General features: G+C 59.0%; 56 protein-coding genes and 1 tRNA gene (2 of these 57 running past the window's edge). 18 read left to right on the top strand and 39 right to left on the bottom strand.

The window, feature by feature from the left end; all coding sequences use genetic code 11:
* Positions 1-719, top strand: the end of a protein-coding gene (locus DSM14862_RS07390; RefSeq protein WP_007119625.1) for a PAS domain S-box protein. 811 nt of this gene lie to the left of the window's left edge; only the last 719 of its 1,530 coding nucleotides appear in the window; the start codon falls outside the window, past its left edge; it ends in the stop codon at positions 717-719.
* Positions 720-817: 98 nt separating this feature from the next.
* Here the strand turns inward: DSM14862_RS07390 and ccoS are convergent, their stop codons facing one another.
* From ccoS to DSM14862_RS07305, 17 genes are all read right to left on the bottom strand, one after another.
* Positions 818-1,012: a cbb3-type cytochrome oxidase assembly protein CcoS gene (ccoS, locus tag DSM14862_RS07385; protein ID WP_007119624.1), complete on the bottom strand. Its 195-nt coding sequence runs from the start codon at positions 1,010-1,012 to the stop codon at positions 818-820.
* On the bottom strand, positions 1,009-3,129 hold the full coding sequence (locus tag DSM14862_RS07380) for a heavy metal translocating P-type ATPase (protein WP_007119623.1): 2,121 nt from the start codon (positions 3,127-3,129) through the stop codon (positions 1,009-1,011). The genes ccoS and DSM14862_RS07380 overlap by 4 nt, the downstream gene beginning before the upstream one ends.
* Positions 3,126-3,596: a FixH family protein gene (locus DSM14862_RS07375; protein ID WP_007119622.1), complete on the bottom strand. Its 471-nt coding sequence runs from the start codon at positions 3,594-3,596 to the stop codon at positions 3,126-3,128. The genes DSM14862_RS07380 and DSM14862_RS07375 overlap by 4 nt, the downstream gene beginning before the upstream one ends.
* Positions 3,577-5,184 (bottom strand): cytochrome c oxidase accessory protein CcoG, encoded by a 1,608-nt coding sequence (ccoG, locus tag DSM14862_RS07370; protein WP_007119621.1) that lies wholly within the window; start codon positions 5,182-5,184, stop codon positions 3,577-3,579. The genes DSM14862_RS07375 and ccoG overlap by 20 nt, the downstream gene beginning before the upstream one ends.
* Before the next feature lie 95 nt (positions 5,185-5,279).
* Positions 5,280-6,185, bottom strand: coding sequence for a cytochrome-c oxidase, cbb3-type subunit III (ccoP, locus tag DSM14862_RS07365; protein ID WP_007119620.1), 906 nt, complete (start codon positions 6,183-6,185; stop codon positions 5,280-5,282).
* Positions 6,182-6,400 carry a CcoQ/FixQ family Cbb3-type cytochrome c oxidase assembly chaperone gene (locus tag DSM14862_RS07360; RefSeq protein WP_007119619.1) on the bottom strand — a complete coding sequence of 73 codons (219 nt, stop codon included), beginning with the start codon at positions 6,398-6,400 and terminating at the stop codon, positions 6,182-6,184. Before DSM14862_RS07360 ends, ccoP begins: the two co-directional genes overlap by 4 nt.
* Positions 6,401-6,410: 10 nt before the next feature.
* Positions 6,411-7,247: a cytochrome-c oxidase, cbb3-type subunit II gene (ccoO, locus tag DSM14862_RS07355; RefSeq protein ID WP_007119618.1), complete on the bottom strand. Its 837-nt coding sequence runs from the start codon at positions 7,245-7,247 to the stop codon at positions 6,411-6,413.
* Positions 7,248-7,252: 5 nt separating this feature from the next.
* A complete protein-coding gene (ccoN, locus tag DSM14862_RS07350) occupies positions 7,253-8,863 on the bottom strand; it encodes a cytochrome-c oxidase, cbb3-type subunit I (RefSeq protein ID WP_007119617.1) in 1,611 nt (536 codons plus the stop codon).
* 125 nt (positions 8,864-8,988) lie between these two features.
* Positions 8,989-11,436: a GcvT family protein gene (locus tag DSM14862_RS07345; protein ID WP_007119616.1), complete on the bottom strand. Its 2,448-nt coding sequence runs from the start codon at positions 11,434-11,436 to the stop codon at positions 8,989-8,991.
* Position 11,437: 1 nt separating this feature from the next.
* A complete protein-coding gene (locus DSM14862_RS07340; protein WP_007119615.1) occupies positions 11,438-13,900 on the bottom strand; it encodes a GcvT family protein in 2,463 nt (820 codons plus the stop codon).
* A 58-nt stretch (positions 13,901-13,958) separates the two neighbouring features.
* A complete protein-coding gene (locus DSM14862_RS07335; protein WP_007119614.1) occupies positions 13,959-14,546 on the bottom strand; it encodes a helix-turn-helix domain-containing protein in 588 nt (195 codons plus the stop codon).
* 89 nt (positions 14,547-14,635) lie between these two features.
* Positions 14,636-15,901 (bottom strand): ABC transporter permease, encoded by a 1,266-nt coding sequence (locus DSM14862_RS07330; protein ID WP_007119613.1) that lies wholly within the window; start codon positions 15,899-15,901, stop codon positions 14,636-14,638.
* Positions 15,901-16,704: an ATP-binding cassette domain-containing protein gene (locus DSM14862_RS07325; RefSeq protein WP_007119612.1), complete on the bottom strand. Its 804-nt coding sequence runs from the start codon at positions 16,702-16,704 to the stop codon at positions 15,901-15,903. The genes DSM14862_RS07330 and DSM14862_RS07325 overlap by 1 nt, the downstream gene beginning before the upstream one ends.
* A gap of 107 nt (positions 16,705-16,811) precedes the next feature.
* A complete protein-coding gene (locus DSM14862_RS07320) occupies positions 16,812-17,804 on the bottom strand; it encodes a taurine ABC transporter substrate-binding protein (RefSeq protein WP_007119611.1) in 993 nt (330 codons plus the stop codon).
* Positions 17,805-18,235: 431 nt separating this feature from the next.
* Entirely contained in the window at positions 18,236-19,012 is a 777-nt protein-coding gene (locus DSM14862_RS07315) for a MetQ/NlpA family ABC transporter substrate-binding protein (protein WP_007119610.1), read from the bottom strand.
* A gap of 44 nt (positions 19,013-19,056) precedes the next feature.
* Complete coding sequence (locus DSM14862_RS07310; protein ID WP_007119609.1) at positions 19,057-19,731, bottom strand: methionine ABC transporter permease; 675 nt, start codon at positions 19,729-19,731, stop codon at positions 19,057-19,059.
* On the bottom strand, positions 19,721-20,782 hold the full coding sequence (locus tag DSM14862_RS07305) for a methionine ABC transporter ATP-binding protein (protein ID WP_007119608.1): 1,062 nt from the start codon (positions 20,780-20,782) through the stop codon (positions 19,721-19,723). The genes DSM14862_RS07310 and DSM14862_RS07305 overlap by 11 nt, the downstream gene beginning before the upstream one ends.
* 191 nt (positions 20,783-20,973) lie before the next feature.
* Between DSM14862_RS07305 and DSM14862_RS07300 the strand changes: the two genes are divergently transcribed.
* Together DSM14862_RS07300 and DSM14862_RS07295 are read left to right on the top strand one after the other, a co-directional pair.
* The gene (locus DSM14862_RS07300; protein WP_040701140.1) at positions 20,974-21,891 is read left to right on the top strand and encodes an MBL fold metallo-hydrolase; all 918 of its coding nucleotides are present in this window, start codon (positions 20,974-20,976) and stop codon (positions 21,889-21,891) included.
* The gene (locus DSM14862_RS07295; RefSeq protein ID WP_007119606.1) at positions 21,888-22,835 is read left to right on the top strand and encodes an MBL fold metallo-hydrolase; all 948 of its coding nucleotides are present in this window, start codon (positions 21,888-21,890) and stop codon (positions 22,833-22,835) included. The genes DSM14862_RS07300 and DSM14862_RS07295 overlap by 4 nt, the downstream gene beginning before the upstream one ends.
* Positions 22,836-22,909: 74 nt before the next feature.
* Here the strand turns inward: DSM14862_RS07295 and DSM14862_RS07290 are convergent, their stop codons facing one another.
* Positions 22,910-24,169 (bottom strand): urate hydroxylase PuuD, encoded by a 1,260-nt coding sequence (locus DSM14862_RS07290; RefSeq protein ID WP_040701139.1) that lies wholly within the window; start codon positions 24,167-24,169, stop codon positions 22,910-22,912.
* A 97-nt stretch (positions 24,170-24,266) separates the two neighbouring features.
* Between DSM14862_RS07290 and DSM14862_RS07285 the strand changes: the two genes are divergently transcribed.
* Positions 24,267-25,175, top strand: a complete 909-nt coding sequence (locus DSM14862_RS07285; protein ID WP_007119604.1) for a LysR family transcriptional regulator — start codon at positions 24,267-24,269, stop codon at positions 25,173-25,175.
* Here DSM14862_RS07285 and uraH read toward each other — a convergent pair.
* Complete coding sequence (gene uraH / locus DSM14862_RS07280; RefSeq protein ID WP_040701220.1) at positions 25,172-25,525, bottom strand: hydroxyisourate hydrolase; 354 nt, start codon at positions 25,523-25,525, stop codon at positions 25,172-25,174. The two genes, DSM14862_RS07285 and uraH, sit on opposite strands and share 4 nt — an antisense overlap.
* Before the next feature lie 139 nt (positions 25,526-25,664).
* Between uraH and puuE the strand changes: the two genes are divergently transcribed.
* Genes puuE through DSM14862_RS07265 form a run of 3 tightly spaced genes read left to right on the top strand, consistent with a single transcriptional unit; the run spans position 25,665 to position 29,057 of the window.
* Entirely contained in the window at positions 25,665-27,074 is a 1,410-nt protein-coding gene (gene puuE, locus DSM14862_RS07275; RefSeq protein ID WP_243254344.1) for an allantoinase PuuE, read from the top strand.
* Entirely contained in the window at positions 27,071-27,565 is a 495-nt protein-coding gene (locus DSM14862_RS07270; protein ID WP_007119601.1) for an ureidoglycolate lyase, read from the top strand. Before puuE ends, DSM14862_RS07270 begins: the two co-directional genes overlap by 4 nt.
* A 55-nt stretch (positions 27,566-27,620) precedes the next feature.
* Positions 27,621-29,057 (top strand): nucleobase:cation symporter-2 family protein, encoded by a 1,437-nt coding sequence (locus DSM14862_RS07265; protein ID WP_007119600.1) that lies wholly within the window; start codon positions 27,621-27,623, stop codon positions 29,055-29,057.
* Positions 29,058-29,280: 223 nt separating this feature from the next.
* Here DSM14862_RS07265 and DSM14862_RS07260 read toward each other — a convergent pair whose 3' ends face one another.
* From DSM14862_RS07260 to DSM14862_RS07245, 4 genes are all read right to left on the bottom strand, one after another.
* The gene (locus DSM14862_RS07260) at positions 29,281-30,102 is read right to left on the bottom strand and encodes a bifunctional allantoicase/(S)-ureidoglycine aminohydrolase (protein ID WP_040701218.1); all 822 of its coding nucleotides are present in this window, start codon (positions 30,100-30,102) and stop codon (positions 29,281-29,283) included.
* Positions 30,103-30,568: 466 nt separating this feature from the next.
* The gene (locus tag DSM14862_RS07255; protein WP_131541675.1) at positions 30,569-31,135 is read right to left on the bottom strand and encodes a hypothetical protein; all 567 of its coding nucleotides are present in this window, start codon (positions 31,133-31,135) and stop codon (positions 30,569-30,571) included.
* Positions 31,136-31,229: 94 nt separating this feature from the next.
* Positions 31,230-31,955: an RlmE family RNA methyltransferase gene (locus DSM14862_RS07250; protein WP_007119597.1), complete on the bottom strand. Its 726-nt coding sequence runs from the start codon at positions 31,953-31,955 to the stop codon at positions 31,230-31,232.
* Positions 31,955-33,073, bottom strand: a complete 1,119-nt coding sequence (locus DSM14862_RS07245) for a Ppx/GppA phosphatase family protein (protein WP_040701136.1) — start codon at positions 33,071-33,073, stop codon at positions 31,955-31,957. The genes DSM14862_RS07250 and DSM14862_RS07245 overlap by 1 nt, the downstream gene beginning before the upstream one ends.
* Before the next feature lie 288 nt (positions 33,074-33,361).
* On the opposite strand from DSM14862_RS07245, the gene DSM14862_RS07240 reads away from it, so the two are divergent.
* The 3 genes from DSM14862_RS07240 to DSM14862_RS07230 are packed head-to-tail and all read left to right on the top strand — an operon-like array spanning position 33,362 to position 35,711.
* Positions 33,362-33,658: a virulence factor gene (locus tag DSM14862_RS07240; RefSeq protein ID WP_007119595.1), complete on the top strand. Its 297-nt coding sequence runs from the start codon at positions 33,362-33,364 to the stop codon at positions 33,656-33,658.
* Positions 33,659-33,688: 30 nt separating this feature from the next.
* Positions 33,689-34,618 (top strand): methylenetetrahydrofolate reductase, encoded by a 930-nt coding sequence (locus DSM14862_RS07235; RefSeq protein ID WP_040701217.1) that lies wholly within the window; start codon positions 33,689-33,691, stop codon positions 34,616-34,618.
* 13 nt (positions 34,619-34,631) lie between these two features.
* Positions 34,632-35,711 carry a methyltetrahydrofolate cobalamin methyltransferase gene (locus DSM14862_RS07230; RefSeq protein ID WP_007119593.1) on the top strand — a complete coding sequence of 360 codons (1,080 nt, stop codon included), beginning with the start codon at positions 34,632-34,634 and terminating at the stop codon, positions 35,709-35,711.
* Positions 35,712-35,896: 185 nt separating this feature from the next.
* Here DSM14862_RS07230 and DSM14862_RS07225 read toward each other — a convergent pair.
* From DSM14862_RS07225 to iscR, 10 genes are all read right to left on the bottom strand, one after another.
* Positions 35,897-35,973, bottom strand: a tRNA-Arg gene (locus tag DSM14862_RS07225).
* 74 nt (positions 35,974-36,047) lie between these two features.
* Positions 36,048-37,268, bottom strand: a complete 1,221-nt coding sequence (locus DSM14862_RS07220; protein ID WP_007119591.1) for a cysteine desulfurase — start codon at positions 37,266-37,268, stop codon at positions 36,048-36,050.
* 3 nt (positions 37,269-37,271) lie between these two features.
* Positions 37,272-37,850, bottom strand: a complete 579-nt coding sequence (locus DSM14862_RS07215) for a YIP1 family protein (RefSeq protein WP_007119590.1) — start codon at positions 37,848-37,850, stop codon at positions 37,272-37,274.
* A 1-nt stretch (position 37,851) separates the two neighbouring features.
* Positions 37,852-38,334, bottom strand: coding sequence for a hypothetical protein (locus DSM14862_RS07210; RefSeq protein ID WP_007119589.1), 483 nt, complete (start codon positions 38,332-38,334; stop codon positions 37,852-37,854).
* On the bottom strand, positions 38,334-39,614 hold the full coding sequence (sufD, locus tag DSM14862_RS07205) for a Fe-S cluster assembly protein SufD (protein WP_007119588.1): 1,281 nt from the start codon (positions 39,612-39,614) through the stop codon (positions 38,334-38,336). Before sufD ends, DSM14862_RS07210 begins: the two co-directional genes overlap by 1 nt.
* Positions 39,614-40,369, bottom strand: coding sequence for a Fe-S cluster assembly ATPase SufC (sufC, locus tag DSM14862_RS07200; RefSeq protein WP_007119587.1), 756 nt, complete (start codon positions 40,367-40,369; stop codon positions 39,614-39,616). Before sufC ends, sufD begins: the two co-directional genes overlap by 1 nt.
* A gap of 84 nt (positions 40,370-40,453) precedes the next feature.
* On the bottom strand, positions 40,454-41,260 hold the full coding sequence (locus DSM14862_RS07195) for a polysaccharide pyruvyl transferase family protein (protein WP_007119586.1): 807 nt from the start codon (positions 41,258-41,260) through the stop codon (positions 40,454-40,456).
* Positions 41,260-42,783 carry a Fe-S cluster assembly protein SufB gene (gene sufB / locus DSM14862_RS07190; protein WP_040701215.1) on the bottom strand — a complete coding sequence of 508 codons (1,524 nt, stop codon included), beginning with the start codon at positions 42,781-42,783 and terminating at the stop codon, positions 41,260-41,262. The genes DSM14862_RS07195 and sufB overlap by 1 nt, the downstream gene beginning before the upstream one ends.
* 35 nt (positions 42,784-42,818) lie before the next feature.
* Positions 42,819-43,955, bottom strand: a complete 1,137-nt coding sequence (locus DSM14862_RS07185) for a cysteine desulfurase family protein (protein ID WP_050770381.1) — start codon at positions 43,953-43,955, stop codon at positions 42,819-42,821.
* Positions 43,910-44,371, bottom strand: a complete 462-nt coding sequence (iscR, locus tag DSM14862_RS07180) for a Fe-S cluster assembly transcriptional regulator IscR (RefSeq protein ID WP_007119583.1) — start codon at positions 44,369-44,371, stop codon at positions 43,910-43,912. Before iscR ends, DSM14862_RS07185 begins: the two co-directional genes overlap by 46 nt.
* 172 nt (positions 44,372-44,543) lie before the next feature.
* Here iscR and DSM14862_RS07175 point away from each other — a divergent pair, with 172 nt between their 5' ends.
* From DSM14862_RS07175 to DSM14862_RS07160, 4 genes are all read left to right on the top strand, one after another.
* Complete coding sequence (locus tag DSM14862_RS07175; RefSeq protein WP_007119582.1) at positions 44,544-45,197, top strand: alpha/beta hydrolase; 654 nt, start codon at positions 44,544-44,546, stop codon at positions 45,195-45,197.
* The gene (locus tag DSM14862_RS07170) at positions 45,197-45,433 is read left to right on the top strand and encodes a hypothetical protein (protein ID WP_007119581.1); all 237 of its coding nucleotides are present in this window, start codon (positions 45,197-45,199) and stop codon (positions 45,431-45,433) included. Before DSM14862_RS07175 ends, DSM14862_RS07170 begins: the two co-directional genes overlap by 1 nt.
* Complete coding sequence (locus DSM14862_RS07165) at positions 45,430-46,014, top strand: HD domain-containing protein (protein ID WP_007119580.1); 585 nt, start codon at positions 45,430-45,432, stop codon at positions 46,012-46,014. Before DSM14862_RS07170 ends, DSM14862_RS07165 begins: the two co-directional genes overlap by 4 nt.
* 98 nt (positions 46,015-46,112) lie before the next feature.
* A complete protein-coding gene (locus DSM14862_RS07160; protein ID WP_007119579.1) occupies positions 46,113-47,327 on the top strand; it encodes an NADP-dependent isocitrate dehydrogenase in 1,215 nt (404 codons plus the stop codon).
* Between the two features lie 234 nt (positions 47,328-47,561).
* On the opposite strand, the gene DSM14862_RS07155 is transcribed toward DSM14862_RS07160, so the two are convergent.
* Entirely contained in the window at positions 47,562-47,768 is a 207-nt protein-coding gene (locus DSM14862_RS07155) for a DUF6356 family protein (protein WP_040701213.1), read from the bottom strand.
* Between the two features lie 115 nt (positions 47,769-47,883).
* Between DSM14862_RS07155 and DSM14862_RS07150 the strand changes: the two genes are divergently transcribed.
* The 3 genes from DSM14862_RS07150 to typA all read left to right on the top strand — a co-directional run bounded on the left by DSM14862_RS07150 (position 47,884) and on the right by typA (position 50,651).
* Entirely contained in the window at positions 47,884-48,342 is a 459-nt protein-coding gene (locus DSM14862_RS07150) for an Lrp/AsnC family transcriptional regulator (protein WP_007119577.1), read from the top strand.
* A 15-nt stretch (positions 48,343-48,357) separates the two neighbouring features.
* Positions 48,358-48,687 (top strand): DMT family transporter, encoded by a 330-nt coding sequence (locus DSM14862_RS07145; RefSeq protein ID WP_007119576.1) that lies wholly within the window; start codon positions 48,358-48,360, stop codon positions 48,685-48,687.
* Between the two features lie 146 nt (positions 48,688-48,833).
* Positions 48,834-50,651, top strand: coding sequence for a translational GTPase TypA (gene typA / locus DSM14862_RS07140; protein ID WP_007119575.1), 1,818 nt, complete (start codon positions 48,834-48,836; stop codon positions 50,649-50,651).
* 87 nt (positions 50,652-50,738) lie between these two features.
* Here the strand turns inward: typA and DSM14862_RS07135 are convergent, their stop codons facing one another.
* The 4 genes from DSM14862_RS07135 to recA form a co-directional block, all read right to left on the bottom strand.
* Positions 50,739-51,464: a phosphatase PAP2 family protein gene (locus DSM14862_RS07135; protein WP_007119574.1), complete on the bottom strand. Its 726-nt coding sequence runs from the start codon at positions 51,462-51,464 to the stop codon at positions 50,739-50,741.
* Positions 51,465-51,545: 81 nt separating this feature from the next.
* Positions 51,546-51,833, bottom strand: coding sequence for a DUF1330 domain-containing protein (locus tag DSM14862_RS07130; protein WP_007119573.1), 288 nt, complete (start codon positions 51,831-51,833; stop codon positions 51,546-51,548).
* Positions 51,834-51,838: 5 nt separating this feature from the next.
* Positions 51,839-54,496, bottom strand: coding sequence for an alanine--tRNA ligase (alaS, locus tag DSM14862_RS07125; RefSeq protein ID WP_007119572.1), 2,658 nt, complete (start codon positions 54,494-54,496; stop codon positions 51,839-51,841).
* 138 nt (positions 54,497-54,634) lie between these two features.
* A complete protein-coding gene (recA, locus tag DSM14862_RS07120; RefSeq protein WP_007119571.1) occupies positions 54,635-55,705 on the bottom strand; it encodes a recombinase RecA in 1,071 nt (356 codons plus the stop codon).
* A gap of 204 nt (positions 55,706-55,909) precedes the next feature.
* On the opposite strand from recA, the gene DSM14862_RS07115 reads away from it, so the two are divergent.
* Positions 55,910-56,503, top strand: coding sequence for a hypothetical protein (locus tag DSM14862_RS07115; RefSeq protein WP_040701209.1), 594 nt, complete (start codon positions 55,910-55,912; stop codon positions 56,501-56,503).
* 34 nt (positions 56,504-56,537) lie between these two features.
* Here the strand turns inward: DSM14862_RS07115 and DSM14862_RS07110 are convergent, their stop codons facing one another.
* Positions 56,538-56,791, bottom strand: partial view of an ATP-binding protein gene (locus DSM14862_RS07110; protein WP_040701207.1) — the 3' portion only. Its footprint extends 1,981 nt past the window's final position; 254 of the gene's 2,235 nt are visible here — the last part of the coding sequence; its start codon lies beyond the right edge, outside the window; its stop codon occupies positions 56,538-56,540.

Raw genomic sequence — 56,791 nt, 5'->3', positions numbered from 1 at the left:
TAACCCTAGAGACGCGGAACATGCAATTGGACGACACTTATGTCGCGCAAGAAATTGGCATCGACATGGGCAACTACATTCGTCTGTCGATCGCCGATACGGGCGAAGGCATGACTGCTGAAACCCGCGCCCGGGCGATGGAGCCGTTCTTCTCAACCAAACCCGTTGGTCAAGGGACCGGACTGGGCCTGTCGATGGTCTATGGGTTTATCAAACAATCCGGCGGGCATATCGCGATTTACAGCGAACTGGGCAAAGGAACGACGATCAGCCTATACTTCCCCGCCCTCGTAGACACCGCCCGGCAAAACCCCGCGCCGGGCGACGACCTTAAGCATCATGCCGGAATCGGCGCTGGCCTGCGCGTGCTTTTGGTTGAAGATGATCCGATGGTCTTGCGGCTGTCTGAAACGCGGCTAAAAACCTTGGGCTTTGAATGCGTTACAGCGACAACCGGCGATGCCGCTTGGGAAACGTTAAAGTCGCGAGACGATATTGACGTGGTCTTTACCGATTTGGTGATGCCCGGTGACCTCTCTGGTCACGCCTTGGCCACGCGGGTCGCCCAAGAGATGCCGCATCTGCGGATATTGATCACCTCGGGGTTCTCCGAAAACATACTGCGGGGGAAGGAGGAAGATTACGCTTTCGCCATACTGCGCAAACCCTACAGGCAAGCGGATTTGGCCGAGGCGTTCCGCGCCCTGTTGCAAGACTAATGTGCGACATCGCGGCGTCTCAGGTTGCTGATTAAGAGGCGTTTTCTCGACTTCACCGACGGCGTAGACCACGCGCGGATTGCCACCTGGTCCGAACGTTATGGCATCTCATCTTTGTCCATCTCTGGCGGAAGACCTTCCGCCTGAGTGGGCATATCGTTCTCTAACAAAATGCGCGCGGCGTCGCCTTCAAGGTCATCGTATTGACCATGGCGCAACGTCCACAGGCAGGCCGCAAGCCCTGCCGCGCCAAGGCAGACGGAGACAGGTATCAAGACAATCAGGATGTTCATCGGCGCACCGCATTCAGAACCACAAGGATGGAAGAGGTCGACATCACCACCGCCGCCATCAGCGGCGTGGCATAGCCCATGACGGCCACGGGGATCGCCACTGCGTTATAGGCCGCAGCCAAAGCCAAGTTCTGACGAATGCGGCTGCGCGCCCGGCGGGCCAATCGCAAGGTCTCATCGATAGCGCAGAGATCGCCGCCCAGCATCACCCCATCAGAGGCAACCCGCGCCGCATCAAGTGCCGTGGCCGGCGCGAGAGAGGCATGCGCCCCTGCAAGGGCAGCCGTATCATTCAGCCCGTCGCCCACCATCAACACCAGCTTGCCGCGGTTCGCCATCTGGCGCACCAGATCGGCTTTGTCCTCAGGCCGGACACCGGCATGAACCCTATCAATCCCCAGCGTCGCGGCCAGTGCAGCAGCGCGCGCCTCTGTGTCGCCTGTAACCATAGCCACATTCAGACCCCTCCCCCGAAGCGCTTGGACCACTTCTGCGGCGCCCGGGCGTGGGGTTTCAAGAAGCGGCAAGGGAATGCAACGGTCGGGCAAGTGAAGCTCTGGCCCGTCCTGCCCCCTGCCCAGCCACACCTGCGCCCCGCTCCATAAGCCGCAGACCCCCTCGCCCGGCACCTCATGAAGCTCGCTCAAGTCCGCGGGCAGGTGATTGTGAAGTGCGGCGGCCAATGCACGCGAAGCCGGGTGGTCCGACGCCCGTGCAAGGCCAAGCGCCACCGAAGCCGCTGTTGCATCAAGTTCGGGCAGCCGCGCCACACCTTCCGTCAGCGTGCCCGTCTTGTCGAACAAAACCGTGTCGATTTCGGCCAATCGCTCCAGCGCAGTCGGGGACTTCAGCAACACTCCATCGCGGAACAGCCGCCCCGTCATCGCCGCTGTCACTGCCGGGATGGCCAGCGCCAATGCGCAGGGGCAGGTGATGATAAGCGTCGCCGTCGCCACCGCAATCGCGTGATGCAGATCCCCCGTCAGCCCCCACCAAACGACAAATGCCGCAGCCGCCAGCCCGTGCACCACCGGCGCATAAAGCCGTGCGGCCCGATCCGCGATCCCGCTGTAGCGGTGTTTGCCGGTTTCGGCCACTTCGACCAAAGCCGCCAAACGGCGCAGGGTGCTGTCTTCGGCCCGACGCACGACGCGCAGGGTAAGCGGAGAGCCGAGGATCACCTCGCCCGCGCAGACCGGGTCGCCTGCCATCAAGACGATGGGCGCCGCCTCCCCTGTCAGGGCCGATCGGTCGACCATCGCGGCACCAAGCGCGATGCCATCCACCGGCGCGCGGGCACCTGCGGCCAAAGCGATGCGGTCTTCGGGCATCAAGGTGGCCACGTCAACGGTTTCGCGGCCAACCGGGGTCAAACGGGTCGCGCGCGGCAATTCCAGTGCCGTCAGCTCTGCCGCTGCAGAACGCGCCGTGGCCCTTGCGCGGTGTTCAAGATAGCGACCTACCAATAGGAAAAAGGTCAACGACAGCGCCGCGTCGAACCACGTATGCGCGCCGGTTGCCGCGAAGGTCTCATAAAGTGAGGTCGCCGCCGCCAGCAGAATCGCCAGCGCGATTGGCACGTCCATGTTCATCCGCCCGGCCCGCAGCGCCACGGCTGCCGAAGCAAAGAAGGGCACCGCTGAGAAGGCCAAAGCGGGCAGTGCGATAGCCGCAGAAACCCAGTGAAACATCACCCGCGTGATATCGCCCGCCCCAGACCAGACCGCGACAGATACCGCCATCACATTCATCATGGCAAAGCCTGCCACAGCGGCCCGGGCCAGCAGGCGGCGGCCTGTGTCATCACCCGCCGGGCGCAGGGCCGTGGCGTCCAACTCATGCGCCTCAAAGCCCGCATCATTGAGCGCCTTCAGCGCTCCATCTGCATCATGCCCCTGCGTTAAAACAATGCGGACCCGCTTGGCCCCAAGGTTCACCCGTGCCGACTGAACCGAGGGCAATTTGGCCAAAATCCCTTCCACCCCGGCAATACAAGCCGCGCACCGGATCTGCGGCAGGGCAAGATGAAGAGCGGCCGCGCCGCCCGATCCTTTGTTCGCCGCAGCCTCGACCGAGGGGGCCACCGCAACACAGCCGGGACAAGCGGCGAGGGTCATCGCACAACTCTCAGAGGGATACGGCGGCGAAAGAGTGTTCCATCAGCGGCGCGCATCTCGATCCGCAAATTCCAGTTCCCCGGCCCGGCAGTCACCAGAGCAGTCCACGCCCGGCCATCCCATTTGAACTCAGGCGTTATATCATCGGCGACAGTCGTCGCGCGCCCCAATGTCGCCGTGACGATCTCGGGCTTTACCACAGCGCCCCCCGCATTCTGCACCGCCAACCGCAGGGCTGCCTCAGTCAAATCCGTCTGGACGGCCCAACCCAATGCCTCCTGTGCTGCGCGGTCCGTGTCAAAATTCTGCGAGGCGACATAGCTGGAGTCTGTTTCCTTGCCCGGAAAGGTCTTCACCGCGCTGACCGCCAGAGCAATGTTCACCGAAATGATGATTGTGAAACCGCCCACGAACATCGCCAAGACGTGCCATCCGGTAAGCGGTCGTTCAGTCTGCACTGTGTTCATCGAGACCTTCCTTTCCATTGAAAATGGTATTTCCGTACGCCCGCTCGCCCGACGTGATGTCTTCAACCCAGAGGCGCAGATCACTGCGCGACTGCCCGGCGGCGCGGGTTTGCGGGGGGGCGATCACATAAACACGTTGTAGACGGCTGGTATCAGCGGGCACTTTGACCACCGTATCCAACGCGGCCTCAAGGACCAGTTGCAGACCGGTATCGCCCACCTGCGACAATCGGAAATCCCGCGCCTCGCCATGTTTATTCCGCAGTCGGATGTCATAGGCGTTGCGGATTGATCCGTCGGACAGGGTCACAAACGTTGGGTTGCGAACCGGGGCGATGGTCATGTCGATCTCGGGCCGGATGAATAGCGCAACCACAAGCGCCACCCCGATGGCGGCCCAAGCCGTGGTGTAAAAGATCGTTCTGGGGCGAAAGATGTGCTGCCAGAGCGGTTTGGGCTGCCACGGGGACTGCGTGGCCCCGGCAACATCCCCCGCGGGGCTTTCGGCCAATCCCGCAACGGCGGCGCTTTGCCGGGGTGCGGTCGGTGGCTCATCATCCAGCGCGAGGTAGTCAATCAGCCCCCGTGGACGTCCGATCTTGGCCATCACATCATCGCAGGCATCAATGCACAGAGCGCAGGTAATACACTCCATCTGCTGGCCCTCGCGGATGTCGATGCCCATGGGGCAGACCGCGACGCAGGCGTTGCAGTCAATACAATCGCCCAACACCTCGCCACTGCGCGACTGGCGGCCTCCGGCGGAGTTCTTATCCAGCGCCGCGCCATAGCGCGCCACGGCATCGCCGCTGCCAATCGCCTCGGCCGCTGCTTGCTGACGTTTCACCCCACCCTTACCCCGCGGTTCCCCCCGCCATTTGCGATAGCCTACGGTGAGCGTACCGGGATCCATCATCGCGCCTTGGATGCGCGGCCAAGGGCACATGTAGATGCAGACCTGCTCGCGCATGAAACCGCCAAAAATGAAAGTTGTCGCCGTGAGAACTGCGATGGTGGCATAGGCCACGGGTGCCGCCTGCAGGGTCACGAGGTCACGCGCCAAGCTGGGCGCATCAGCAAAGTAAAAGACCCAAGCGCCGCCCGTTGCCACCGCAATAACCAGCCAGACCGCACATTTGGTCAGCCGCAGCTGCGCCTTGCGCAAGCTCCACGGGGCATTGTGCAGACGGATGCGCGCGTTGCGGTCGCCCTCGATCCAGCGCTCGACGGTCATGAAGAGGTCTGACCAGACGGTTTGTGGGCAGGCGTAACCACACCAAACTCGGCCCAGAGCGGAGGTGAACAGAAACAGCCCAAGCCCTGCCATGATCAACAGACCGGCCACGAAATAGAATTCATGGGGCCAAATCTCGATCCAGAAGAAATGGAAACGCCGACCCGCAAGATCGACTAGAACGGCTTGGTCTGGCAGGTTCGGGCCGCGGTCCCAGCGTATCCAAGGGGTGATATAATAGACCCCCAGCGTCAGGATCAGGATGACCCATTTCAACTGCCGAAAGAAACCGCTGACCCGACGGGGGAAAATCGGCTCACGCGCGGCGAAAAGCGGGGGGGCGGCGTTTGACATGGGCGGTTGGCTCCGGGTTACGTCTTGCGGCCTACACCCTTGGGACGCAGGCCGCTTTGATCTGCATCAAACTGCGGATCCTCTTTTGAACCGGCTCAGTCTGCGGGCATATCTTCGGGGTCACCGACAGCAGCCTCACCGCCGCCCAAACCGTGGACATAAGCGGTCACGGCGCGCACTTCGGCTTCGCCTAAACGCGCCTGCCACGGCGGCATCACCCCCATACGCGGCGCTTTGAGTTGGCGTAGGATCGCGTCATGGCTGCCGCCCCGCAGCCAGATCGCATCAGCAAGGTTGGGGGCACCGATCTCACGGTCGCCTAAACCTTTCTCGCCGTGGCACGCGCTGCAATTATCGGCAAAAACTTCCGCTCCTGCCAGTGCCGCTGCCGCGTCATATTCAAGTCCCGACAAGCTGCGCACAAAATGAACGGTGGCGTCCAGTTCCGCGGTTTCCATCCAGTCGAAGGGCGGCATCTCTGAGAAATGCGCGTCGTTGTCATCCTCATTCCGGATGCCGTGGCGCACGGTATAGGCGATATCCTCCATCGTGCCGCCCCAGAGCCAGTCGTCGTCCAAGAGGTTGGGATAGCCCGAAGCCACCACACCCCCTGCCCCTGAGCCGTGACATTGCGAGCAGTTAGCGGCGAAAACTGAACGACCAGCCTGAACGGCGAAGCGGTGCAACTCCTCATTGTCCTTCAATACGCCCAAATCGACATTCACGAGGCTCTCGGTCAGATCAGCATTCGACAGGTCAACGCGCTTGATCTCGGCGGCGACCTCCGCGCGCGTGGAATAGCCCAACAGCCCCGCCGTCGCGCCCGAAACCATTGGCCATGCCGGGTACAGGATCGTATATATCACGCCCCAAACGATCGTCGCGTAAAAGGTCCAAAGCCACCAGCGCGGCAAGGGGGTGTTAAGCTCTTCGATACCATCCCAACTGTGCCCGGTGGTCTCGGTCCCGGTTTCGGGGTCGATCTTGCGATTGTCGGTCATTTGCAAGCTCCGTCTTGGCGGGCATGGTCATTGCGGGATTGTTCGGGGCGAGATTGTTCGGGGTCTTCGTCCCGAAAAGGCACATCTGCCGCGTCGTCATGCAGGGCGCGCGACCCCGGACGGTAGGCCCAGCCGATGACTCCCAGAAAGATCAGCGTCAGGATCAGCAGCGCCCAGCTATCGGCCAGTTCACGCAGGAAAGAATAGGTGTCCATGGCAGGCTCCTTAGCGGTTGGCGTCGGGCACGAAGGTCGAGAAATCGACCAGCGTACCGAGCATTTGCAAATAGGCGATCAGCGCGTCCATCTCGCTGACACCGGGCTGGCCGTCAAAGTTGCGCACCTGCGCGCCGGGGTAGCGTGCAAGCAGCCCGTCGTAATCACCGAAGGGTTCGACCTGCGCGCGAAAATCCCCACTGGCGCTGGCAATCATTTCATCGCTATAGGGCACGCCGACCATGCGGTGCGTCGCGACCAAATCGGTCACATCATCCCCCTCCAGCTTGGCATCCATGAGGAAGGCATATTTCGGCATGACGCTTTGCGGCACGACAGATTGCGGATCCATCAGGTGATCGACATGCCACTCATCCGAATAACGCCCCCCGACCCGCGCCAAATCCGGGCCCGTGCGTTTGGAGCCCCATTGAAACGGGTGGTCATACATCGATTCAGCGGCAAGGCTGTAATGGCCATAGCGCTCTGTCTCGTCGCGCATCGGGCGGATCATCTGGCTGTGACAGACATAGCACCCTTCGCGCACATAGATTTCGCGCCCCGCCAGTTCCAGCGGTGAATAGGGGCGCATCCCTTCGACCTTTTCGATGGTGTTCTCCAGCCAAAAGAGCGGCGCGATTTCGACGATCCCGCCGATGCTGACAAAACCAAGCGAGGCGATGAGCAGCAAGGTCGCGTTACGCTCAAACCGCTGGTGAAAGGTGATCGTTTGCGTCTCAGGCGGCAGCTCGTTCGGGATTTCGCCCGTCTGCATCCCTTCGCGTGCGGTCACGACCTTGGGATCGTCGGCTGGGTCATAGTTCGGGCTGTGGGGGTTCTTGGCCATTGATCTTACTCCGCTGGCAGGGCGACGGTAATGGGGCGGGCTTCGGGGGCGCGGATGGTCATCCACATGTTCCAGACCATCACGACACCGCCAGCGAGGTAGAGAACCCCGCCCAGACCACGGACCACATACATCAAGTATTTAGCTTCGACGGTGTCGGCAAAGCTGTTGACCAAAAAGCCGTTGGCATCGACCTCGCGCCACATCAGACCTTCCATGATGCCCGACACCCACATCGACGCCGCGTAGAGCACGATGCCCACAGTCGCGAGCCAGAAGTGCAGGTTGATCGCCGCAAGCGAATGCATCTGCGCCCGCCCCCAGAGCCGGGGTGTCAGGAAGTAGAGCGCGCCGAAGGTAATCAGCCCGTTCCAGCCAAGCGCACCGGAATGCACATGGCCAATGGTCCAGTCTGTGTAATGGCTCAGCGAGTTCACCGCCCGGATCGACATCATCGGCCCCTCAAAGGTCGACATGCCGTAGAAGGCGAGTGAGGCCACAAACATGCGGATGATCGGATCGGTGCGGATCTTGTCCCACGCGCCTTCAAGGGTCATCAGACCGTTGATCATACCGCCCCAGCTGGGCATCCACAGGATGATCGAAAACACCATGCCCAGCGTTGCGGCCCAATCGGGCAGCGCAGTGTAATGCAAATGGTGCGGCCCGGCCCAGATATAGAGAAAGATCAGCGCCCAGAAGTGAATGATCGACAGTTTGTAGCTATAGACTGGGCGGCCCGCTTGTTTCGGCACGAAGTAATACATCATCCCCAAAAAACCGGCGGTGAGGAAAAACCCCACGGCGTTATGGCCGTACCACCACTGGGTCATGGCATCCTGCACGCCCGCAAAGACCTGCACCGATTTAGAACCCCAGATCGACACGGGGATGGCCAGATTATTGACCACATGCAGCATCGCCACGGTGATGATGAAGGCCAAGAAAAACCAGTTCGCCACATAGATATGCCGCTCACGCCGCTTCAGGATCGTGCCGAAGAACACGGCGAGGTAGGTCAGCCAAACGATGGTCAGCCAGATGTCGACGTACCATTCCGGCTCGGCATATTCTTTCGATTGCGTGGCCCCCAGCAGATAGCCCGTGGCGGCCAGAACGATGAACAGCTGGTATCCCCAAAAGACGAACCAAGCCGCGTTCCCGCCCCAAAGCCGCGCCGAAGAGGTGCGCTGCACAATGTAGAAGGACGTGGCGATTAGCGCATTGCCGCCAAAGGCGAAAATCACCGCGCTGGTATGCAGCGGGCGCAGGCGGCCGAAATTGGCATAGGGCTGGGCCCATTCGATGTTCAGCGCGGGAAAGGCGAGTTGAAAGGCGATGAAGGTGCCAACGAGAAACCCAACGACACCCCAGAACGCCGTGGCGATAACACCATAGCGGATGGGGCCATCCATATAGCCCTCCGGCCGCGTTGAAATCACCGGCTGACGGTCCTCGACCGGCACTTGGCGTAGCTGCCAGAAAAACAACCCCGCCGCCACGAACATGATCAGTAGGGCATGGACCATATAAGCCGGATCGCGCGCCCAATCCGCGCCCAGTGCCGCCAATAACACAATGAGCGCAAGCACGATCAACTTGAGCGTATCGAACATATCTCGAATCCCTTCATCTTTGGGAGACGGATCGCATGAGGCTCAAAGTGCTGCTTTGATCTAAATCAAATGAGACTGGATCAACGGGTTGGGTGCGCGCTTTTCTTAAGAATAGGTGGTCGACCCTACACTTTGCTGCGGACCCCGCCGGGATCATACATTGGTTTCACGCTCGCCTCGGCCCTGACGCGGCGGCCCGCGATGTCGATCTCATACGTCGAGCCGAGTAGATCAGCCACGCTTTGCCCGGCGCAGGGCACATAGCCAAGGCCAATCGCCCCCCCCAGATGGTGCCCATAGTTGCCCGAGCTGAGATAGCCCGCGATACGACCATCGCGCAGGATCGGCTCGGCATGGTAAAGCAACGGTTCAGGGTCATTTAAGCGGAATTGCAGCATCCGCAGTTTCAGCCCCTCCTCTTTTTTGCGCAGCACCGCATCGCGACCAATGAAATCAGGCTTATCGGTCTTAACAGCAAAGCCCAACCCAGCCTCTAGCACATGATCCTCGCAGGTGATGTCATGGCCAAAGTGACGAAAGCCCTTTTCAATCCGGCAACTGTCCATCGCGTGCAGCCCGCAGAGTTTCAGCCCGAACGCCGCGCCTGCTTCCATCAAAACCTCAAACACATGCGCCGCCATTTCGGTGCTGACGTAGATTTCCCATCCAAGCTCGCCCACGTATGAAACCCTGTGCGCCCGAGCGAGACCCATCCCAATCTCAATTTCGCGCGCCATACCAAAGGGGTGCACCACGTTAGAGAAATCATTCGGCGAAATTGCCTGCAACAGCCGCCGCGCGTTTGGACCCATAACCGCCAGCACCGCCTCGCCCGCGGTTACATCGGTAATCACCACCCGACGCTCGCCCGCATGGCGGCGCAGCCACGTTTCATCGGCCAGACGCGTCGCTGCGGGGGTAACGACCAGATAGGCGGTTTCACTCAACCGGGTCACGGTGATATCCGCTTCAATCCCGCCGCGAGGGTTGAGGAATTGCGTATAGACGATCTTTCCCACTGGCACCGCCATCTGTGCGCCGCAGACATGGTTCAAGAAGGCTTCGGCCTCCGGCCCCTCGACCCGGATCTTGCCGAAGGACGACATATCATACAGCCCTACGCCTTCTCGAATGGCAGCGTGTTCTGCGGCCTGATTTACAAACCAGTTCTGGCGGCCCCAAGAATAGTCGTATTCCCGCTTCTGCCCCTCATCAGCGAACCAATTGGCCCGCTCCCAGCCCGCAAATTCGCCCATCACCGCACCATGCTCCAGCAGATGCGCATGGATCGGGCTGCGCCGAATGCCCCGGGCGGTGGCCTTCTGGCGATAGGGAAAGTGATCGGCGTAAAGCAGCCCCAGCGTCTCGGTCGCCCGTTTGGCAAGATATGTTTTGTTGCCCTGAAAGGGCTGCATCCGCGCGATATCTACATCACCCAAGTCAAAGGGTTTCTCCCCGTCCTCCATCCATTGCGCCAGCGCCATACCCGCACCGCCCGCCGATTGAATACCGATAGAGTTAAATCCAGCGGCGACCCAGACATTATCCATCTCAGGGGTTTGGCCCAGGTGATAGGCATCATCGGGGGTAAAGCTTTCCGGACCATTAAAGAAAGTGTGTATCCCCGCGTCAGCCAGCAAAGGTAGTCGTTTGACAGCCATCTCAAGGATCGGCTCGAAATGGTCGAAATCCTCGGGCAGTTGATCGAATTCAAAGCTCTCTGGAATACCCTCCAGCGCCCAAGGTTTGGCCACAGGTTCGAAAGCGCCGAGCAGGATTTTGCCCGCATCCTCTTTGTAATAGGCAAATTCATCGGGGATCCGCAGCACTGGCAGTTCGCGCAGGCCGGGTATGGCTTCGGTGACGATATAGAAATGCTCGCAGGCTTGCAGTGGCACATTGCTGCCCAGCATTCTGCCCACCTCACGCCCCCACATGCCCGCGCAGTTAATGACGTGCTCTGTCTCTATCCGCCCCGTGCTGCCGTCTTCACCGGCCCAATCTACCGTAGCAATGCGCCGCCTCTCACGGGCGACCCCAGTGGCCTTCACCCGCTCGGCTACGATAGCCCCGCGCGCCCGCGCACCTCTGGCCAGCGCTAGGGCGATATTGGCCGGATCGCCCTGCCCGTCTTTGGGCAAATAGACGGCACCGGTCATGCCTTGGGTCTCGACGTGCGGGTATTTCTCACGCACCTCTTGCGGGGTGATTTCCTCAACCTCTACGCCAAAGGCCCGGGCCATGGCCGCTTGGCGCAGGATCTCTTCTTTGCGTTCCTCAGTCAGGGCCGCCGTGATCGAACCGACGCGTTTGAACCCCGTGGCGACACCGGTCTCTGCCTCCAGCGCGCCGTAGAGTTCTTGGGAATACTTTGCCAAACGCGTCATATTCTGCGTCGCGCGAAGCTGTGCTATCAATCCTGCCGCATGCCATGTGGTGCCTGAGGTCAGCTGCTTGCGTTCCAACAGAACGACATCGGTCCAGCCGAGCTTCGTGAGGTGGTAAGCGACCGAGCAACCAATGACGCCCCCGCCGATGATGACCGCGCGGGCCTTTTGGGGCAATTGCACCATCTTAGACCTCCTGCGCCCGAATGCGCGCGTTTTGGCTGTCCCAAAGCGGTGCCTCAGGCTGCACCACAGCGTGGTAACTCTGGCCAAAAATCTCAACCATAAGTTCGGTGCCCGGCGCGGCGGCCCGGTCCTGCACCATCCCTAACGCGATGGAGCCATCGACCCGGTAGCCATAGCCGCCGCTGGTCACTTCGCCCACGGCCTCTCCCTTCAGCCGCAGCGTTGCCATCGCTGGCGCATCTTGCGCATTGCCCTCAACGATCAGCGTCACGAAACGACGCTTTGGACCCGCCGCCTGCTCTGCAATAAGTGCCGCTTTACCGGGAAAATCTTGTGGCTTATCAAGCCTCACAAATCGGTCCAGTCCCGCCTCCAGCAGGGTGTACTCCTGTGAAAGTTCGCCCTTCCACGTCCGATATCCCTTCTCAAGGCGCATGGAATTAAGGGCGAACATCCCAAAGGGCTTGGCCCCCGCGGCAATCACCGCATCATAGAGCGCGGGCATGTCCGTCGGGGCTGCATGAATCTCCCAGCCCAATTCCCCCGCAAAACAGACCCGCGCGAGCAGTGCAGGCTTGCCCTGAACCGAAGCGTCTTGAAGGCTGAGCCATGGCAGGGACAGGTCGGCGTCCGGCGCCAACTGCGTCAAAACTGCACGAGATTTGGGCCCACAGAGGATCAGTGTCGAGACTGCGTCAGTCCGATCCGCCAAAGTGATCACGCCCCTCGAAGGAAGTGCATTACGCAGCAGTTCATAGTCATGCCATTGCGCCGGGGCGGCGGTGATCAGCGTAAATTCTTCTTCTGCGTGCCGCAGGATCGACATCTCACTTAGCACACGCCCGCGACTGTCGGGAAAATAGCCCAGCGTCATCCGCCCGACTTTGGGCAGCGCGCCAGCGATCTGTCCCAACAGCCAATCCGCTGCCCCATCCCCCGACAGGGCAAACCGCGAGAACCCCGGCAGGTCCAAAACGCCGACATGATTGCGGACCGCCTCGACCTCTTCATGAACCCGCACCGCCCATGGGCCGTCCCGGTCCCATGTCTGGGTGGCTTGCTCTGATGTGTCGTCGCCGGGCCCTGCAAACCAATTCGCTCGCTCCCACCCGTTGTAGGCACCCATCTGCCCGCCGGATTTAAGCAAGCGGTCATGCAGCGGGGACAGCTTGCGGTTGCGCCCGGCGGGCCAAGCATGATGCGGAAAATACATCGCATATTCATGGCCATAGGTCTCTAGCGCCTTGGCGAGAGTGAAGCTTTGGCCGGCATGCGCGGTAAAGCGGCGCGGGTCGACATCCCACATGTCCCACTCCGTCTCGCCATGCATGATCCATTCGGCCATGACCTTGCCTGCGCCGCCACCCTGCGCAATGCCAAAAGTGAAGCTATGCGCCTCGAACGCATTCGGCACGCCGGGCATCGGGCCGAGCATTGGCAAGCCATCGGGCGCATAGGGGATCGGCCCGTTGATGACCCGACCGACACCGCTGCTGCCCAAAAGCGGCATCCGCGCCATGGCATCTTCGATATACCACTCCAAACGGTCCAGATCATCGGGGTAAAGCTGAAAGCTGAAGTCCTCGGGCATGGGATCATCGGGTGTGACCCAATGCGCTTTGCAATTACGCTCATATGGGCCAAGGTTCAGGCCGTTTTTGTCTTGCCGCAGGTAGTATGAGCTGTCGACATCGCGGACCATCGGCATCTTGTGACCTTTCTCAGCGGTCCAAGCGGCCAATTCTGGGATTTCTTCGGTCAGGAAATACTGATGGCTCATCACCACGGCGGGCACCCGGCGGCCGCCATGCGGGCGGAACCATTCGCCCACCCGCTGCGCGTAGTACCCCGCAGCGTTGACAACCTTTTCGCAGCGAATATCGCCCTTCCCTGTCTTTACGATCCATTCATCGCCGTCCCGATCAATCCCCGTGGCGGCGGTAAACCGGTGGATCTGCCCTCCTGCCTCCCGAGCGCCCTTGGCGAGGGCTTGGGTCAATTGCGCGGGGTCGATGTCACCGTCCAGCGGATCCCACAGGCCGCCTGCAAGGTCATGCAACTCTATGAAAGGGTTATGCTCTTGCAACTCAGCAGGGGTGCACATCTCCATCCCCAACCCCTGTGCGCGGGCCATGGAAGCGACATGTTCAAACTCCTGCATGCGCGTGCGGCTATGGGCCAAACGCAAAGCGCCCGTCACATGATAGTTGATCGGGTAGCCCACCGCGTCGCCCAAGCCGCGGTACATCTCAAGTCCGTAGCGCTGCATGTTCATCACCGCCCAAGAGTTTGAAAAGTTAGGGCAATTGCCCGCCGCATGCCAGGTAGAGCCCGCGGTCAATTCGTTCTTCTCGAGAAGCACGCAATCGGTCCACCCCGCGCGGGCGAGGTGAAACAGGGTCGACACCCCCACAACGCCGCCCCCGATGATCACAACCCGCGCAGTTGTTGGAAGATCCGTCATGTTCCGCTCCTCATCCCACGGTTCGCCATTAACCTGGCCGTGGATTTTCAGTGTTTGTTCAGTAAACCGGCGGAGAAATGACCCAAACTACTACGGCGGGCGTGTCGAAAGGGTTATCCCACGTATAATACTCACCCCTGATGCGGAAACTATCGCCAGAGCCGACACTAAAGCTGCGCTCACCGATCATCAGGTTCAACCGCCCCGAAATGACGAAGCCTACTTCCTGTGTTTCTCGCCTGATGGGCGCTTCCAACCCCGCATAGGGGGCGAAAGTAGAATATATCACTTCAAAACTGTCGGTCAGATCGGGCGAGAGCAACTCTTCTGTCAGACCATCTGCAGCACTTCCCATGGCCCGTCTGGCACCTGCGCGCACGACATAGCCGCGCTCTTCGGGTGGCACTGTCGCTTCGCCAAATAGCAAAGAGATCGGCACGCCCAACACCTCTGCGATCCGACGTAGATCGGCAATGGAGGGGGTTGAGATATCGCGCTCGACTTGGCTGACCCAGCCGACAGAGCGATCTAACGCCTCGGCCATGTCAGTTAGGGTTAATTTGCGCCCCTTGCGAATTGCGCGCAAATCCGCGCCAAGTGACCGCGGCGTCACGGCGTCAGAGATACGCGAACTCTCGTGGGTCATGTGAAAATATACTCCATTTTTTCACTGTGGCGTGGGATTCGACTGTTGGCAAGACATTTACTTAGCGCGGAGCGGCGCGGTGGGCGGCGTTAAGACCGCCCTTTCCAAGGCACCAGAACCCGCTCGGCCTTGCGCATCAGCATATCGATGCCAAAACCGATGACACCGATAAGAATGATACCCATCAGCACGATATCGGTGAGCTGGAATTTCGAGGCGACCATGATCATCATGCCCGCGCCCTTCTCTGCCGCGACCAATTCAGCGGCAACCACGGTCCCCCAACAGACCCCCATTGCCACACGCGCACCCGTAAAGATTTCGGGCAAGGAGTTTGGCACAATCACATGACGCATGATCTGCGCCTTAGATGCCCCCAGCGAATAGGCCGCATGCACCTTGGAAATATTCACGCCCGACACGCCAGAGCGGGCAGCGATGGCCATGATCCAAAGGGCCGCAAGGAACAGCAGGATAATTTTGCCAACCTCCCCAATCCCCGCCCAGATGATCACCAGCGGAATCAGTGCCAGAGGTGGGACCGGGCGCATGAATTCAACAATCGGATCGAACCAACCGCGAAACCACCCGGACAGACCCATGGCATAGCCCAGCGGAATGCCCACCAACGCGCCAAGTGCAAAGCCCACGACAACACGGAACAATGAATAGCCCAGATGTTCCCACAGGGTGCTGTCACGGTAACCTTGGCTGGAAATCTCACCCAGTCGTGCGACAACGGCTTCTGGCGGCGGCAACCAGATCGGCTCCATCTGCCAGCCCTTTGCCGGTTCAAAATTCAGCGTGCCCTTGGGGGACATGCCAACACGGCCAAATTCGGTCAGCACCTCTCCACCGGGAACAATCTCTTGACCGTTCACCGCCACCACCCGGTGACCATCGGCGCGGTCTTTCTCATCGTTCTTATCAACGCGCAAAAGACCCGAGCGCCAAGCACCTATGGTAAATGCATCATTCTTGGCCCAACCCTCACCCGGATCGACCTGCGGCGCTTTGGCGTCTTCGCCGACAGGATGCACCAGAACAGAGATCGTCGCATCATCGCGACTGCCGTCATCTGCTTCGGCCGTGTAGGTCATCTGCGCGACCCCCTCAAAGGGGCCGGGCGCGTGCAGAAAGCTTGGCAACAGCGAGGACCCGGTGAAGGCGCCCCAAATCAGAAAGATCGTCAGAATTGAAATCACGCTGGCAAAACGGTTTGAGGTCACCGCACTTTCATCGCCAAAGGTAACTGTCTTGCGCGCGACAAAGCCGTTCGCCGTTTGATCGACGGCAAGGCGTACCAGAAAGAATGAGACTACAAAGATAACGATGTAAATCAGTAAGATAATCATTATGCGTCCTCTGTCCGGCCCATGATTTCTTCTTCCATGTCCCAAATCATTCCAAGAATCTCCTCGCGCCTTTCGGCAAATTCAGGATGTTTCTTAACCTCTCGAAGGTCGTGACCAACGCCAAGGTCGGCGAACGGGAGGCGGTATTCGCGGTGGATGCGCCCCGGACGCGGGGCCATGACCAGCAGGCGCTCGCCCAGCAGCAGTGCTTCCTCGACCGAGTGGGTGATGAGAATGATGGTCTTGCCCGTCTCTTTCCAAAGTTTGAGCACAAGGCTCTGCATCTTTTCGCGGGTCAGCGCATCAAGCGCGCCCAAAGGTTCATCCATCAAGATCACATCAGGATCATTCGCCAAGCAGCGCGCAAGCGCGACACGTTGCTGCATCCCGCCGGAGAGCTCGTAAATCGCCTTTTCCTTAAAGTCTCGAAGCCCAACAACATTCAGCAGATGGTCAACCTCAGCGCCATATTGCTTTTCGCTCTGCCCCTTCATACGCGGACCAAAACTCACGTTTTCGCGCACCGACATCCACTCAAACAGCGCGCCTTGCTGAAAGACCATGCCGCGCTCTGCATCTGGCCCGATAACGTCGTGACCGTTCAGGATCATCCTGCCAGAGGTCGGCGCCAAGAACCCCGCCACAATGTTAAGCAAGGTCGTCTTGCCGCAGCCCGATGGGCCCAGCACCGACATCAATTCGCCCTCGGCAAGGTCAAGCGATACATTCTCGAGTGCTTGGATATGACTGCCATTGGGCAGGTCAAACCGCATCGACAGATTTTCGATTTTTAGTCCCGACATGCGGCCCTGCTACCCCCCAGTCATTTTTTGTAAAGTCGCCCCCCCCCTGCCCGGCGCTTTGTTAAGCGCGCCGGGCAAAGGGGCGACCATTTTTGCGCCGCTTTGGCTTACATCTCGCTCGCAGATTGCAGCGGGCCGGTGTTTACCGCGTCGTCATAGCTATCAAGCGCCGCATCGATTGCGCCCGCCTCGACAAAGACATCAGCCACACCTTTCATGAACTCCTGCGCGCCGCCATCGAGCCACTTCGCGCCCATCTGCTCCTCCACGGATGGGAAGGTGAAGGTCGCAATCGTTTCCATGGTGGCGTCTTCGTCCATGCCCGCATCCTTAGCGATGACAGGCAGCATCTTGGCGTGATTGGCCTCATTCGCCCACATAGTATTGGCCTCTGCCGTGACCTTGAGGAACGAGGCCACCGTGTCAGAGTTTTCTGCCACCCAAGAGGCCGGGCCAGAGGTCACGTCAAAGACGAGGATGCCCAGTTCTTCTTTCTCCGCGCCGGTCATCAGAATATTGCCATGCTCCAACATGCGTCGCAGCGAGCCGCCCCAACCGCACGCCATATCGACCGAGCCTTGCGCGATAGCCGCAGCACCGTCCGGTGGGGCCATATCGACCACATCAAGCGATCCAACATCGACGCCGAAGTGGCTCATTTGCTTGAGAAAACCATAATGCGCAGCAGTGCCAAGGGGCACAGCGACCTTTTTGCCCGCAAGTTCGGCGACGGAGGATTTATCGATCTCCAATTCCTCACGGACGACGCAGTTGTCGTTTTCAGAATAGCTGACTGCCACATCAAGAATTTGGATATCTTGGCCCGCCGAAGTCGCAACCACGAAGGGCGGCACGCCTTGGCTCACCGACATATGGACATCCCCCGAGGCCATCGCTGCAGACATCGCGGTGCCTGAATCAAAACTGACCCAATTCACGGTTGTCCCGAGCGCCTCATCATACATTCCCTCTGACTTGGCGTATTGGAACGGCATCGGCCATTCGAGGAAATACCCAACAGTGAGATCTTGCGCGGCGGACTGGGTGACACCCAGCACAAGCAGGCTAGCGGCGGCGCTCATCAGTTTTACGGTCTTCATGATATTCTCCCTAGGTCTGTTATGGTCGCTTCTTCTGATCGAACGTTCAGTCCACATGTGTCGCGACCATTGACCCCCAATAGAACAGGATGGGGAAGTCCCGGGTTATGTGAAAATATCTAACATGATTTCACGATACGAGCGGAATTGAAATTTTCAACAAAATTTTTGCGCTGCAGCGGAATATAATTGCGAAGTTAAGGGCTCTGCGTGAATTTCGTTCAATCGGATACGCGGCCTTCTTCAGGACCATAAACAGACATTGGTCCAATATCCTAAACAGAAATTTAATAATTTTGGGGGACCGTGAAAATCGACCTTTGCAGAAAGGGAGTTTTCCGCGTCTAAAATGGCCCCCGACCGGGGCCAAAGCACGCTTGACCCGCGCGGGGCGGGTCAAGTTAAGTTTCGCAGGCTCGCAAAGCGGTCCCTTACCAAGAGGTGATAACAGTGCCCTGATAGCTCTCGGCGATAAAGGCCTTCACCTCGTCGGAGTGGTAGGCTTTGAGCAGTGTTTCTACCCAAGCAGCTTCCTCGTCACCTTTACGGACGGCAATGACGTTCACGTAGGGGTTTTCGGCACTCTCCATCGCGATGGAATCTTCCTTGGGGCTAAGGCCCGATGCAATGGCGTAGTTCGTGTTGATCAAGGCGGCGGTCAGATCAGCCAGCGAACGCGGCAGTTGGGCGGCGTCGAGCTCTTTGAACGACAGGTTTTTGGGGTTCTCGGTGATGTCGAGCACAGTCGGCACCAGACCGGCGGCCTCATCAACCTTGATCATGCCAAGCTGCTGCAGAACCAAAAGCGCGCGGCCACCGTTGGTTGGGTCATTCGGGATGCCGAAAGTGGCCCCTTCTTCGAGGTCGGCAATGTCGGTGATTTTGTCGGAGTAGACACCCATGGGGGTGGTGATCGTGGTGCCCACAACGCTCAGCTCAAAGCCACGGTCCTTCATTTGCGCCTCAAGATAAGGCACGTGCTGGAACGAATTAGCCTGAATATCGCCATCTGCCAACGCTTGGTTCGGCACAACGTAGTCAGAGAATTCGATCACATCGATGTCGAGCCCCATCGGTTCGGCGATGCGGGCGACCTCTTCCATGATCTCGGCATGTTCACCCGGGGATACGCCGACTTTGATTTCTTCGGCCGCGAGGCCCGTAGCCATCAGCGCCAAGACGGAAGTGAGTGTGGTAAAACGAAGCATAGTAGTCTCCTTTGATTGAGAGATCGGGTGTTAGGGGTAAAGTCTTATTGCCCGCCGCTTTTCGTGGCGCGCTTATCTACGGCGGTGGCGATACGCTCGCCGACGGATTGCACAAGCTGCACCAAAACGATGAGGATGATAACAACGATCGCCATGACATCGGGCATAAAACGCTGATATCCATAGCGAATACCCAAATCGCCAAGACCTTCACCGCCAACGGCACCGACCATCGCGGAATAGCCAATGAGACTAACGATGGCGAGCGTGAGGCCCAGCGTGATGCTGGGCAACGCTTCGGGCAGCAACACTTTGCGGATAATCTGCACCGGGGTCGCACCCATCGCACGGGCGGCTTCGATCAGGCCGGAATCAACCTCGCGGATCGCGTTCTCAACCAGTCGCGCGATGAAGGGCACCGTTGCAATCGTCAGCGGCACGATGGCGGCCGTGGTCCCGATGGAGGTGCCTGCAACCATACGGGTAAAAGGAATAATGGCCACAACAAGAATGATAAACGGCACGGAGCGGGTGGCGTTTACCACCAACCCGAGGATCTTGTTCACCCAAGGTGCTGACAGCAGCTCTCCACGCTGGGACGTGGCCAAAAACAGCCCCAATGGCAGACCAAACAGCGTGCCGAGGATCGCTGAAATGGCGACCATATAAAGCGTTTGCCCCGTCGCTTCGAGAAGTAGGTTAATAAGGTTAGCCGACATAGCCCAGCACCTCCGTCAGAAGCCCGTGTTGTTCAAGAAAAGCCCGTGCTTGGCCCGCCTGCGCGATTGGCATTGAAACCAACAGGTTACCAAAAGGTCGCGTACCAATTTCTTCGACCGCGCCTGCAAGGATATTGACCGGGATGCCCATATCCTGCGTCAGTCGTGCCAGCATCGGGTCGGTGGCATGGGCGCCGGCAAAGGTCACGCGGACCACCTCCTCGCCATCCACTTCGGGCGCGGTTTGGGTCATGCGTTCCTTGACGAAAGCAGGCAGCGTGACACCGGTCACGCCCGACAGAAACGACCGGGTTGTCGCGTGTTGTGGCGCGGTGAAAATGTCATAGGTAGCGCCATGCTCCACGATCTTCCCTGCGTCGATCACCGCCACGTGGCTCGCAATATCGCGCACCACGGCCATCTCGTGGGTAATCAAAAGGATCGTCAGCCCCAGTTCGCGATTAATGTCCTTTAGTAGTGCCAGAACCGTCTGTGTGGTCTCGGGGTCCAGCGCCGAAGTCGCCTCGTCAGAGAGCAGCACCTTTGGCCCGGTGGCCAGCGCGCGCGCAATTCCGATACGTTGTTTCTGACCGCCCGACAGTTCCGCCGGATAGCGGCCCGCCTGCGCACTAAGGCCAACCCGATCTATCAAATCAGCCACGCGTGGTTTAATCTGAGCTGATGGTACTCCGGCCACTTCAAGCGGCAAAGCGATGTTGCCCGCAACCGTGCGCGATGACAGTAGATTGAAGTGTTGAAATATCATGCCCACGTCACGGCGGATCATGCGCAGCTTGGCACCTTTGGCAGCGCCGACATCCTGACCGCCAACCATCACATTGCCCGATGTGGGCCGCTCTAACCCATTGACCATCCGTAGCAAAGTCGACTTTCCCGCCCCCGAACGCCCGATGATCCCGGTGATGGAGCCGGAAGCCACATCAAGAGAGACCCCCTCAAGCGCGTTCACAGTCGCCCCGCCCGCCTTGGCATAGGCCTTTCCGACCCTGTCGAAGGCAATTGAGGCACCTTGAATGTTGGTATCAGTCATTTTTTGTCCGGATTGGCGTGGGTTTCGGGTAGCGCCCCGTAGACAGAAACACGCCTCGTGATGCAAGGCACGAAGATGCATAGCTGCTTTGTGTTACGGGCCTAGCGCATGGCGGCGCATTCACCCTTGCGACTTCAGCGGAGGGGGATGATTATATTCACGAATCGGAATAAATGGCGGGAGGGGATAAGATGAAGCTCAACAGACGTATGGTACTCGCCGGGCTGGGCGGTGCGGCAGTGGCCCAAGGTCCGCTGCGTGCGTTTGCCAAGACCACAGCGCAGATCGGAGATTACGAGTTTATCAGTGTAAGTGATGGCAATCTGGTCTTGCCGCGCAGCTTTTTCTTCGACGGTTTACCGCAGGACGAATTGGCGCAGGCCCTCGCTTCGTTCGACCTCCCCCAAGACCAACTGGAGCCGCCCTGCAATCTGACCCTGTTGCGCAATGCAGAGCGCGTGGTCCTGTTCGATGCAGGTTCCGGCCCCACCTTCATGCCTTCTGCCGGCACCCTTTTGGATAATCTGGACGCTGCGGGCGTTGCGGCGGACGCGGTGACAGATGTCGTCTTTACCCACGGCCACCCGGATCACCTTTGGGGCGTGTTGGACGATTTTGATGATCTGGTGTTCCCCAATGCAAGCTACCACATGGGTCAGGTCGAATGGGACTATTGGCGCGATCCGGCGACCGTCGACACGATCGGTGAAACCCGCGCGGCCTTTGCCGTAGGCGCTGCACGTCGGTTGGACGCGATCGAAGACAGGATGAGCCATTTTTCCGATGCGGCCGAAGTTCTGCCCGGTATCATGGCCCAAGCAAGTTTCGGTCATACACCTGGTCACATGTCATTCATGGTCGGCGGCGATAGTGACGCCCTGATGATTGGCGGCGATGCCATTGGCAACCATCACCTTGCCTTTGCCCGTCCCGGTTGGGCCAGCGGAGCGGATCAAGATCCTGACCTTGGGGCGCAGACCCGCCAGCGCCTGCTGGATAGGCTTGCGCATGAGCAGACGTTGCTGATGGGGTTCCACCTGCCGAACGGCGGGCTGGGCCGGGTCGCCCGAGATGGGGATAGCTATCGTTTCGTGAGGGCCGATCAATGAAAAAGCTTCTTGTCACCGCCGCGCTGCTTACTGCCACCAACGCCATGGCGAGCGAAGAAATTGCGGATAAATACCCCGGCTCTTTGCTCTATGACAAACCCTATGAGGTCATTCCCGGCGTCTTTTCCGCCATCGGAGCAACAGCGCCGCCGACCTACGAGAACGCAGGCCATAACAACAACCTAAGCTTTGTCGTGACCGGCGACGGCGTAGTCGTCATTAACGGTGGTGCAGCCTATGGACTGGCCAAGGCGCTGCATGATGAGATCAAGGCCGTGACCGATCAGCCGGTAAAGCTGGTGTTTAACGAGAACGGTCAGGGCCATGCAGTTCTAGGCAACGGCTATTGGGCCGAACAGGGCGTGCCCATTGTGGCGCATGTGGATGCGGCCCACGAAGTCGAAAGCTTTGGCGGCAGCATTTTAGAAGGGATGCAGCGCTACAATCGGGACCGCGCCGAGAGCACAGAGGTCCAACTGCCGACCGAAACTTTCGAGGATGAGTATATCGTCGAGATGGGCGATTTCCGTATTGAGGCGCGCCACCTCGGCCCCGCGCATAGCCCCGGTGATATCGTGATCTGGCTGCCCAAGCAGCGCCTCGTCATCTCTGGCGATATGGCATTCCACGAACGCATGCTGCCGATCTTCCCTGACACGATGACGGCGGATTGGATCGAGACGTGGGAAACCGCCTTTGAACCGCTAGAGGCGACCTATGTGATCCCCGGCCATGGGCATCCGACCAATATGGATCAGGTCCGGCGCTACACCCACGACTATCTGGTTTACCTGCGCGAGCAAATCGGCGCGCATCTGGATTCAGGTGGCGGACTGGCCGAGGCTTATTACGTCGATCAATCGCCCTATGCCGGGCTCGACACGTTTGAAGAGTTGGCTACTAAAAATGCGGGCCGTGTGTATGAGCAGATGGAGTTTGAGTGAGTTGAACGATAAACGGCGACTCGCGAAAAGGGCCGCCGTTTATCATTTAATCAATGACTTAGTCAGGGCCGCGTCTATTTCCCCGCCAAGCTAAACGGCAGCTCAGCCGCGCCTGCACGATACCACTGCACAATCTTGCGGCGCTCTTCTTCCTCCATAAAGGATACATTCGCAGGCGGCATCGCGTTGGTCACCCCAGCCTGAACATAAATCTCCCGCGCAGCGCGGGCGATGTCAGACGGTGTCTCCAGCAACAACCCTTTGGGCGCGCGGTGGATGCCGTCATAGAACGGCTCGCGCGCATGGCACATGCCACAGCGGCCCGGCACGATGTTGGACACATCGTCAAACCCTTGGGCGCTGGCAAAAATCTGTTCGGTTTTGGTCAGCGGCCGCGCTTCAGCCGCCTCGATATCATCCTGCATCAGCGGCGCGGTCGACAGCCACATGATGGCTACGAACAGCAGCGCGGTCACGCCCCATGTCCAATGCGGCCCCTTTCCGGTGGCGTGCATGGTGTTGAAGTAATGCCGGATCGTCACCCCCATCAGAAACACCAACGCCGCGATCAGCCAGTTGTATTCCGTGGCAAAGGCCAGCGGGTAATGATTGCTGAGCATTAGGAAAATGACCGGCAGCGTGAGGTAGTTGTTATGGGTGGAGCGCAACTTGGCGATCTTGCCGTATTTCGCGTCCGGTGTGCGGCCTTCTTGCAGGTCCTTCACCACGATACGCTGGTTCGGCATGATGATGAAAAAGACGTTGGCCGTCATGATCGTGGCCGTGAATGCCCCCAGATGCAGCAGTGCCGCACGTCCTGTGAACACCTGATTATAGCCCCAAGCCATCGCCACCAGCAGCACGAAGAGAAGCAGCATCAGCGCCGTGGGGCGGTTGCCGAGCTTTGATTTGCATAAGGCGTCATAGATCAACCATCCCAACGTCAGCGACCCGGCAGAGATCAGGATGCCTTGGAGAGTCGACAGGTCTGCTTTGGAGGGGTCAATGAGATACAATTCCGCCCCAGCCCAATAGACCACCATCAGCAGCGCCGCGCCCGAGAGCCACGTCGAATAGCTCTGCCACTTATGCCAGATTAGGTGCTCGGGCATATTTTCGGGCGCGACCAAATACTTTTGAATGTGGTAGAACCCGCCCCCATGCACTTGCCATTCTTCACCAAAAGCGCCTGCGGGCAAATGCGGCACTTTGCGCAGCCCCAAATCAAGAGCGATGAAATAGAACGACGCGCCGATCCACGCCATGGCGGTGATGACATGCACCCAACGGACGGCAAAGCCGATCCAATCCCACATGATGGCTATGTCGTGCATGGTGTTCTCTCCGGATGATTCACCGGCCAGACTATTCAATCGCGGATTTTACCGCTAGATTTGTCATTCCCTAAACTCTATCAAAAGTTCCCGATAAATGTCCTATTTCGACAACATCCGTACTTTCGTGCGCGTCTATGAACTTGGCAGCATGTCGGCTGCCGCACGCGATCAGCGCGTCTCGCCTGCGGTAGCATCAGCGCGGATCACCCAGTTGGAGGGGCATTTGGGCGTACGCCTGTTTCAGCGCACCACCCGCAGCCTGTCGGCTACCGAACAGGGGCGGATTTTCTATGACGGGGCCTGCAAGATTCTCGCCTCCGTCGCCGAAGCCGAAGCGGGCATCGAGGATGTCACCGACAACCCCCGCGGCACGCTGCATGTCGCAGCCCCGCTGGGTGTGGGTCGTCGGCTGATTGCGCCGCATGTGCCAGAATTTGCGGAGACCTATCCGCTGGTTGATGTGCGCTTGCGGTTAAGCGATCGCAAGCTCGACCTCACGGCCGAGGGGCTCGACGTGGCCTTCTTCCTCGGGCGGCCCGAAGATTCCACCCTGCGCATCCGGAAAGTGGCTGATTGCGAACGCGTGCTCTGCGCCAGCCCGGCCTATGTCGCCGCCCACGGTCATCCGCGCAGCGGAGCCGAGATCGACCGAGGCCAACATAACTGTCTAAACCTCCGCTTTCCCGGCGCGACAGAGTTTCAGTGGCAACTTCAAGGCCCAGAAGGCGCGGCGAAATACGACGTGCGTGGACGGTTTGAGAGTGACGACGGTGATGTGCTCACCGATTGGGCGCTCGCGGGGGCGGGCATCGCCATGAAACCGCTGTTCGAGATCGCAGAACACCTGCGCAGCGGTGCCTTGGTGCGGGTGGTTGAAGACACGCCACCCCTGCCCGTTCAAATGGCGTGTCTCTACACACACCGCCGCCACCAAGACCCGAAGACCCGGCTGTTCATGGACTTTATGATCGCCCGGATGGAGGACTCGCTTAGAGTTGGTTAACTGCCGCGGTAAGTCGAATAGCCAAAGGGCGAGAGCAGCAGCGGCACATGGTAATGCGCGGCCTCCGACATGCCAAAACGCAACGGGACGACATCAAGAAAGCGCGGTTCTTCGGCGGGGGTGCCATTGGCGTCGAGATAGGCCCCGCAGTGGAACAGCAGCTCATAGGTGCCGGTCTGAAATTCCTCGGCAGGCAGAATCTGCTCATCCGTGCGGCCATCCGCATTGGTGGTCAAGCTCCGCAGATGGGTGCGGTTCTCGCCTTCCAAGCGGAAAAGCTCGATCTTCAGCCCCGTTGCCGGACAACCGCGTGCCGTGTCCAATACATGTGTTGTCAGATAGCCTGTCATCATACCCTCCGTGCCTAACCCTTGATCGCTCGGCACGCCTTTCAGTGAAAGCGCCCTTTTTACGATAGTCTTTCAGGAATTTATTGAAAGCAATGCCGGACCTTCCGGTCTAGACAGAGAACGACAGAAGGAGAACGACATGACTCGCTACCCCCGCGACATGCAGGGTCACGGCCCCACCCCCCCGAACGCCCAGTGGCCCAATGGCGCGAAGATCGCCGTGCAACTTGTGCTGAATTACGAAGAAGGCGGGGAGAATAACATCCTGCATGGCGACGCGGCGTCCGAAGCGTTTCTGTCTGAGATCGTAGGCGCCGCGCAATGGCCGGGGCAGCGCCATGCCAATATGGAATCGATCTATGAATACGGCGCGCGCGCCGGATTTTGGCGACTTCATCGCTTGATGAAAGACCTGCCGATCACCGTCTATGGCGTCGCTACTGCGCTGGCCCGCTCACCGGTTCAGACTGCAGCGATGATTGACGCAGGCTGGGAAATGGCGACGCATGGCCTCAAATGGATCGAGCACAAGGACATGCCCGAAGAGGAGGAGCGCGCGGCCATCGCCGAAGCAATCCGCCTGCATACCGAAGTCACCGGCAGCGCCCCGCGTGGCTTTTACTGTGGGCGTTCATCGGAAAACACCATACGTTTGGCGGCTGAGACGGGACAGTTCGCCTATGTTGCCGACGCCTATGCCGACGACCTGCCCTATTGGGTTGAGATCGGCGCGCGTGACCAGTTGATCGTGCCCTACACGCTCGATTGCAACGACATGCGCTTTGCCACGCCGCAGGGTTTTAACGCTGGCGCGCAGTTTTTGGACTATCTCAAGGCCAGCTTTGACGCGCTTTACCGTGAGGGTGCCGAAGGTGCCGCAAAGATGTTATCGGTTGGATTGCACTGCCGTTTGATTGGTCGTCCCGGTCGGGTCGAGGCGCTGCGCCAGTTTATCGAATATGCCCAAAGCCACGAAGGCGTCTGGTTCGCGACCCGTGAACAGATCGCGGAACATTGGGCCGAAACTCACCCGCATGAGCGTCGCGAACGGCCTAGTCAGATGGACCGCGAGACTTTCGTTGCCAAATACGGCAGCATTTTTGAGCATTCCCCGTGGATCGCCGAGGGTGCGCATGCGCTGGAACTCGGCGCGGGGCATGACACGGCGGTCGGGCTGCACAATGCACTGGCGCGGATCTTCCGCAGTGCGAGCGATGAGCAACGGCTCGGCGTACTTCAGGCCCACCCCGATCTGGCAGGCAAGCTCGCGCAGGCGCAGCGCCTAACGGCAGAGAGCACCTCCGAACAGGCCGCCGCAGGATTGGATGCGCTGACGGATGCAGAGCGCGAGACTTTCACCCGTCTCAACAACAACTACGTCGAGAAACACGGCTTTCCCTTCATCATCGCGGTGCGCGACCACGACAAGGCGGACATCCTCTCCGCGTTTGAACGGCGCATTAACAACGACCGCGACACCGAATTCGCCGAGGCCTGCCGTCAAGTCGAACGCATCGCGCACCTGCGGCTGAAAGGCATGCTGCCATGACCCGTCAGTTGATCTTGCAGCCCCTCACTGTCGAGGCCTTTGCGCCCTTTGGCGAGGTGCTGGAAGTGCGCGGCGCACCGGACAAGATCATCAATCAGGGGATGTGTGGGCGGCATCATGATTTGGCCGACCTCGATTTTGGCGACGGCCGCGCGGGCATCAGCGTTTTTGACGCCACGCCCCGCGCCCTGCCCTTCACCCTTGATATGGTAGAGCGGCATCCGCTCGGCGCGCAGGCTTTTTTGCCGATGCACCAAAACCCGTATTTGGTCGTGGTTGCACCCGATAACGCAGGCCAACCCGGCAGGCCGCAAGCCTTCCTTGCTGGTCCGGGTCAGGGCGTGAACTACCACCGTAACACGTGGCACGCCGTCTGCTGCCCGCTCAGCGCGCCCGGTCTTTTCGCCGTGGTGGACCGGATCGGGGACGGTGACAATCTCGAAGAACATTGGTTCGACACAGCTTGGGAGGTGGTCGAAGCCGCAGAATAACCCGTCATGCCCTCAGAAGAAGCGGCAGGCGCAATCGGTCACAAGGGAGAATGAAATGACTGACGCTTCACTGGGCACGCCTGAACAGCTGCGCGACCCCAACTATACCCCTGCGCTGGCCAAGGCGGTGCCTTTGGGCATTCAGCATGTGCTGGCGATGTTTGTCTCCAACGTGACGCCTGCGATCATCGTGGCGGGGGCTGCGGGTTTTGGCTTTGGCTCGGATGCTGGGGCGCAGGGCTTTCCCGACATGACCTATCTGATCCAGATGTCGATGCTCTTTGCCGGGATCGCCACGCTGTTTCAAACCATCGGCATGGGGCCCGTGGGCGCTCGGCTACCCATTGTTCAGGGCACCAGCTTTGCCTTTCTGCCGATCATGATCCCGCTTGTCGCCGGCAAAGGTGTCGAAGCGCTGCCTGCGCTGTTTGGCGGTGTGCTGGTCGGTGGGTTGTTTCATACGCTGCTGGGTACCTTCATTGGCCGGATACGCTTTGCCCTCCCGCCGCTTGTAACGGGGTTGGTCGTCACGATGATCGGCCTCGCGCTGGTCAAAGTGGGCATCCAATATGCCGCCGGGGGCGTTCCGGCGATGGATCAGCCGGAATATGGCAGCCTCCTCAACTGGTCCGCCGCGCTGATCGTGATTTTCGCCACGCTGGGATTGAAGTTCTTTACCCGTGGCATGCTCTCGGTCTCTGCCGTCGTGATCGGTATCGCGGTGGGCTATGTCTATGCGCTGCTCATGGGCATGGTCACGGTCGACGGCATCGCGACCAGCTGGGACCGTGCCGCCGCCGTGGCGCTGCCAATTCCTTTTGCCTATGGGTTCGAGTTCAGTTTTGCCGCCGTTGTGGGCTTCTGCCTAATGGCCTTCGTCTCAGCCGTCGAAACCGTCGGCGATGTTTCTGGCATCACCAAGGGCGGCGCGGGGCGCGAGGCAACGGATGCTGAGATCACGGGCGCGACCTATGCCGACGGTCTGGGCAGCGCGATTGCGGGAATTTTCGGGGGCTTTCCGAATACGTCCTTCAGCCAAAATGTCGGCCTAATCGCCATGACCGGTGTGATGAGCCGCCATGTGGTGACCATCGGCGCGCTGTTTTTGATCCTTTGCGGGCTGGTGCCCAAAGTCGGCGCGGTGATCCGCACCATCCCCATCGAAGTCTTGGGCGGCGGTGTGATTGTGATGTTCGGCATGGTTGTCGCGGCGGGCATCTCGATGCTGTCGGACGTGAACTGGAACCGGCGCAACATGGTGATCTTTGCCATCTCGCTGTCGATCGGTCTGGGCCTGCAATTGGACCCGAAAGCGGTACAATATCTGCCTGATACGCTTCGGGTCCTGATGACAAGCGGGCTGCTGCCAGCGGCATTGATCGCGATTGTGTTGAACCTGTTGCTGCCCGAGCAATTGTCGGATGAGGCGACGGAAGAGGTCTCGGGCGGCCTTGCGGGCGCTGGCAAAGGATCGCTTGAAAAGCGGGTCTGAACAGAAAAGAAGGGGCGCCGGTTAAGCGCCCCTTCTCATTCATACAATCTCTGACGCTCACCCTGGCGCGGAATAAAGCCACAGGCGCCGGGTCATCGCATGCCCGTAGCGGAGGGCTGGCGGTTTGATGAAGATTTGCGCACCTTTGCGACGTCGCATATTGGCCGATCAAAAGTGTGGCTTGGATCGACTGAGTTTCCGCCCTACGGGCAGCCGCTGGCCTTCAGCGCAGCTTCATATGCCGGTTCACGTCCTTATAGAGCAGATACCGAAACGGCCCCGGTCCGCCCGCATAACAGGCCTGCGGGCAAAAAGCGCGCAGCCACATGAAATCGCCGGCCTCAACCTCGACCCAATCCTGATTGAGCCGGTAAACCGCCTTGCCCTCTAGAACGTAAAGCCCATGCTCCATCACATGGGTCTCACAAAAGGGGATCACCCCACCAGGTTGCAGCGTGACGATTGTAACATGCATGTCATGGCGCAGATCGCTGGGATCAACAAACCGCGTCGTCGCCCAGACCCCATCCGTATCAGGCATAACGTTCGGTTCGATGTCCTGCTCGTTCAGGATTAGCGGATCGGGATGATCCAGCCCCTCTACCGCCTCATAGGCTTTGCGGATCCAATGGAACCGCGTGACCGCACCACTGTCGTTCTTTAGCGCCCAGTTCGACCCCGCCGGAATATAGGCATAGCTGCCTTCGCGCATCGCGTGGCTTTCCCCTTCGAGGGTTAGGGTGAAACCACCTTCGACCACGAAGAGCACCCCTTGCGCCTCGCTATCCAGTTCAGGCCGGTCGGAGCCGCCACCGGGCTGCACCTCCATGATATATTGCGAAAATGTCTCAGCAAAACCGCTCAAGGGGCGCGCGATGACCCAAAGCCGCGTATCTTCCCAGAACGGCAAAAATGAGGTTACAATATCGCGCATCGTGCCGCGGGGCAGAACGGCGTAGGCTTCGGTGAAAACGGCGCGGTCAGACAGCAAGGTTTTCTGATCCGGGTGGCCGCCAGTGGGCGCGAAATAACGAGGGGGGGGCATCATTTTTCTCCGTGGGGGGTGGACCGCAGAATTGCCCTTTCCCGCGCTGAGGCCAAGGTCTTTATCGATGAAGGATTGTTTGGTTAAATTTGATAGTCTTCGATAAAGGTCTGCCCACCACCCGAATTTTTCCCCGCGCCCGGCCATTTTCGACCCTCAAGGACGCCGTATTTATCGGTCTTATCTGTATAAAATCTGAAGATTTGCGATTACTAACCGCCCGGAAGCTAGAGATGCCACACCAAACCGCGCCACTGGATACAAGCCGCCACCGCCGCTTGTTTGAGATACTGTGCCACGCCGAACGGGCGGCACAGACCAGCGCGCGGTTGGCGATCGCACATCGTTTGGTGGATGAAGCCGTAGGTCTAGAGCTACGGCAAACTGCTGCGCGCTCCCTAGACCCTATCCCTTTCACAAGGCGAAAGCAGTTTTGGGACGTGATGCGCGGGCTGGTACAGCGGCATCAGAAGAAAGAAGCGGCCTCAAGCTCGACCGTAATTACCCCAATGATCGCGCCATTCGATGGCTCTGTAATGGGCATCGACACGCGGCTTTGATGCGCCTTTGTGCTATCGTCAATGGCAACTTGATCGATCACAAATACCCCTGAAGGCGGCGAAAAACGATTGCTGCTTTTAGGCTTACCCCCTTTGAAATAGACCGATGCCGTACCGCTGGTGATAACGGTCAGACCGTAGGCGTCCAACAGCTTTACTTCGGCGATTTGACCGTCAGATCGCGCAATTTGGTTTTTTAAAAAGGCCACGACCGGCGCGGCCGTCGCGACCTTCGTCTGCGATGATGGCGCAGCGGGCCGTATTACTGCCACCGGTGCGGCTGCTAAGATATTCATCTGGCGGTGCCGAAGATTCTGCTCAGCAATCGCGTCGACAATCCGGGCGTCGTTCACCCAAGTTAGCAATTCCCTATCAATATAATCATTCAACGTTCCAGGCACGTCAGACGCAGAGAGTTTGACGACAGAACACAGGACGAAAATGAGCGATACAATTGGCAGGTGTCGTACCATCGGGAAGCCCTCATATGAATGGCGGCCCAGAGACCGCGGGAGGATTACACCCTAGCCGCGGATTGGTTTACCACTTATGAACGCCCGAATTGCCTTAGGCCTCGTTGCCCTTAAACCCTGTGGCCACAACGAATTTCTCTGAAGAATCCGCACGGCTGGCCGGGGGTTTGATGTTTGCGACCTTGGTAAAGCGCATCTTCAGCAGCTTTTGCAACTCACCCTCAGCACCCCCAGCCAGAACCTTGGCCACGAAAGTGCCGCCGTCTTCGAGGACATCAAAAGCAAAGTAGGCCGCCGCTTCGCACAGCGCGATGATCCGCAGGTGATCGGTCTGTTTATGCCCCGACGCCGACGCCGCCATGTCGGACATGACAACATCAGCCTTACCGCCGAGCCATTCCTTGACCTTCAGGTCCGCGTCGTCTTCCATGAAATCAAGCTGGTGCAATTCACACCCGGCAATCGGCTCCATCTCTTGAAGGTCGACGCCAAGAATGGTGCCAACCTGCTTGCCCGACCGCTCGCCCAGCACGTTACACCGTTTGACGGCCACCTGACACCAGCCGCCCGGTGCCGCGCCCAGATCGACGATCCGTGCGCCGGGCACGAGGAACCGGAATTTATCGTCTAACTCCATAATCTTATAAGCCGCGCGCCCGCGATAGCCTTCGGCCTGCGCGCGTTTGACATACGGATCATTCAACTGCCGCTGCAACCAGCGGGTCGAGCTAAGCTTGCGCCCGCGTGCGGATTTAACCTTTACCTTAAGGTCGCGCTGACCGCGCCCTGAGGTGTTCTTTCCATCCGGTGTCTTGGTCATCAAAAGACCCCTTCTTCTAATACGCCATCGGCGCTCATCTGTGCATATAGCAGGCCTTCGCGCAGACCGCGATCCGCAACTGACAAACGGTCCGTCGGCCAGCAGCGCATCAGCGCCTGTAAGATTGCGGCGCCCGACATGATCAAGGCCGCGCGGTCCTGTCCGATACGCGGATCGGCGCGGCGCCCGCCCGGTCCCATGGCGATATAAGAATGGATCACCTTGTCGATTTGGGCGCTGCTCATGCTGAGCCCGTCGACCTTGGTGCGGTCATAGCGCTTTAGGTTCAAGTGGCTCGCTGCCACGGTGGTCACGGTGCCCGAGGTGCCGACGATCTGGAACCGCTTTTGCGATTGGATCGTCTGGTAGGGCGTAAAATCGGTGAGGTTCTCTTCGAAAAACCAACTCATCAGCGCGAAACGGGCCGCGTCATCCTCTACGTCAGAGAATTGATCACGCAATGTCGCCACACCTAAGGGCACGCTAATCCAATCCACCACGCGGGCCGAGGGCACATCAGACTTCGCCTGATTGAAACCACCCTGAAGCCGCATGATCGAACGCGCGCGGTCGGCCTTGGGGACTTTGGAAATATCAATCCAAACCAACTCGGTCGAGCCGCCACCGATATCCACAACCAGCAGATTTTCCGTCTTCCGGCTCACCAACGGCGCGCAAGAGATCACGGCAAGCTGCGCTTCTTCCTCAGGCCGGATGATGTCGAGTTTAAGGCCAGTCTCGCGCTGGATACGGCGCATGAACTCCGCACCGTTGTGCGCACGGCGGCAGGCTTCGGTCGCCACAAGCCGCATGTTCTGCACCTTGTTGCGCCGCAGTTTCTGCTGACAAATACGCAATGCCTGAATGGTGCGCGCCATCGATCCGCGCGACAATCGCCCGGTTTTTTCCAAACCGGCACCCAATTGCACCGATTTTGAGAAACTGTCCACCACATGGAAACCGCTGCCACGTGGCTGGGCGATCAACATGCGGCAGCTATTTGTACCCAGATCTAGGGCCGCATATAGCTCATTAGATCTGGGCGGAACTGGCGCGGGGCTCAGAGCCGGAATGTCCTTATCGAGCGCACCCGCACCTTTGGGACGCTGTGGCGCCATGGTTACGCGCCTTTCATATCGAGTTATCCCCACGGTATTCTCTGCGCAGGGCCGGTGCAAGAGGCCGCAGTGTCTTGGGCCAATTTCCGCAGCGTTTCCTTCTGCGTGATCCCACGCCCACCTCACAATGATCTTGAGAATAATGGGGGCGCGCAGCCCTCGTGATGGACCGCCCGATGCGCTATCACCGCCATCAAGTCGCGGATGGGTCGTGTTTCGTCGAAAAACGGCCCTGTCCTGACCGCGACCCTCGTTAGACAGGCTTAACCGGACCGGAGGAATCGTCCCATGCCCGCAGTTACAATCGTTTATTGGCGCGATATTCCGGCTCAGGTCATCGTCGGCAAAGGCCGCCGTGGCTCCAAACGCCCCCTGCCCGAACGCTTTGAGCAGGCGATTGACCGCGCTGCAATGAAGGTCGGCGCCGGGGATACCGACGCCTATCTGGCGGAATGGCGCAAGGCGGACCCCTTTGAAGTTGAAGGCGACCCCGATGATGTTGCCGACGCCGAAGCCGCCCGGATCGATGCGGAATACGACCGCGACCGGATCAAGCAACTGATTAACAATGACGGCTGGGCATAGCCTGCCAGCCCTATGATCAAGGACACGCTCATGGCACTTTTGAACTTCCGCAAGAAAGAAACACCCGCCCCACAGGCGCCGGTGGCCGAAGTTGAGGCGCTATTGAAGGATTATTCGATCGAGGTGATGCCCCGCACCGCCATGAAGGTCGAAGATTTCCGTGCTCTGCTGCCCGAGGGCACCCGTGTCTATATCGCCCATATCGATGGCACACCGATCGAGGATATGGTCGCCACCGCAGCGCGGCTAAACGCCGATGGCTTTAAAGTCATGCCGCATTTTCCGGCGCGTATTATTAAGGACCGCGCCACGCTTGCCGATTGGATTGCCCGCTATCAGGGTGAGGCGGACGTGCGCCAGGCGCTGTTGCTGGCGGGCGGTGTCACTACTCCTGTAGGGGAATTCAGCGACTCCATGCAGTTGATGGAGACCGGTCTGTTTGATGAGGCCGGTTTCACCCGGCTGCATGTGGCGGGCCATCCAGAGGGTAACCGCGACATCGACGCTGACGGGGGCCGCCTGAATGTGGATGCGGCGATGAAGTGGAAGAACGACTTTCAGACTCGCACGGATGCGGAAATGGCCATCGCCACACAATTCGCCTTTGAGGCGCAGCCGATCATCGAATGGGCCGACAGCCTTAAAGCGGCGGGCATCACCCTGCCCATCCACATCGGCATCGCTGGGCCTGCCAAGCTACAAACCCTCATTAAATTCGCCATCGCCTGCGGTGTTGGCCCTTCGCTTAAGGTGCTGCAGAAACGCGCGATGGATGTCACCAAGCTGCTGTTGCCATATGAGCCGGCAGATGTGATCAGTGAATTGGCCGCTTACAAGGCGGCGAACCCGGACTTCAACATCAGCCACGTGCATCTTTTCCCGCTGGGCGGGATCAAGACCAGTGCCACATGGTTACAAGAAAATGGCGGCGCCTCTGGGGTGCCAGCCGACGCAGCCTGAAGGACAGACTTACATGACCAGAACCGTCATCGAATCCAAAACCAAGACCGCCGTCATCGGCTTTGACGAGCCGTTCTGCGTGATCGGAGAGCGGATCAATCCCACGGGCCGCAAGATCTTAAGCCAAGAGCTGGAGCGAGGCGATTTTTCCCGGGTCGAGGCCGACGCCATCGCGCAGGTGGCCGCTGGGGCCACGGTTTTGGATGTGAACTCGGGCGCGGTCTTTTCCAACAAGATGGCCGAAGACCCACGCTATGCCGACAACAACTTTGTCGAGCCGATGCTGATGCCGGAACTGATCAAGGTCGTGCAAAACGCCGTCGACGCGCCGATCTGCATCGACAGTTCTGTGCCCGGCGCACTCGAAGCAGGGCTTGAGGCCTGCGAAGGCCGCCCGCTGCTGAACTCTGTCACCGGCGAAGAAGAGCGGCTCGAACTCGTGCTGCCGCTGGTCAAGAAATACAACGTGCCAGTGGTGGCGATCTCCAACGACGATACCGGCATTTCCGAAGACCCGGATGTGCGCTTTGCCGTGGCGAAAAAGATCGTCGAACGCGCCGCCGATTTTGGCATCCCAGCCCATGATATCGTCGTCGATCCACTGGTCATGCCAATCGGCGCGATGGCAACGGCGGGCCATCAGGTTTTCACCCTTGTGCGCCGCCTGCGCGAGGAGCTGGGGGTGAACACCACCTGCGGCGCATCCAACATCTCTTTCGGATTGCCAAACCGTCACGGCATCAACAACGCTTTCCTGCCGATGGCGATGGGTGCCGGCATGACGAGCGCCATCATGAACCCGGTGGCCGTCCCGCTGAATGCTGTGAAAATTGCGGAAAAACGCGCCGAGATGGCCGCTGCGGGCATCATCCTTCCCGAAGAAATGGATGATGAGACCTTCGCGACGCTCTTTAACCTCGGCTCGACCAAATCACGTCCGGGCAAAGAGATGGAGGCGATCCGTGCCGCCAACTTCCTCTTTGACCGTGACCCGCATGGCAGCGCGTGGATCGAGTTCAATAAGGTCGCCCCCAAAGCCGGTCACGAAGGCCGTGGCCGCGCAGGCCGCACCGGCGGACGCCGCCGCCGGTAAGCAACTCACGCTTCCTAAAAGACCCCGTCAGCATCGCTGCGCGGGGTCTTTTTTATGCGTAACGATTTCCTGTACCGCCGCCCGAGAATGCCCTCGGGCAAACGGCTGGCCATCCAGATGCACCAGATGAAAACCATCCGAACACTCAGCTGTGAGGTAGTGACGGGTAACAATATCGAGGAAAATGGCGGACCCTAGAGGATTCGAACCTCTGGCCTCTGCCTTCGGAGGGCAGCGCTCTATCCAGCTGAGCTAAGGGTCCACTGAGGGGCGGTATAGCCAGAGCGCGCCGCCCCTGCAATGGGAAATCAGGGTGCGGGGGCGGCGAAAATGGGCTTAGGCGAAAAGATCGTGTGCCAATTCAAGCGCATCAACCAATGTGTCGACCTCGGCGCGGGTGTTGTACATACCAAAGGACGCGCGGCAGGTGGCCGAGACGCCGAGATGCGTCATCAAAGGTGCCGCGCAATGATGCCCTGCCCGCACCGCCACGCCCTTTTTGTCAAGCACGGTTGAGATGTCATGGGCATGGGCCGCACCGTCCAATGTAAAGCTGAAGATGGCCGCTTTGTCGGGTGTCGTGCCTTGCAGGTTCAGCCAGTTCAAACCGCCCAGCCGGGAGACGGCGTAGTCGCGCAGATCGTCTTCATGCGCGGCAATATTCTCCATCCCCAGATCCATCATGAAATCCAGCGCCACACCCAATCCGATGGTGGCGACGATGCCGGGCGTACCGGCCTCAAACATCATCGGCGGATCGTTGTAACTTACGGCGTCTTTCGTGACCTCACGGATCATATCGCCGCCACCGATGAAGGGGCGCATTTCGGCCATACGTTCGGATTTGATGTAGATCGCGCCCGAGCCCGAAGGGCCATAAAGCTTGTGCCCGGTGACAGCATAGAAATCACACCCGATGTCCTGCACATCCACCGGCATATGCACAGCGCCCTGCGAGCCATCAACCAGCACCGGAACGCCTTTCGCATGCGCCGCCGCGGTGATGGATTTAACATCAACTTTGGTACCCAAGACATTGGAAAGATGGGAAATCGCAACCAGCTTGGTCTTTGGCCCGATGGCATCGATTACCGCCTGTGGGTCCAAGGCGCCCGTGGCGTCCACATCGACCCACTTTAGCACCACGCCTTGGCGTTCGCGCAGGAAATTCCATGGCACGATATTGGCATGATGCTCCATCACCGATAGAACGATCTCATCACCCGCCTGCATCCGAGGCATTGCCCAGGCATAGGCGACGGTGTTGATCCCCATGGTCGCACCGGTGTTCAGCACGATCTCATCTTCTGATCCGGCATTCAGAAAGCGCGCAACCGTGCCGCGGACGCTTTCGTATTTGTCGGTCGCTAGATTAGAAAGGTAGTGCAAGCCACGGTGAACATTAGAATATTCCTGCGCATAGGCCTGCGTGATCGCATCGATCACCACCTGCGGCTTTTGCGCCGATGCACCATTGTCGAGATAGACCAGCGGCTTGCCATTCACCTCGCGGCCAAGGATCGGAAACTGCGCCCGGACGGCTTCAACGTCGAACATGACTTAAACTCCTTGGGCGGTGAGCCCGAACAAAGACAGCAAGAGACCAAGACCCAGCAAGACCCCAAGCGCGGCCCCTGCCAGCACGGCGGCAGCGTGCAACAGCCCCGGCAGATGCAGCAGTTCGGCCACGAAATTCAGCAGGATCCAAAGACCCCAAAAGGTAACGACGAAAGAGGCCAGCAGCGCGACAGGTGGCAGGGCCAAGGTCAGCAGAAGGATCCCCATCTGCGCACAGAGCCGCAGCGCTTGCAGCCACACAACAGCGGCCAAGAGCGGCTCAACCGCGCCCTGCCCGCCCATAGCGCTGCCGACCCAAGAGAGTGCGTAGACATAGAGCAGCATCAACCCGGCCAGCAGCGCAAATAGCACAAGTGGCGATTGAAAATAGGTCGGGAGCGCCATGGCGGGGGGCGCGATCACAAACATCGCCGAAATCACCAGCGCGTTCAGCGCCGCAACCAAGGCGAGCGATGTCCAAATCACCTCTCGCCCCAACGGTAGGGCCGCGATCGTCCGCGCCGCTGTACGGGGGCTGCGCAGCGTGGTTTGCGCAAGTTGGGTCAGCGAAGCAATGTCCATCTCAGCCCCGCTGCGCCGCTAGCAGGCCAGAAATCCAGAACCAGAAAAATACCGCCAACCAAACCACGCCTACGATCTGCGCCTGTACGCCCGGCCCGATAAAGCCAAGCGCAAGGCCCAGCAGGAGCAGGAGCGGCGCAGAGGCGAGAAGCGACCAAACCAACGTTAGCCGCACCGCGTAGCCGGTAAGCCGCTGCCCTGCGATGCGGCTGATCGCCCAAATCATCGCGGCAAAGCCATAGAGCAACAGAGGCATCACAAAAATCCAGAAAAACGCGCTCCAATACTGGCGAACCGAAAGCGGCCCTTCGGGATCAAGATGAGCGGCGCGCGCTTGATAGGGCGACATGGCAACAAAAATCAGCAGCCCTGCCATCAGCGCGAACATCAATACGCGCACTTCGTTACGTCCCTGCGCCAACAGCCCCGACATGACTTTGCCGGGGCCGCGATAGGTCGCAACGATATCGCTGGTGACAGCCATCAGCTGCTACGACGCTCCAACCAAGAGCTGAGACGCCCGTTGATCTCTTCGCGCAGACCTTCGGCCTCAATCTCCTCGACCGCTTCGGCAAGGAAGGCGAGTGTCAAAAGGTCGGTCGCCTCGGCATGAGAAACGCCCCGCGCGCGCAGGTAGAACAGCGCTTCTTCGTCGATCGCGCCCGAGGTGGAACCATGCGAACAGGCCACGTCATCGGCGTAGATCTCAAGCTCTGGCTTGGCAAGGAACTGGCTGTCTCCGTCCAGCAGCAGCGACTGGCTGATCTGGTAGCCATCAGTCTTCTGCGCCCCTTCTTTGACAAGAATTTTGCCCTGAAAGACACCCGTTGCCCCGTTACGAAGCACCTTCTTATAGACCTGACGGCTTTCACAATTCACCGCGTCATGGGTAATGAACACTGTGTCGTCATGGTGAAAATCGCCATCGCCAACACAAGCGCCCGCCACATGAGCCGAGGCATCGTCGCCGGTCAATTCGATCACGCATTCATTGCGCGTCATCGCGCCGTTGACGGTCACGGTAAAGCTTTTGAACAGCGACTCGGTGCCCAACCGGGTGAAAAGATGCGTCGCCGCGCGGCGTTCATGGTCACGCCCCTGAGCACGCACATGGTGGAAACGCGCGGTATCAGCAACGTCGACTTCCATGACTGTGTTAAAGCGTGCAGCCGCGGGGCCGTTCTCCAACAGGGTCACTTCAGCACCAGTGTCGAGCTTGACAACATGGTGCAACATCGCGTCGGAAGTCTCTGATTTATGGTGATAAACCAGATTGATCGGTTTACTCGGCTTACCGGTCACATGGATCAGCACTCCGTCCGTTGCGAAGGCCGTGTTCAGCGCCGCAAGGGGCCGTGCAACAGGCGTTTGGCCGTTCTTCTCAAGCGCACCATAGAGATCACGCGCCCAGTGCAGATCGGTGTTGGCCGCAGCCAGCCGTTCGATTTTAACACCTTCCAATGACAGATCGTCGGAGGCTTCCGCGTCAAAGACACCGTCGACGAAAACGATCCGCAAACGCTCGGTGTCGTCAAAGAGCGGCGCGTCACCGTGATCAAGGATCGCAGCGGGCAGCGCCTCGGCTTGAGTCAGCGTGTCAGGCCGCGTGAATTTCCAATATTCATCGCGACGCTGCGGCAAGCCCATGGTGCGAACCCGTGCCAGCGCGTCTTCACGCGCCGCTTGAGCCCAACCACCCTGCGGCATATCAAGCGATGCAATCATCGCTTCGGTTGAGGTTTCTTGCAGTTTCGCTTCGGCCATTACACCACCTCGGCGAGGATGTCGGCGTAACCGTTGTTTTCAACTTCCAGCGCCAGCTCGGGGCCACCCGTTTTGATGATGCGGCCATCGGACATGATGTGCACGACGTCTGGTTTGATGTGGTCCAGAAGACGCTGGTAGTGGGTGATGACGAGGAAACCACGACCCTCAGTGCGCAGCGCGTTAACGCCCTCGGCCACCAGTTTCATTGCGTCTACGTCAAGGCCCGAATCCGTCTCATCCAAGATGCACATCTTTGGTTCAAGCATGGCCATCTGCAGGATTTCGTTGCGCTTTTTCTCGCCACCAGAGAAGCCCATGTTCACGGGGCGCTTCAGCATATCCGCGTCAATCTTCAGATCTTTCGCCTTGGCGCGGATCACCTTGAGGAAGTCAGCCGCCGACATTTCTTCTTCGCCGCGCGCCTTGCGCTGAGCGTTCACCGCGGTGCGCAGGAAGGTCATGTTGCCGACGCCGGGGATCTCCACCGGGTATTGGAAAGCAAGGAAGAGGCCCGCCGCGGCGCGCTCTTCGGGTTCCAGATCAAGCAAGTCGTTGCCTTCAAGCGTTGCGGAACCGTCGGTGACTTCATAGCCGTCTTTGCCCGACAGCACATAGCTCAGCGTCGACTTGCCCGAGCCGTTCGGCCCCATGATGGCGTGCACCTTGCCGGCTTCGACTTCCAGATCGACGCCTTTGAGGATCTGCTTGTCCTCTTCTTCCAATTTTACGTGCAGGTTTTTGATGCTCAGCATTTCGGTCTCCTTCTGGCGCGCGTTCGCGCCGCAATGTCAGTTATTTCAGTGTTTGAACAGGGGCTTGCCCCTGCGTGTTAAAGTTCATGCCGCCCCCTGACGGGCGCAGAGCGCGGCGGGAAAGCTGTCCACCAGCGCTAGGCGGCAAGCGTCGATTCCGTCTTGATAGGTCAGTGCTGCGTCTGGTTTGGGAGCGCTGGCAATCTGGTCTAAAGCAATCGGTGCGCGCATAGCCCGGCCCACAGATGCCGCATAATCGTGGAACTTGAGCCGACCTTGCCCCTCAGGTGCGACCCATGTGTTGGACACCCCGTAGGCATCTGCGGTAATCAACCCATGGAGGGAAGAAGCAAAAACATGTGCGCAAGATGCAATCGCGGCACAGACAACTTCTGCTGGGCTTCGCGGATCAATCAGCACATAGGCGCTGTCTGATGCGACCAATTCCAGCAGCTTGGGGTCATCCGCCAAGGTATGATGTGGGACAATGCCGATCTTGTCAGTGCGCGCGCCCTCAGCGGGAAGCACATCACCGACCAGCAGACCGGGGTCCCCGAAGACATCGGTTTCAATCCCCAAGAGTGCCGCTGTGATAGGTCCCCGCAGCAAAGCCACATCGACGTTTTTGAGAAAGCCCCGCCCGCCCGGCGGACGCAGCAACCCGCTGCCCCAGATCACAGGTTTGCCTGTTTCGCGCGGCTTGTCGAAATTACGCCGGACAAGCTGCAAAAGCGAACCGAGACCAAAGACATCCGCGTCGTCCACAGGCGCATGCACCACCCGCCGCCCTGAGACATGGCTCAGGATCAGCGGGCTCAGCGCATCGCCGAAATTCGGCTGCGCTTTCCACCAATGCAGGCGAAGAGGCGTATGCGCGGCATCAAGGCTCATTAACCGACAGAGCCTTCCAGTGAGATCGCCACAAGTGCTTGAGCTTCCATAGCAAATTCCATCGGCAAGGCCTGCAGAACGTCTTTGCAGAAACCGTTCACGACCAGTGCGACGGCCTCTTCCTCGTCCATGCCACGCGAGCGGCAGTAGAACATCTGATCGTCGTCCACCTTGGAGGTTGTCGCCTCATGTTCCACCCGGCTGCTGTTATTCTTGACCTCGATATAAGGCACCGTGTGCGCCCCACATTCCGACCCAATCAGCAAGCTGTCACACTGTGTATAGTTGCGCGATTCCTTGGCTTTGGGGTGCATCGATACCAGACCGCGGTAGGTGTTCTGCGCCTTACCAGCCGAGATGCCCTTGGACACGATGCGCGACTTGGTGCGCTTGCCGAGGTGGATCATCTTGGTGCCCGTGTCGGCCTGCTGCATGTTGTTGGCGATGGCGATGGAGTAGAACTCGCCTTGGCTGTCGTCGCCGCGCAGGATGCAGGACGGGTATTTCCACGTCACGGCAGAGCCGGTTTCGACCTGCGTCCACATCACTTTAGCGCGGTCGCCGCGGCAATCGGCGCGTTTGGTCACGAAGTTATAGATACCGCCCTTGCCGTTCTCATCACCGGGATACCAGTTCTGAACGGTGGAGTATTTCACCTCTGCATCTTCTTCGATGATGATTTCCACGACCGCTGCGTGCAGCTGCGACTCATCACGCTGCGGCGCGGTGCAGCCTTCGAGGTAGCTGACGTAAGAGCCTTTGTCCGCGATGATAAGCGTCCGCTCGAACTGGCCGGTGTTTTCAGCGTTGATGCGGAAGTAGGTCGACAGTTCCATCGGGCAGCGCACGCCCGGCGGCACATAGACGAACGACCCGTCGGAGAAGACAGCGGAGTTCAGTGTCGCATAGAAGTTGTCGTTCACCGGCACGACCGAGCCAAGGTACCTGCGCACTAGCTCAGGATGCTCGCGGATCGCTTCCGAGATCGAACAGAAGATGACGCCAGCCTTCTTCAGTTCCTCTTGGAAGGTGGTGCCAACGGAAACGGAATCGAACACCGCATCCACGGCGACCTTGCGGCCCTCGGCAGGTGCGTCCTCGGCACCTTCGACACCGGCGAGGATCATCTGCTCCTTCAGCGGGATGCCCAGTTTCTTATAGGTGTCCAGCAGTTTGGGATCGACGTCATCAAGCGATTTCGGCTTGGTCGCCATGCTCTTGGGCCGAGCATAGTAATACTGCTTCTGGAAGTCGATCTCGGGGTAATCGACCATCGCCCAGTCGGGCTCTTTCTTGGTCAACCAACGGTCGTAGGCCGCCAGACGCCATTCGGTCATCCACTCGGGCTCTTCGTTCTTTTCCGAGATCAGGCGCACGATATCGGGGTTCAGCCCCATAGGGGCATAATCCATCTCGATATCAGTGGACCAACCGTATTTGTATTTGCCGCCGACTTCGCGCACGGCGTCCACGGTCTCCTGGTCGACGCCTTCCTTGACGCCATCTTTTTCTTTCAGGGTCATATTTTCCAAGGTCTCGTTCCTTTCCGTGGGGGCGCTCAGGCGGCCCGCGTTTCGTGCTTTTTCATTTTTGCGGTCCAGCTTGTCGCGAACCGCAGGATATCTTCCCGGGTGGTCTGCAGGCCCAGCGACACCCGGATCGCGCTGGCGGCCTGTGTTTCATCAAAGCCCATGGCGCGCAACACAGCACTGCCTCGCACTTTGCCGCTGGAGCAGGCCGAGCCGGCGGAGATGGCAAAACCTGCAAGGTCCATTTGCATCACTTGCGTCTCACCTTTCCAGCCCGGCGTGACGATGCAGGAGGTGTTGGGGAGGCGCGGCGCACCTTTTCCTACAAAAATAGTCAGCTTTGAGGCGTCTGCAAGGGTCGCTTCCAGCAAATCGCGCAGTTCGGCTACTTCTTTCCAGCGCCCTGCAGCCACATCCGCCGCAGCTGCTTCTGCCGCCGCGCCGAACCCCGCGATGCCGGGAATGTTCTCTGTCCCAGAGCGGCGTCCCATTTCTTGTCCGCCGCCGCGCAGTTGAGCGGCGACATCGATGCCCCGCTTTACGATCAGCGCGCCGACACCCTTTGGCCCGCCCAACTTATGCGCCGAGACAAGAATGAAGTCCGCGCCCGACGTCGCCATTTTGAATGAAGTTTTACCAAGTGCCTGCACAGCATCGACCAAGACGAAGGGTGTCTTCTCCATCGCCCAACACTGCTGCGCCAGTGACATGGTCTGCTGGAGCACACCGGTTTCGCTATTGGCCGCTTGCAGAGCCACCAAATCGGCCCCTTCCGCAGGGCTTAAATCCCCATCCCAGATACCCTGAGCATCGACGCCCAGCCGATCCGCCTGCCCCCAAGAGAGGACCGCATCATGCTCCACCGCAGAGGTGACAATCCGGGCGCCCAGAGAGGCGGCAAGCGCTGCTGCCTCTGTAGCACCGGAGGTAAAGATCACGTCCACCGGATCGCAACCGACCAATCCCGCCACCTGCGCCCGGGCACGCTCAACTACCGCCTTGGCCGCGCGCCCTTCGGCATGCACCGAAGAGGGGTTGCCGGGCAGATCCATCGCCGCGATCATCGCCGCGCGCGCCTCGGGCCGCAGCGGCGTGGTCGCGTTATGGTCGAGATAGGTTCTCACGGCTCGTCCACCACGGCAAAAAGGTTGGGCACCGCAGGACATGGGACCAATTCGTTATCCACCACATCCGACAGCCGTGTCTGATGCAAGAACACATAGACATGCGCGCTTAGCCCCTGCCACAGCCGGTTGGTCAGCGATTGCGCGCGGCTGCCTGACAACCCGCCAGAGGCGCCAGCGCCCTTGTGCATCGCGTCAACCGTTTCATCCACCGCCGCCAGCACATCAACCACGCGAATATCGGTCGCAGGCCGCGCCAGTCGATAGCCGCCGCCCGGCCCGCGGACAGACGCCACCAGCTCAGCGCGACGAAGCTTGACGAACAACTGCTCCAGATAGGGCAACGACACCGACTGCCGCTCGGCAATGTCACCCAGCGACACCAGCGAGCCTTCGGGCTGCAAGGCAATATCGGCCAAAGCGACCATCGCGTAGCGCCCTTTGGTGGATAGCTTCATCGTCTTACCCTCACTCGCCGCGCCATTTGATTGACGCGGGCGGCTTAAATGCCTAAGTCCAAATACTGATCCACGCGAGACTGCGTGGAACCAGATTAGAACCGTTCTAAGGTGGCCTAGCGAATTCGTCAACTATTCGCGGCAACCTTTGAACCCCCAGACAGGGACACCCATGCCCGAGGTTATTTTTCCCGGACCCGAAGGCCGCCTTGAAGGCCGCTACCATCCCCAAAAAGAACGTGACGCCCCGATTGCCATCGTGCTGCATCCGCATCCGCAGTTCGGCGGGACGATGAATCACAAGGTTGTCTATAACCTGCACTATGCGTTCTACAACATGGGTTTCACCGTGTTGCGCTTTAACTTCCGCGGCGTTGGTCGCAGCCAGGGCGAATACGACCAAGGCATTGGCGAATTGTCCGATGCGGCCTCCGCGCTCGACTACCTGCAGTCGATGAACAACAACTCCAAGCATTGCTGGGTTGCGGGTTTTTCCTTTGGCGCGTGGATCGGCATGCAACTGCTGATGCGTCGGCCTGAGATTACCGGCTTCATCTCGGTCTCGCCGCCCGCGAATATGTACGACTTCTCGTTCCTCGCGCCCTGCCCGGCCTCTGGTCTGGTTATTAACGGCACCGCCGACCGCGTGGCACCGCCTGCTGACACCACCAATTTGGTCGGCAAGCTGCATGAGCAAAAGGGCATCACGATCACCCATCAGGAGATCGAAGGCGCCGGGCACTTCTTTGAAGAGCCGCATATGGACACGTTGATCACCTCGACCAGCGACTATGTGAAACGCCGTCTGACGGAATCCACGCGCTGATGGCGGATGCAGTCGTTACCGAACTGGCCAACAAGCTTGCCGAGGAGTGCCTCGCCGTGCAGGCCGAGACCGGTGAAGAACGGCTGTTTATGGAAGTTGGCGAGGTGCTTGGCGCCTCGTCACAAACGCTCGAAGAAGCCTTTTTGACGGCGATCCGTACGCGGATGGCCAATGATAAGGCCCGCGTCTTTCTTGCCCGCAAACTGCGCGCGCATCGCGGCCAAGCAGGCGCATGACCGCTCGGCTTGACCAGCAGATCGCCTTTTTGAACGAGGCCGATAAGCTCAAGACCATCCTGCGCGGCACGACACTGTGTGATGCGAGTCGCGCTGAAAACTCCGCCGAACACTCATGGCACCTGACCCTCTACGCGCTGGTGCTGGCCGATCAAGCCGGGCCGGACGTGGACATCAACCGCGTCATCAAGATGTTGATTCTGCACGATCTTGTCGAAATTGACGCGGGCGACAATCCGATCTTTGGCGACTATGACGCTGCCGATATGGAAGCGCAGGAACAAATCGCCGCGACCCGTATCTTTGGCCTGCTGCCCGACGATCTGCGCGTTGACCTGCGCAGCATCTGGGAAGAATTCGAGGCCGCCGAGAGCCCCTCAGCGCGTTTTGCCAAATCGCTGGACCGTTTCCAGCCGCCCATGCAGAACCTCGCATCAGGCGGTGGGAGTTGGACGGAATACAAGGTTTCTGAAGCGCAGATTGAAGAGAAGGTCGGCCGCAAGATCGCCATCGGTGCCCCGGCCCTTTGGACCTACGCCCGGACCCGGATCAGCGCGTTTTTCGCCGGGGTCGGCGCCTAAGCGCGGCCCTTCGGCATACCGTGGTATACCATCTTCCTCTTTGGCCCCGAATAGGCTAAAGCACGCGCAAAGTCACCCACAAAACAAAGGAATTCGTCATGTCGAAGATTAAGGTAGAGAACCCCATCGTCGAACTAGACGGCGATGAAATGACCCGCATTATCTGGGATTTCATCAAGAAAAAGCTAATCCTGCCCTATCTCGACGTGGACCTGAAGTATTACGATCTTGGCATTGAGGTCCGCGATGAGACGGACGATCAGATCACCGTTGACGCAGCCCATGCGATCCAGAAATACGGCGTGGGCGTGAAATGCGCGACCATCACGCCTGACGAGGCCCGCGTCGAAGAGTTCGGCCTCAAGCGCATGTACCGCAGCCCCAATGGCACGATCCGCAACATCCTTGGCGGTGTGATCTTCCGCGAGCCGATCATCTGCAAAAACGTGCCGCGCCTTGTGCCGGGCTGGACCCAGCCGATCGTCGTGGGCCGCCACGCCTTTGGCGACCAATACCGCGCCACCGATTTCCGCTTTCCGGGCAAGGGCAAGCTGACGATCAAATTCGTCGGCGAAGATGGCGAGACCATCGAGAAAGAGGTCTTCGACGCGCCCTCCGCCGGGGTGACCATGGCGATGTACAACCTCGATGATTCGATCCGCGATTTTGCGCGGGCGTCGATGAACTATGGGTTGAACCGGGGCTGGCCCGTTTATCTGTCGACCAAAAACACCATTTTGAAAGCCTATGACGGTCGGTTTAAGGACATTTTCGAAGAAATTTTCGAAGCGGAGTTCGCCGAGGACTTCAAGAAGAAGGGCATCTGGTACGAGCACCGCCTGATCGACGACATGGTCGCGGCAGCAATGAAGTGGTCGGGCGGCTATGTCTGGGCTTGCAAAAATTACGACGGCGATGTGCAGTCCGATACTGTGGCACAGGGCTTTGGCTCGCTCGGGTTGATGACCAGCCAATTGATGACCCCCGACGGCAAGATCGTCGAGGCCGAAGCCGCCCACGGCACTGTGACGCGCCACTTCCGCCAGCACCAGAAGGGCGAGGAAACCTCAACCAACTCGATCGCTTCGATCTACGCATGGACTGGCGGGTTGAAGCACCGTGGCAAGCTGGACGAGAATACGGCGCTGATCAACTTTGCGGAAACGCTGGAAAAGGTCGTCGTGGACACGGTGGAATCGGGTCACATGACCAAAGACCTCGCGCTGTTGGTTGGGCCGAACCAAAGCTGGCTCACCACCATGGGCTTCTTGGAAAAAGTCGATGAGAACCTGAACAAGGCACTGGCGGGCTGAGCCGGTCGGATGCTGAGATGACTAGGGGGCCGCAGGGATGCGGCCCTTTTTCATGGACGCTTCCGCCCCCGGGGTATGCGAATTGAGGCGGGTGTGACCTCAAGAAGGTGCATCAAAGCCGAACCATAAAGTCGGATGAGGTCACCGAGCATCGCCAACCCACGGGCAGTCGCTAGCCCTCGTCGCCGATTGGCACCGGATGCTGAATATGGGACTGCAAACCGGCGCCCTCTGTCACTGACCCCGGTTATGGGTCCGCGCGTAAAGCTTCGCGATAATCCCGCTCGCCGTCTTTTCGAACAAACAGGGGATCAGCGCATGCACCAAAGCCGCCCCTGCCGCTGCAAACAGCAGACCGGAAAATTTCATCGCAAATGCCATATGTTCAAAAAACGTCTCGTCCACTTTGGCGGGATGGTCGAAAAAGATGCGTGCGATCATGGGAAACTCCTGAAATTGGCTTGGCACCAACATAGACCAGCCGCCCTGTGACGTTTTCTCAAATCATTGCGCTGTTTTTCTTGTCTGTGGGAAAATTTCCCGCCAGATTAGCTGAATGACAACACTTGATGAAATTGACCGTCGCATTTTGACCGAACTGCAACGTGATGCGGCCCAATCACTCGAAGCGCTTGGTGCTGCAGTGAACCTATCCCGTAACGCTTGCTGGCGTCGTATTCGTGCGCTGGAAAAGGCAGGCATCATCAAAAGCCGCGTAACACTTTTGGATGCTGCGAAACTTGGCCTTGGCCTGAGTGTCTTTATCCAAGTGCGGACCAATGCCCATGCGCCCGACTGGCTAGAACAGTTTTCCAAGGCCACCCGATCAATGCCCGAAATCCTTGGTGTGTACCGCATGACCGGTGATCTGGACTATTTGATCCGGGCGCGGGTTGCGGATATGGCGGGATACGATCAATTGTACCAAGATCTCATACGCAAAGTGCCGCTCTCTGATGTCTCGGCCAGTTTTGTGATGGAAGAGATAAAAGAAACCACGCAACTGCCCCTCTGAATAAGGCGTCACCTCATGCATTACCTGTGGCTGTTCATCGCAGTGATGGCAGAGACCCTTGGCACGACTGCCGTGCAGGCCTCGCATCAGTTCACCCGGCTTTGGCCCTCTGTAGCTGTCGTCGTGTTCTACGTGATCTCGTTCTACTGCATGTCCCTGACGCTCAGAGTGATGCCAGTTGGCGTGGTCTATGCGCTTTGGGCGGGGCTTGGGATCGTCTTCATCGCCATCATCGGCTTTCTGCTCTTTGGTCAAAGGCTCGACGCCCCGGCACTTTTGGGGATCGCGCTAATCATCTGCGGTATCCTCGTTATCCATCTATTTTCCAAAACCAGCCCCCATTAAACGGCCAAATGCATGGCGATAGACCGCGCAACCGTGACGGTATCGGCATTAGGGCTAGCAATTAACGCCGTGGCACGTTATTGGCGGCGCAATCTCTCGCGCGGCTTTTGGCCTGCGCGCCACTCCCCAATCCAAAGGCTTACTTAATGGATCTGCGCAACATCGCAATTATCGCCCACGTTGACCACGGCAAAACCACGCTGGTAGACGAGCTTCTCAAGCAATCCGGCACCTACCGTGAAAACCAGGCCACGACTGAGCGCGCCATGGACAGCAACGATCTGGAGCGCGAGCGCGGCATCACAATCTTCGCCAAGCCGACCTCGGTCGTCTGGAACAACACCCGCATTAACATCGTCGACACCCCCGGCCACGCCGACTTCGGCGGCGAGGTTGAGCGTATCCTGTCGATGGTCGACGGTGTGGTCCTCTTGGTAGACGCCGCTGAAGGCCCGATGCCGCAGACCAAATTTGTGACCTCCAAAGCGCTGAAGCTGGGCCTGCGCCCGATCGTTGTGCTGAACAAGGTCGACAAAACCGACGCAGAGCCCGACCGCGCGCTTGACGAATGCTTTGACCTCTTCGCCAGCCTCGACGCCACGGACGAGCAGCTTGAATTCCCGCATATGTATGCCTCCGGTCGCTCCGGATGGGCCGATTTGGAACTTGATGGTCCGCGCAAAGACCTCACAGCTCTGTTCGACCTGATCCTGACGCATGTTCCCGCGCCCAAGCAGATCGAGAACGCAGAAAAGCCCTTCACCATGTTGGCCACTACGCTCGGCGGTGATCCCTTCTTGGGCCGCCTGCTGACCGGTCGTGTGGAAACCGGCACGCTGAAGGCAGGCCAGACGATCAAGGCGATGTCGCGCGATGGCACGCTGATCGAGAACTTCCGCTGCACCAAAATCCTCGCCTTCCGCGGCTTGGACCAAACCGCCATCGAATTGGCCGAAGCGGGTGACATCGTCTCCATCGCTGGCATGACCAAGGCGACCGTGGCCGACACGTTGGCCGAAGCCTCGGTCAGCGAAGCGATCCCCGCCCAGCCGATCGACCCGCCCACCATCACCGTGACCTTCGGCATCAACGACAGTCCGCTGGCGGGCCGTGACGGCAAGAAAGTTCAGTCCCGCGTTATCCGCGAGCGCCTGATGAAGGAAGCCGAATCCAACGTCGCGATCAAAATCTCCGACACGCCGGGCGGCGACGCTTTCGAGGTTGCCGGACGTGGCGAATTGCAGATGGGCGTTTTGATCGAAAACATGCGCCGCGAGGGTTTTGAGCTGTCAATCTCCCGCCCGCAGGTTCTGTTCCAAGAGATCGACGGCGTCCGCCATGAACCCATCGAAGAAGCCACTATCGACGTGGATGACGAATACTCCGGCGCCGTGATCGAAAAGATCACCGGCATCCGCAAAGGCGAGTTGGTCGAGATGAAACCCGCTGGCGCCGGCAAGACCCGGATCATCGCCCATGTGCCATCGCGCGGGCTGATCGGCTATCACGGTGAATTCCTGACCGACACGCGCGGCACAGGCGTCATCAACCGCGTCTTCCACTCTTGGGCACCGCACAAAGGCCCGATCCCGGGCCGCCGCGCTGGCGTTCTGATTTCCATGGAAAACGGCACCTCGGTCGCCTTCGCTCTGTGGAACCTCGAAGAGCGCGGCAAGATGATGATCGGCGCACAGGCTGACGTCTATACCGGCATGATCATCGGCGAGCATTCCCGTGAGAATGACCTCGAAGTGAACCCGCTGAAGGGCAAGAAACTGACCAACGTCCGCGCTTCGGGCACCGACGAAGCGGTCCGCCTGACCACGCCGATCACGCTGAGCCTCGAAGAGGCGATTGCCTATATCGATGACGACGAGTTGGTCGAAGTGACGCCCAACGCGATCCGTCTGCGCAAGCGTTTCCTTGACCCGCATGAGCGTAAGCGCATGGCGAAAGCTGGCTAAGAGCGAGCTTTCATTACGAAAAACGGCAGCGCATCCGGACGATGCGCTGCCGTTTTTATGTCTGAAGGGGGTTGGCGCAAGGCGCTGCTAAGTATCGCTCGCCTCTTGTTCGATATGCCCGCGTTTGGCCAAACTGCGCGCGACGAGAAGACACAGCAGCGCCCAAGCGCCGCCGCCCAGCCATCCGGCTGCCACGTCGGTGGGCCAGTGTACCCCCATATAGACCCGGCTCATGCCCACCAGCAGTGTGAGCATCACAGCGACAGCGAGTGTATAGGCTTTGAGCGCCCATCGCGTTTGCGCCCGCGCCACCATGGCCCCAAGCGTCAAATACGCCACCGCCGCCATCATCGAATGCCCTGAGGGAAAGCTTGCCGTATGCACAAGCGACCCATGCGGCACGAGGTCGGGGCGTGGGCGGTCAAAAAATTCCTTGGCGATGCTGCTCAGCACAATCCCGCCCCCCACGGTCGCGAGGATATAAAGCGCTGTGGACCACCGCCGCTGCAGCATGAAAAATATCGCCACTACCACCGTCGTCATCACCAAGACCGCCACGCCGCCCAAGGCCGTTAGGTCACGCCCGATCTCCTCCACCCACCAAGGGCCGATGGGGTCAGAAAGGTCGCCGGGCGTGCGGAGGAATAGTAGTATCTTGCGATCAAGATTGCTCGTGCTGCCAGCCACGACTTCTTCGGTCAATTCGGCCAAAGTCCAAACTGAGATGATAGATAGGCTCATTAGGGCGAGCGTGGTCACCTCCACATGGCGGCGGCACCAGTGGGCGAAGGCGGATATGCGGTCGAGGTTCATATGGTTCAACCTCAGTTTGCGGGGAAGGTTCCCGCTGGAAAAGCAAAGCGCCCCGCCTATTTGCAGGCGGGGCCGCTCCGATCATTCGTCGGTTTCGACGATCATCAATTCGCGCTCAGACGCGCCGCGCGCATGGCTCAATGCCGCCTGGTAAGCGTCGGAGTGGTAACATTTTTCTGCGGTTTCGACATCAGGGAAACGAGCTACAACATTGCGCGGCCGTTCCTTGCCCTCAAGCTGAACAAAACGCCCGCCCCGCGCGATGAACTTGCCACCATGGGCAGCAATCGCCTGTGTGGCACCGGCGGCGTATTTCTTATACGCCTCCTCGTCGGTGACGGTGACATGTGCAATCCAAAGTGCGCCCATGGGTCTTATCCTTTCAATACGTTTTCAGCTGCAGCAATCGCCGCATCCGCATTCTCAGCCGAGGCACCGCCGCCCTGAGCCATGTCAGGCCGACCACCGCCGCCCTTACCGCCCAGTTCCGCGACCGCCGCCTTGACCATGTCGACCGCCGAAAGACGATCTGTCAAATCCTTGGTGACGCCGCCCGCAACTGCCGCTTTGCCACCGGTGTCGGCGATCAACAGCACCGCGCCCGAGCCGATTTTGGCTTTGTGCTCATCGACCAACCCCGGCAGGTCTTTGCCCGTCACGCCGCTCAGCACTTGGCCAACGAATTTAACGCCATTTACCTCGCGGGCTTCCGGCGCTGCAGCGCTGCCACCCGACATCGCCAATTCACGACGCAGTTGCGCAACCTCATTGGACAGGCTGCGGCGTTCATCAAGCAAAGCACGCACACGATCCGGAACGTCCGCGGTTGATGTTTTCAGTTCCGCCGCGACACGGCTCAGCGCCGCCTCTTGGTCTCGGAGCCAGGCCAGCGCTTCGGTCCCGGTAAGTGCCTCGATCCGGCGCACGCCAGAACTGCTGGCACTGTCGCCCAAGAGCACAAAAGCACCGATGTCGCCCGTCTGGCGCACATGCGTGCCGCCACAAAGCTCCAAGGAATAGGTCGATTTGTTACTTCCCTTGCCAGAGCCTTCAAGCTGCCCCATCGACACAACCCGCACTTCGTCGCCGTATTTCTCACCGAAAAGCGCCTGCGCGCCCATGGCCCGCGCGTCGTCCGGGGTCATGATCCGTGTCTCAACAGGCGTATTCTGGCGAACATAGTCGTTCACCTCACGCTCAACTTGGGTCAACTCCTCGGGCGTCAGCCCCTTTGCGTGCGAGAAATCGAACCGAAGACGGTCATGTGCGTTTAGGGAGCCGCGCTGCGAAACATGATCGCCAAGCGCGTTACGCAGCGCCTCATGCAGCAGGTGCGTCGCCGAGTGGTTGGCCCGGATTGCGCTGCGCCGTGCGCGGTCGACTTCCAACACGGCAGACTGACCCGGCTTTACTTCGCCTTCGATCACATGCCCGAAATGCACGAAAACACCCGCCGACTTGCGCGTATCGGTCACGTTAACGATGCCTGTCTGCGTGCGGATCACGCCCGTATCGCCAACCTGCCCGCCGCTTTCGGCATAGAAAGGTGTCTGGTTCAATGCGACTTGCACGTCGCTCCCTGCAGATGCGGCTTCGACCTTATCGCTGCCCTGCACCAATGCAACGATCTGACCCTCGGCGCTTTCGGTGTCATACCCCAAGAATTCAGTGACGCCACTTTTGTCAGCCACGTCGAACCAGACGGTCGCATCCGCCGCTTCGCCCGATCCAGCCCAAGCCGCGCGGGCTTTGGCTTTTTGCGCCTCCATCGCAGTGTTGAAGCCATCAGTATCCACAGCGCGGCCCTTTTCGCGCAACGCATCCTGCGTAAGGTCAAGCGGAAAACCAAAGGTGTCGTAGAGCTTGAAGGCGGCTTCGCCCGGCAGGGTCGCCCCCTCAGGCAGGCCGTGCAACTCATCGTCCAACAGTTTCAGACCCCTATCTAGCGTCTGTCGGAAACGGGTTTCTTCCAGCAACAATGTCTCACGGATCAGCGACTGCGCCTGACCCAGTTCGGGATAGGCCGCGCCCATCTGCTGTACCAAAGACGGTACCAGTTGATGCATTAATGGGTCCTTAACGCCCAGCAAATGCGCATGCCGCATGGCGCGGCGCATGATACGGCGCAACACATAGCCACGGCCCTCGTTCGAGGGCATGACCCCATCGGCGATCAAGAAAGACGTCGACCGTAGGTGATCCGCAATGACCCGGTGGTGGGTTTTACCCGGCCCATCGGGGTCGGTAGAAGACGCATGAGCGCTGGCTTCGATCAAGCTGCGCATCAGGTCTGTGGCGTAGTTGTCATTGGTGCCTTGCAAAAGCGCCGCAACCCGCTCGATCCCCATGCCGGTGTCAATCGATTGGTTCGGCAATGGCTCGCGCGTGCCATCCTCAAACTGCTCGTATTGCATGAAGACGAGGTTCCAGATCTCCACAAACCTGTCGCCATCCTCCTCTGGCGATCCTGGAGGGCCGCCCCAAATGTGGTCGCCGTGATCGTAGAAGATTTCGGTACACGGCCCGCAGGGGCCGGTTGGGCCAGCGGACCAGAAATTATCATCAGTGGCGATGCGGATAATTCGTTCATCAGGCAGGCCAGTGTGGGCTTTCCAGATTTTTACCGCTTCTTCATCTGTGTGGTAGACAGTCACCAGCAAGCGGTTCGGATCAATGCCGAACTCTTTGGTCAACAGGTCCCAGGCAAAGGGGATCGCTTCTGATTTGAAGTAGTCACCAAAGCTGAAGTTCCCCAGCATTTCGAAGAATGTGTGGTGGCGTGCCGTATAACCCACATTGTCGAGATCGTTGTGTTTGCCGCCTGCGCGCACACATTTCTGCGCCGATGTGGCGCGGCTGTAATTGCGCGTCTCGACCCCGGTGAAGAGGTTCTTGAACTGCACCATACCGGCAGCGGTGAACATCAGCGTCGGGTCGTTGCGCGGCACCAGCGGGCTGGAGGGCACAACCTGATGCCCCTGCGCATCGAAATAATTCAAAAAGGTTGAGCGAATTTCATTCAGCGTCTTCATGGGCGAGGCCTTCCGGGGCAGATTGGGTCGATCCCAAATACCCCTCAGCCCCGGCGCTGTCTACCGTTGCTGCCCACGAAAAAGGGGGCGCAGCCCACGGCCACGCCCCCTTTGTAAAACTCGGCACCCAAAGTAAGTTCAGGCTTCGAGAATATCCGCGTCATCCCGACCGGGGCCGGCGGAATCCAACCCATGTGCGGCGCGGATCTTATCTTCGATCTCCGCGGCCATGGCAGTATTCTCTTTCAAGAAGTTCTTGGCATTTTCACGCCCCTGCCCGATCCGCTCATCGCCATAGCTGAACCACGAGCCCGATTTATCGACCACGCCAGCTTTCACCCCAAGATCAAGTAGCTCACCCATCTTGGAAATGCCTTCGCCATACATGATGTCGAACTCGACCTGTTTGAACGGCGGGGCGACTTTGTTTTTAACGACCTTTACCTTGGTCGCGTTGCCGACGACTTCGTCACGGTCCTTCAGCGCACCAATGCGGCGGATGTCGAGCCGGACAGAAGAATAGAACTTCAGCGCATTGCCGCCCGTTGTTGTCTCGGGCGAGCCGAACATGACGCCGATCTTCATCCGAATCTGGTTGATGAAGATAACCATACAGTTGGATCGGCTGATCGACCCTGTGAGTTTCCGCATGGCTTGGCTCATCAGCCGCGCCTGCACGCCGACACTGCTGTCGCCCATCTCGCCCTCAAGCTCCGATTTGGGCGTCAAGGCCGCAACCGAGTCGACAATGACCATGTTTACCGCACCGGACCGCACAAGCGTGTCCGTAATCTCAAGCGCTTGCTCGCCCGTATCGGGTTGCGAGATCAGCAGCTCGTCAATGTCTACGCCAAGCTTTTTTGCATATTGCGGGTCAAGCGCATGTTCCGCGTCAACAAAGGCACAGACGCCACCGGCTTTTTGCTGTTCTGCAACGCAGTGTAGTGTCAGCGTGGTCTTACCGGAAGACTCTGGGCCATAAATTTCGATGATACGCCCCATTGGCAAGCCGCCAATGCCGAGCGCGATATCAAGGCCAAGCGAGCCAGTAGAGCTCGCTCTAATATCCTGGACTGCCCCTTCGGCGCCCAGCTTCATGATCGACCCTTTGCCGAACTGACGTTCGATCTGGGCCAGCGCGCTGTCGAGCGCCTTTTGCTTTTCTGCGGTTTTCTTGCTGTCCATTGTCAAAAGATCTGCCGTTGCCATTAGGTTCATCCCTTAGTGTCACAGTGGCGTCCCGGCGGCAATCGCCTGCGCGCCGCGCTGCGTATGTTCTTCTAATGTTCTATATGAGGGTAAACGAAGAACATTTCAATCATTTTGTTTGTGCTTTAAGTTTTCTCTGGAATGGTAAAGAAATGGTTTACCCTACAAAAATTTGATCCATGCGGAGCAGGGGATAAGACACGCGTGATAATTTTCTTCAAAGAACGGCTGGCCTTTCTATCGGTGCCCAAGACTGGAACCACCGCGTATGAAACGGCTCTTGCCCCGCGCGCGGATATGGTAATATCGCAGCCCCCGATGCTGAAACATGCGCCCGTTTATCGGTATAATCGTTTTATTCGGCCCATGTTCCTCAAGGTCTGCGATGCAGAGTTAGAGCTTATGGCCGTGATGCGTGAGCCAATTTCTTGGCTAGGTAGCTGGTACCGCTATCGGCGGCGCCCCTTTATGGAAGGCAAGCCCAACAATACCTTTGGGATTTCTTTCGATGAATTTGTGATGGCTTATATGAAAGGGGATAAGCCAGGCTTTGCCGATGTGGGAAGCCAGTTGAAGTTCATGGAAACGCAACCCAATGGCACCGGTATCACCCACCACTTTCGCTATGAAGATCAGCAACGGTTGCGCATTTTCTTGGAGGAGCGGTTGGAAGTAAGTCTATCCCTCGGTCAGGAGAATGTCTCTCCGAAGATGACGCTTGAGCTCTCGCCAAATGTGGAAAAGCGGTTTCGTCGGAAATTTGCGGCAGAATTCGAGCTTTACGAGTCGATCCCTTAATCGACGTTATTAACCCTTCAGTTTGATGGTAGAGTTAGTGCAGCTGGTTATGTACCGTATTGGTCAGATCGGTCAGCGAAAATGGCTTTGGCAGGAAGACTGAGTTCGGAATCTTTGATTGCTCTTCGCCGAAATTATCCTCTGCATAGCCTGAGACGAAAACGACGCGCACATCTGGACGCTGTTTGAGAGCTTGGCGCACCCAGCTTGGGCCATCCATCCCCGGCATCACGACATCTGTTACGAATACATCGATATCAAGATCCTTATCCTCAAGTGTCTTCAGCG

This window comes from Sulfitobacter indolifex (genome assembly GCF_022788655.1).
In the GTDB taxonomy this organism is placed as follows: Bacteria; Pseudomonadota; Alphaproteobacteria; order Rhodobacterales; family Rhodobacteraceae; genus Sulfitobacter; species Sulfitobacter indolifex.
This window is presented reverse-complemented; position numbering and strand designations above follow the sequence as displayed.

Coding starts and splice junctions, on each gene's coding strand:
- ccoS (WP_007119624.1), bottom strand. CDS start 1,012: ATGAACATCCTGATTGTCTTGATACCTGTCTCCGTCTGCCTTGGCGCG.
- DSM14862_RS07380 (WP_007119623.1), bottom strand. CDS start 3,129: ATGACCCTCGCCGCTTGTCCCGGCTGTGTTGCGGTGGCCCCCTCGGTC.
- DSM14862_RS07375 (WP_007119622.1), bottom strand. CDS start 3,596: ATGAACACAGTGCAGACTGAACGACCGCTTACCGGATGGCACGTCTTG.
- ccoG (WP_007119621.1), bottom strand. CDS start 5,184: ATGTCAAACGCCGCCCCCCCGCTTTTCGCCGCGCGTGAGCCGATTTTC.
- ccoP (WP_007119620.1), bottom strand. CDS start 6,185: ATGACCGACAATCGCAAGATCGACCCCGAAACCGGGACCGAGACCACC.
- DSM14862_RS07360 (WP_007119619.1), bottom strand. CDS start 6,400: ATGGACACCTATTCTTTCCTGCGTGAACTGGCCGATAGCTGGGCGCTG.
- ccoO (WP_007119618.1), bottom strand. CDS start 7,247: ATGGCCAAGAACCCCCACAGCCCGAACTATGACCCAGCCGACGATCCC.
- ccoN (WP_007119617.1), bottom strand. CDS start 8,863: ATGTTCGATACGCTCAAGTTGATCGTGCTTGCGCTCATTGTGTTATTG.
- DSM14862_RS07345 (WP_007119616.1), bottom strand. CDS start 11,436: ATGGTGCAATTGCCCCAAAAGGCCCGCGCGGTCATCATCGGCGGGGGC.
- DSM14862_RS07340 (WP_007119615.1), bottom strand. CDS start 13,900: ATGACGGATCTTCCAACAACTGCGCGGGTTGTGATCATCGGGGGCGGC.
- DSM14862_RS07335 (WP_007119614.1), bottom strand. CDS start 14,546: ATGACCCACGAGAGTTCGCGTATCTCTGACGCCGTGACGCCGCGGTCA.
- DSM14862_RS07330 (WP_007119613.1), bottom strand. CDS start 15,901: ATGATTATCTTACTGATTTACATCGTTATCTTTGTAGTCTCATTCTTT.
- DSM14862_RS07325 (WP_007119612.1), bottom strand. CDS start 16,704: ATGTCGGGACTAAAAATCGAAAATCTGTCGATGCGGTTTGACCTGCCC.
- DSM14862_RS07320 (WP_007119611.1), bottom strand. CDS start 17,804: ATGAAGACCGTAAAACTGATGAGCGCCGCCGCTAGCCTGCTTGTGCTG.
- DSM14862_RS07315 (WP_007119610.1), bottom strand. CDS start 19,012: ATGCTTCGTTTTACCACACTCACTTCCGTCTTGGCGCTGATGGCTACG.
- DSM14862_RS07310 (WP_007119609.1), bottom strand. CDS start 19,731: ATGTCGGCTAACCTTATTAACCTACTTCTCGAAGCGACGGGGCAAACG.
- DSM14862_RS07305 (WP_007119608.1), bottom strand. CDS start 20,782: ATGACTGATACCAACATTCAAGGTGCCTCAATTGCCTTCGACAGGGTC.
- DSM14862_RS07300 (WP_040701140.1), top strand. CDS start 20,974: ATGAAGCTCAACAGACGTATGGTACTCGCCGGGCTGGGCGGTGCGGCA.
- DSM14862_RS07295 (WP_007119606.1), top strand. CDS start 21,888: ATGAAAAAGCTTCTTGTCACCGCCGCGCTGCTTACTGCCACCAACGCC.
- DSM14862_RS07290 (WP_040701139.1), bottom strand. CDS start 24,169: ATGCACGACATAGCCATCATGTGGGATTGGATCGGCTTTGCCGTCCGT.
- DSM14862_RS07285 (WP_007119604.1), top strand. CDS start 24,267: ATGTCCTATTTCGACAACATCCGTACTTTCGTGCGCGTCTATGAACTT.
- uraH (WP_040701220.1), bottom strand. CDS start 25,525: ATGACAGGCTATCTGACAACACATGTATTGGACACGGCACGCGGTTGT.
- puuE (WP_243254344.1), top strand. CDS start 25,665: ATGACTCGCTACCCCCGCGACATGCAGGGTCACGGCCCCACCCCCCCG.
- DSM14862_RS07270 (WP_007119601.1), top strand. CDS start 27,071: ATGACCCGTCAGTTGATCTTGCAGCCCCTCACTGTCGAGGCCTTTGCG.
- DSM14862_RS07265 (WP_007119600.1), top strand. CDS start 27,621: ATGACTGACGCTTCACTGGGCACGCCTGAACAGCTGCGCGACCCCAAC.
- DSM14862_RS07260 (WP_040701218.1), bottom strand. CDS start 30,102: ATGCCCCCCCCTCGTTATTTCGCGCCCACTGGCGGCCACCCGGATCAG.
- DSM14862_RS07255 (WP_131541675.1), bottom strand. CDS start 31,135: ATGGTACGACACCTGCCAATTGTATCGCTCATTTTCGTCCTGTGTTCT.
- DSM14862_RS07250 (WP_007119597.1), bottom strand. CDS start 31,955: ATGACCAAGACACCGGATGGAAAGAACACCTCAGGGCGCGGTCAGCGC.
- DSM14862_RS07245 (WP_040701136.1), bottom strand. CDS start 33,073: ATGGCGCCACAGCGTCCCAAAGGTGCGGGTGCGCTCGATAAGGACATT.
- DSM14862_RS07240 (WP_007119595.1), top strand. CDS start 33,362: ATGCCCGCAGTTACAATCGTTTATTGGCGCGATATTCCGGCTCAGGTC.
- DSM14862_RS07235 (WP_040701217.1), top strand. CDS start 33,689: ATGGCACTTTTGAACTTCCGCAAGAAAGAAACACCCGCCCCACAGGCG.
- DSM14862_RS07230 (WP_007119593.1), top strand. CDS start 34,632: ATGACCAGAACCGTCATCGAATCCAAAACCAAGACCGCCGTCATCGGC.
- DSM14862_RS07220 (WP_007119591.1), bottom strand. CDS start 37,268: ATGTTCGACGTTGAAGCCGTCCGGGCGCAGTTTCCGATCCTTGGCCGC.
- DSM14862_RS07215 (WP_007119590.1), bottom strand. CDS start 37,850: ATGGACATTGCTTCGCTGACCCAACTTGCGCAAACCACGCTGCGCAGC.
- DSM14862_RS07210 (WP_007119589.1), bottom strand. CDS start 38,334: ATGGCTGTCACCAGCGATATCGTTGCGACCTATCGCGGCCCCGGCAAA.
- sufD (WP_007119588.1), bottom strand. CDS start 39,614: ATGGCCGAAGCGAAACTGCAAGAAACCTCAACCGAAGCGATGATTGCA.
- sufC (WP_007119587.1), bottom strand. CDS start 40,369: ATGCTGAGCATCAAAAACCTGCACGTAAAATTGGAAGAAGAGGACAAG.
- DSM14862_RS07195 (WP_007119586.1), bottom strand. CDS start 41,260: ATGAGCCTTGATGCCGCGCATACGCCTCTTCGCCTGCATTGGTGGAAA.
- sufB (WP_040701215.1), bottom strand. CDS start 42,783: ATGACCCTGAAAGAAAAAGATGGCGTCAAGGAAGGCGTCGACCAGGAG.
- DSM14862_RS07185 (WP_050770381.1), bottom strand. CDS start 43,955: ATGTCCTGCGGTGCCCAACCTTTTTGCCGTGGTGGACGAGCCGTGAGA.
- iscR (WP_007119583.1), bottom strand. CDS start 44,371: ATGAAGCTATCCACCAAAGGGCGCTACGCGATGGTCGCTTTGGCCGAT.
- DSM14862_RS07175 (WP_007119582.1), top strand. CDS start 44,544: ATGCCCGAGGTTATTTTTCCCGGACCCGAAGGCCGCCTTGAAGGCCGC.
- DSM14862_RS07170 (WP_007119581.1), top strand. CDS start 45,197: ATGGCGGATGCAGTCGTTACCGAACTGGCCAACAAGCTTGCCGAGGAG.
- DSM14862_RS07165 (WP_007119580.1), top strand. CDS start 45,430: ATGACCGCTCGGCTTGACCAGCAGATCGCCTTTTTGAACGAGGCCGAT.
- DSM14862_RS07160 (WP_007119579.1), top strand. CDS start 46,113: ATGTCGAAGATTAAGGTAGAGAACCCCATCGTCGAACTAGACGGCGAT.
- DSM14862_RS07155 (WP_040701213.1), bottom strand. CDS start 47,768: ATGATCGCACGCATCTTTTTCGACCATCCCGCCAAAGTGGACGAGACG.
- DSM14862_RS07150 (WP_007119577.1), top strand. CDS start 47,884: ATGACAACACTTGATGAAATTGACCGTCGCATTTTGACCGAACTGCAA.
- DSM14862_RS07145 (WP_007119576.1), top strand. CDS start 48,358: ATGCATTACCTGTGGCTGTTCATCGCAGTGATGGCAGAGACCCTTGGC.
- typA (WP_007119575.1), top strand. CDS start 48,834: ATGGATCTGCGCAACATCGCAATTATCGCCCACGTTGACCACGGCAAA.
- DSM14862_RS07135 (WP_007119574.1), bottom strand. CDS start 51,464: ATGAACCTCGACCGCATATCCGCCTTCGCCCACTGGTGCCGCCGCCAT.
- DSM14862_RS07130 (WP_007119573.1), bottom strand. CDS start 51,833: ATGGGCGCACTTTGGATTGCACATGTCACCGTCACCGACGAGGAGGCG.
- alaS (WP_007119572.1), bottom strand. CDS start 54,496: ATGAAGACGCTGAATGAAATTCGCTCAACCTTTTTGAATTATTTCGAT.
- recA (WP_007119571.1), bottom strand. CDS start 55,705: ATGGCAACGGCAGATCTTTTGACAATGGACAGCAAGAAAACCGCAGAA.